This is a genomic window from Mycobacterium sp. P7213, from assembly GCF_900604305.1.
Lineage (GTDB): Bacteria > Actinomycetota > Actinomycetes > Mycobacteriales > Mycobacteriaceae > Mycobacterium.
On sequence record NZ_UWOA01000043.1, the window covers coordinates 1 to 43175 of the forward strand.

Here is a 43175-nt window from a genome sequence, read left to right on the forward strand (position 1 = left end):
CCAGTTCGGTGATGTGGATGCCCACGGTGCGTTGATTCGTGCTCAGGCGGCGTCGTTGGAGGCTGAGCACCAGGCGATCGTGCACGATGTGCTGGCTGCCGGTGATTTCTGGGGTGGCGCGGGTTCGGTGGCGTGCCAGGAGTTTGTGGCGCAGTTGGGCCGCAACTTCGCGGTGATCTACGAGCAGGCCAACAGCCACGGTCAGAAGGTGCAGTCGGCCGGCAACAACATGGCCAACACCGACGCCTCCGTCGGCTCCAGCTGGGCCTGACCCTAGGGCCAATCGCGAACAAGAAACCGGCGCAGCCTGCGGGCTGCGCCGGTTTCTTGCGTTCTGAAGCCGCTTCTTGCGTTCCGAGAGAAAAGGACGGCCTGGGCAAAGCTGACGTGGCCGGGGCTAACCAGCCCCGGCCACGTCAGCGCGTCTCTGGTGCGTTCTGGTCAGCCCGTGGTTGCCGCCGACGAGCATGCACCCAGCACCGTGGTGGACAGGAACGTCGCGGCATTTGCCAGGTAGTTGTCGGTGGGGTCGTAGGTCGGCAGCGCCAACACGAACGCCCGGCGGTACTGGGCGGACAGCTCCGCGAAGTCCTGCAGGGTGGGGTTGTTACTGCGGCGGCCCAGCTGCTGCATCTTGTTGGCCAGGCTGATCATGATGGGACCTACCGCCAGGTTGACCGCCTTCTGCTGCGGGTTCCAATACGTTCCCGGGATGCTGGGATCGATGCCATGCCATTCGACGGCGTCAACGCCGAACTTGTCCAGCGTGGCCTTCCAGTCCGCGCACACCGGATTGGAACCGGTCAGATAGCGCTGCGGGTTGGCCGGGTTGCCCGGCGACGCCGTCTTGGTGGGAGCGGCCTGCGTCTCGACCAGGGGGCCGCGGGCGGCCGCTGAGCCGTTGTTGGCGGCGGCGCAGATCGCGGCCAGCGCCGAGGCTGCACTGTGCGCGGTGCCGGCCAGCGCCGCGTCCCGCTCGGTGTAGGTGGGAATGTGCTCGACGAAGGTGCGCGCGTAAGCGATGAACTGCTCGTAGAGTTCGCGCATCACCCGGTGCGGGGTCAGCTTCACCAGACCGACCGTCTGGGCGGCAGCGTTGCGCACCACCTGCCCGGCGGCCAGGTACTGCTTCTTCTGCTCGTCGTTCCACGCCGACGCCGGAATGGACTGGTCGCGCTCATTCCATTTGCCCTGTCCAAGCATCGACAGGGTGCTGGACAGGTTGCTGCTGATCGAAATCCACGCGGTACAGCTGGGGTCATTGATGATGATCGAGACCGGACCGGTGTCGTCTGCGCTGGCAATACCCGACGCCGCAGAGCTGCGGCTGGAGGCCGAGCCGTCCAGCGAACTCTTGCCCGGGTCGCCGCCCAGCAACACCACCGCGACCAACACCAGCGCCACCACGGCCAGCACGACTACGGCGGCCAACCCCCATTTCAGGCTCTTGTTCTGTTTAGGGGCAGCGGCTTCGTCGTAGTCCTCGTCGTCATAGTCAAAGTCGAGGTCATCGGTGCCGTTAGTCACAGTGAGCCAGCTTAAAGCACCGACCGGCGCGGGGCAGTGCCACAAGAGGGCTCTAGACTTGGCGACCGTCAAACCGTTACCGAACTAACCTGTCACCAAGGGGGTATTCGTGCTGCGCAGCCACGACGCCGGCTCACTGCGGGCCACCGACGCCGGGCTCAGCGTCACGCTTGCCGGTTGGGTGGCGCGGCGACGTGACCACGGCGGTGTCATCTTCATCGACCTGCGCGACGCTTCCGGGGTGGCGCAGGTCGTGTTCCGTGACGCCGCTGTGCTGGAGCAGGCGCACCGGCTGCGCGCCGAGTTCTGTGTGACGGTCACCGGTGTCGTCGAGGTCCGTCCCGAAGGCAACGAGAACCCCGACCTGCCCACCGGCGCCATCGAGATCAATGCGACAGAACTGCGGGTGCTCAACGAGGCTGCGCCGCTGCCGTTCCAGCTCGATGAATCCGCCGGCGAAGAGGCCCGGCTGAAGCATCGCTACCTGGACCTGCGGCGCGAGGGCGGCCCGGGAGCTGCGCTGCGGCTGCGTTCGGCGGCTAACGCCGCAGCCCGTTCGGTGCTGGCTGCACAAGACTTCATCGAGATCGAAACCCCCACCCTGACCCGCTCAACCCCGGAGGGCGCACGCGACTTCCTGGTTCCGGCGCGCCTGCAGCCCGGTTCGTTCTACGCGCTGCCACAGAGCCCGCAACTGTTCAAGCAGCTGCTGATGGTGGCCGGGATGGAGCGTTACTACCAGATCGCCCGCTGCTACCGCGACGAGGACTTCCGCGCGGACCGTCAGCCTGAGTTCACCCAGCTGGACTTGGAGATGAGCTTTGTCGACGCCGAGGACGTGATCGGCATCGCCGAGCAGGTCCTCAAGGCGCTTTGGGCCCTGATCGGCTACGACCTGCCGTTGCCGCTGCCCCGGATGACTTACGCGGACGCGATGCGACGGTTCGGCTCCGACAAGCCCGACCTGCGATTCGCTCTGGAGTTGGTGGAGTGCACCGAGTTCTTCTCCGAGACCACCTTCCGGGTATTCCAGGCCCCCTACGTGGGTGCGGTGGTCATGCCGGGGGGCGCCTCGCAGCCACGGCGCACGCTCGACGGCTGGCAGGAGTGGGCCAAGCAGCGCGGAGCCAAGGGCTTGGCGTACGTCCTGGTCGGCGAGGACGGAGAGCTGTCCGGACCGGTGGCCAAGAACCTGACTGATGCTGAGCGCGCCGGGCTGGCCGGGCACGTGGGCGCGGCGCCGGGGGACTGCATCTTCTTTGCGGCCGGACCGGCCAAGCCGTCTCGCGCACTGTTGGGGGCGGCTCGTGGTGAGATCGCCCGGCGCCTGGACCTGATCGACCCGGAGGCCTGGGCGTTCACCTGGGTGGTCGACCCGCCCCTGTTCGAGCCGGCGGACGACGCCACTGCCGCCGGTGATGTGGCGGTCGGCTCGGGGGCCTGGACCGCGGTGCACCACGCCTTCACCTCGCCGAAGCCGGAGCATGCCGGCAGCGTGGAGACCGACCCCGGTTCGGTGCTCGCGGACGCCTATGACGTGGTGTGCAACGGCAACGAGATCGGCGGCGGCTCGATTCGTATTCACCGCCGCGATATCCAGGAGCAGGTCTTCAAGGTTATGGGGATCGACGAGGAGTCGGCGAACGAGAAGTTCGGATTCCTCTTGGACGCCTTCAGTTTCGGCGCACCGCCGCACGGCGGGCTGGCGTTCGGCTGGGACCGGGTGGTGGCACTGCTGGCCGGCGTGGAGTCGATCCGCGAGGTCATTGCGTTCCCGAAGTCCGGCGGCGGCATTGACCCGCTGACCGACGCGCCGGCGCCCATCACGGCGGCTCAGCGCAAGGAGGCCGGGATTGACGCGGTGCCTCAACCACGCTGAGAGCGGACGCTAGACAGCAGCGCCAGGGTCGGCAAGGCTGCAGGCATGGATTCGGCTGAGTTCGCCCGATTGGTCGTCGCCAATATGCCGTTCGCGGCGGAGTTGCAGATCGAGATCGCTGAACTGTCACCCCAAGAGGTGCGTGCGACCATGCCGTGGGCTCCGGAGCGCTGCACCACCGGTGGGATGCTGCACGGGGGAGCGCTGATGGCGTTCGCCGACACTGCCGGAGCGGTGTGCGCGGTGGTCAATCTGCCTCAGGGCACCAGCACCTCGACCATCGAGTCCAAGACCAACTTCTTTCGAGCGGTGCGGGCGGGCGTTGTGACGGCGACCAGCATTCCGCTGCATGTCGGTCGCACGACGATCGTCGTGCAGACCGACCTGAGTGACGACAACGGCAAGCTGGTCGCCCGAGTCACGCAGACCCAGGCGGTGCTGTCTCCGAAGCCGCAGTAGCCGGGCTCACCAGAACGGTTTGAGCAGCTGGCGCATCGCCGGCGGCACCCAGCCTTTCACCGACGACGGGAATACCCGTCCCGGTCCGCATTTCGGCCAGGCGTACGGGCCCTGTTCGTCGAGGACTCTATTGGCCACCGCGATCTGTTCCTCGCGGGATGCTTTCGCCGGCGAACCCACGCCGCCGAATGCGCGCCACGTCGACGGTTTGAACTGCAGACCGCCATAGAAACCATTGCCGGTGTCGGCGGCCCAGTTACCGCCCGATTCGCATTGTGCGACGGCATCCCAGCCCATCGCCATGTTGTCCGCATGGGCCACTCCCGCCGAACTTATCAGCGTGCCCACGATCCCCCCGGTGACCAGCCCGGACGTCGCCCAATTGAGCCGCCGCCGCCCGAACTTCACGACACGCCGTGCCGTGTTCCGGTGCATATCACAACCTCCGTGATAGGTGTGTATCAGTGAGGTTTCAGAGCATAACGCGATAAATGATGAAATTGCACATTTCGGTTACTTAAAGATGCAAATGTTTCGGTTGTTATTAATTGGGGTAAAAGTTAACTAAAGTTGTTTTAGTTAACTAAGTTGTTATTGTTACGTATGTTGCGAGAGATCTCTTATAAATTAAGAGAATTTTGAGTGGCTAATGTTGCTAGAGTGATGCCTGATGCCAGTGTGACTTCTGGTTCGGTGGAACCGGCTCTGAGGGCGGCCGGAAAAAATCGGCGGAATCGCGCGGGTGGTTCAGTCGCAGCACGCCCGAACGCGCCTAGGCTGCCTCGGGTGGCCGACCGCTATGGATCCGACATCCTTGCCGACAACCCGCACACCGCACGCAGGGTCCGCTCTGTCGAGGTGCCGGTGGAGCGCGGCATGGTGGTCGAAGACGCCCAAAGCGGCTACGTCGGGGCCGTCGTGCGGATCGCCTACGGTCGGATGGATCTGGAGGACCGGCACGGCCGCATCCGCGGATTCCCCGTTGGCCCCGGCTACCTGATCGATGGCAAGCCGGTGATCTTGACCGAGCCCCGCCCGACGGCACCCGCGGCGCCGGCCCGGACGGCGTCGGGCTCGGTGGCGGTACGCGGCGCGCGCGCCAAGGTGGCGCTGGCCAGCCGGATCTACGTGGAGGGCCGCCACGACGCCGAACTGGTCGAGCAGGTCTGGGGGGAAGACCTGCGCATCGAAGGTGTGGTGGTCGAGTACCTGGGCGGCATCGACGACCTGGCCGGCATCGTCGCCGAATTCCAGCCCGGGCCCGGCCGACGGCTCGGGGTGCTGGTCGACCACCTGGTGGACGGTTCCAAGGAGACCCGCATCGCCGAGGCGGTGCGCCGTGGACCGGGCGGTGCACACGCCCTGATCGTCGGGCACCCCTACGTCGACATCTGGCAGGCGGTGAAGCCGGAGCGGCTCGGAATGCAAGCCTGGCCCAAGATTCCACGCAACGTGGAGTGGAAGCACGGGATCTGCGCCGCGCTGGGCTGGCCACACGCCGGTCAGGCCGATATCGCGGCGGCCTGGCAGCGCATCCGGAGCCGGGTGCGGGACTGGACCGACCTGGAGCCGGAGCTGATCGGCCGGGTCGAGGAGTTGATCGACTTCGTGACCGCGCCGGCCTGAGGTTGATCAGCGGTAGGCGTCGCTGCGTTTGGCGACGGTGAAGATCGTGATGATGGCTGCGGCATCGTCGATCTGGTAGACGATCCGATACTGCCCGAACCGTACCCGCCAGTCATTGTGGCCACCGACCAGCTTTTTCGCCCCGGTCGGGCGCGGGCTAGCGGTGAGCCCGATAATCGTCTGCAGCGCCGTCTCGAACGCATCACGCGGCAGCCGCTGCAACTGCTTGAGGACGTCCGGGTGAAAGGCGACTTTCACGACGCGACAAACGCCGCAGCGTTGACGCCCAGGGCATCGAGCATTTCACTCAGTGACATGGTGTTAAACGCATTCGCGCGCATGTTCTGCACGCGTAGCGCGTCTGCGACGTCGGCGTGTTCATGCAGACGCTCGTAGTCTGCCATCGAGATGATCACCGCGATCTCGGTTCCGCTATCGGTGATGATGGCCTCTTCGCCGGAGGTAGCGACGTCGCGCACGATGGCACCGAGCTGGGCCCGCAAATCGCGAAGGCTATGCGTACTCATGTTAAACATATTACTCGCCCAATCTGCGTCCCGCGTTCGCAATCCGGCTGAACAGCGCCGGAGGAGCCACCCGGGCGAGTTGGATGACACCCATGAAAACAATTGCCGCCGTGGCACATGCGCCCAACCAACCTTTCGAGATCATGGAATTGGACCTCGACGGGCCGGGTCCGGGTGAGGTACTGATCAAGTTCACCGCTGCCGGTCTGTGCCATTCAGACCTGCATCTGGCTGACGGGGACTGGCCGGCCCGGTTCCCGATCGTCGGCGGGCACGAGGGCTCCGGGATCATCGAGGACGTCGGCCCCGGGGTTACCAAAGTCAAGCCCGGTGATCACGTGGTGTGCTGTTTCATCCCCAGCTGCGGGGCCTGCCGATACTGCTCGACCGGACGGCAGAACCTGTGCGACATCGGAGCCACCATCCTGGAGGGCTGCATGCCCGACGGCACGTTCCGGTTCCACTCGGGCGGAACCGATTACGGCGGCTTCTGCATGCTGGGCACCTTCGCCGAGCGGGCGACCGTCTCGCAGCACTCGGTGGTCAAGGTCGACGACTGGCTGCCGCTGGAGACCGCGGTGCTGGTCGGCTGCGGGGTCCCCACCGGCTGGGCGACGGCCAACTATGACGGCGGGGTGCGCGCCGGGGACACCGTGGTGGTCTACGGCATCGGCGGCGTCGGCATCAACGCCGTGCAGGGCGCCGCGCACGCCGGCGCCAAGTACGTGGTGGCCGTCGACCCGGTGGAGTTCAAACGCGAAACCGCCCTGAAGCTGGGTGCCACGCACGCCTTCCCCACCGCCGAGGAGGCGATGGCCAAGATTGCCGAGCTGACCTGGGGACAGATGGCCGACCAGGCGCTGATAACCGTCGGCGACCTGGACGAAGCCGTCACCACCGCGGCATTCAACACCATCGGCAAGGGCGGCACCGTGGTGATCGCCGCGCTGGCGAAGCTGGAGAGCCTGGACGTACACGTCTCGGGTTCGCAGCTGGCGTTGTTCGGCAAGACCGTCAAGGGCACGCTGTTCGGCGGCGCCAACCCGCAGTACGACATCGTGCGGCTGCTGCGCCTCTATGACGCCGGTCAGCTCAAGCTCGACGAGCTGATCACCCGGCGTTACACCCTGGAGCAGGTCAACGAGGGCTACCAGGATCTGCGTGACGGCAAGAACATCCGCGGGGTGATCGTGCACCGCTGAACCGGCGAGTGGCCGATGGGGCAGGTGACAGCGGTGAGCAGCTATGCGTGGTATGCCTGAAGTCGTGTCCGACGGACTGTTCGACCTCAGCGGCGCCCCGGCGCCCGAACCGCACGGATCCGGTGCCACCTCCACTCCGTTGGCGGTGCGGATGCGTCCGGCGTCCCTCGACGAGGTGGTCGGCCAGGATCACCTGCTGGGGCAGGGCTCCCCGCTGCGTCGGCTGGTCGACGGCTCCGGGGCGGCCTCGGTCATTCTCTACGGTCCGCCCGGGACCGGAAAGACCACGCTGGCCTCACTGATCTCCGGTGCCACCGGACGACGATTCGAGGCGCTCTCAGCCCTGAGCGCCGGGGTCAAGGAAGTGCGCGCCGTGATCGACACCGCCCGACGCGCGGCCGCGTACGGCGAACAGACCGTGCTGTTCATCGATGAGGTGCACCGGTTCTCCAAAACCCAGCAGGATGCATTGCTGGCCGCGGTGGAGAACCGGGTGGTGCTGTTGGTGGCCGCAACCACCGAGAACCCGTCGTTCTCGGTGGTCGCCCCGCTGCTGAGCCGGTCGCTGATCCTGCAGCTGCGGCCACTGGAGCCCGAGGACATCGCGGCGGTGCTGCGGCGCGCCATCGACGACGAGCGCGGCCTGGGCGGACGCATCGAGGTGGCGCCCGACGCCGTCGACCTGCTGGTTCGGCTGGCCGCCGGCGATGCCCGCCGGGCCTTGACCGCACTGGAAGTGGCGGCTGAGGCGGGCCGACGGGTGACCGTGGAGATCGTCGAGGGATCCCTGGATCAGGCCGCGGTGCGCTACGACCGCGATGGTGATCAGCACTACGACGTGATCAGTGCGTTCATCAAGTCGGTGCGCGGCTCCGACGTCGACGCCGCGCTGCACTACCTGGCCCGGATGCTGGTGGCAGGGGAGGACCCACGGTTCATCGCCCGTCGGCTGATGATTCTGGCCAGCGAAGACATCGGGATGGGCGATCCGACCGCGCTGCAGACCGCGGTGGCCGCGGCGCAGACCGTCGCGCTGATCGGCATGCCCGAGGCGCAATTGACCCTGGCGCACGCCACCGTGCATCTGGCAACAGCGCCGAAGTCCAACGCGGTGACCGCCGCGCTGGGCGCGGCCATGGCCGACATCCGGGCCGGCAAGGCCGGGGCGGTTCCGGCGCACCTGCGCGACGGGCACTATGCGGGAGCGCAGTCCCTGGGCAATGCGGTCGGTTACCGGTACGCCCACGACCATCCAGACGGCGTTGTGCCGCAACAATATCCACCCGATGAGCTGGTCGGGGTGGACTACTACCAACCCACCGGCCGGGGTGCGGAACGCGAGATCGGCGGGCGGTTGGCACGACTCAGGGCCATCATCCGGCGCCGCTAGCTCACCAGGCGTGCTTTTCGTCAGCCGGCCGAGCCGGCTTGGCCCAGCCAATCGGCCAGCGAGCGCCCGGCGTCGAGGACGTGTTGCTCGGCGATGGCGCGCGATGCCTCCGCGTCGCCAGTGGCCAGCGCCGTGACCAGCTTGCGGTGGTCTTCCAGTGAATGGTGCTCGTGCTCGGGAAACACCGTCAGGAAGTTCGTCGGTACCACCCGCGCCGCATGCCGGATCTGGATGAGCAGCTGCGGCGAATGCGCGGCCCGGTGAATCTCCTGGTGAAACTCCCAGTTGGCGTCGCCGATGGCGTCCGAGCCGCGTAGGGCCTCGACGTCGGCGACCAGCGTCCGCAGGCGCTCGACTTCGGTGGGGGAGATCCGCTCGGCGGCCCAGGCGGCGGCCTGCCCGGTCAGCACGCCCAGGATGGTGAAACTGTCCAGCACATCCTCGGGGCGAATCCCGATCACGGTGACGCCGCTGCGCGGTGCGACCTCCACCAGGCCTTCGTAGGACAACTCCAGCAGGGCCTCGCGCACCGGTGTGCGGCTGGTGGCGAACTCGGTGGTGATGGCGTCGAGGTCGAGGCGGGTTCCGGGCGCCAGTTCACCGGTGAGGATGCGATTGCGTAGTTCGCGGGCCGCGCGCTCGCGCACGGTGCCACCGATGTCGACATTGTTGGCCGCCACAGACGGATCGTACACGCCTTGAAATCCAATAGTTGATATCTGATATATCAGATGGTAGATATGGGGCATGACGACACGGACCGACCGGATGGCGCTGGTCGCCTTCATGCAAGCCGGCAACGCCTCGGTGTACGCCGGATCGTGGCGCCACCCCGCCACCGAGCACGGCTACCTCGACGCCTCCTACTACGCCAAGATCGGTCGGCAGCTCGAAGAGGGCTGCTTCGATCTGATGTTCTTCGACGACAGACTGGCGATGCCCGGCATCTACGGCGGTTCGGTCGCCGAAGCGGTCCGCTACGGCGCGCGGCCCGTGAAGCTGGATCTGTCCGTCGTGCTCGGCGTTCTCGCCCAGGCGACCTCGAAGATCGGCCTGGGCGCCACCTACTCCACCACGTATTACCCGCCGTTCCACGTGGCCCGCACCTTCGCCAGCCTCGACCACCTCTCGGGTGGCCGGGCGGCCTGGAACGTTGTCACCTCGGTCAATGACAGCGAGGCCCACAACTACGGCCTGGCGAGCCACCTCAGCCACGACGAACGCTACGACCGAGCGGATGAGTTCCTCGACGTCGTCGCCGGGCTCTGGGACACCTGGGAAGACGGCGCGATCGTGGCCGACCGCGGGGCCGGCATCTTCGCCGACCCGGCCAAGGTGCACGAACTCAACCACATCGGCGAGTACTTCTCCTCGCGCGGCCCGTTGACCGTGCCTCGAACCCCGCAGGGCCGCCCAGTGATCCTGCAGGCCGGATCGTCAGGGCGGGGCCGCGATTTCGCTTCCCGCTGGGCGGATCTGATCTTCACCGGGGACCCGGGCATCGAGGTGGCACGCAGTCACTACGCCGATCAGAAGAAGCGCATCGGTGACTCCGGGCGTGATCCCGCCACGGTGAAGCTCTGCCCGATGGCCTACGCGGTGCTCGGCGAGACCGAGGAGCAGGCCAAAGACCGCGAACAGACCCTGCTCAACGACCTGGTGCACCCCATGGCGTCGCTCACGCTGCTCTCGGAGCTGATGAACTACGACTTCGCCCAGCACAACCTCGACGACCCGATCACCGACGAGTTGATCGCCTCGGTGTCGGGAATCCGCGGCCTGGTGCAGAACCTGCGCACTCACATCGGCGGTGACATCACACTGCGCGACCTGGCCGGGCATCGGGCCACGCTGCTACAGGGACCACGCTTTGTCGGCACCGGAGCCCAAGTCGCCGACCAGATGGAGGAGTGGTTCCACGGCGGCGCCTGCGACGGATTCGTCTTGGCCGCAACGCATTCACCGGGCTCCTATGAGGATGTGGTGCGGATGGTCGTCCCGGAGCTGCAGCGCCGCGGACTGTTCCGCACCCACTACGAAGGCAACACCCTGCGTGAGCACCTGGGCCTGCCCCGGCCCGCCGCGGCCGCCGTACCGGCATGACAGGCGCGATGCTGGCCGGCATCCGGGTGCTCGACCTGGCCACCTTGGCAGCGGCGCCGCTGGTGGCCACCTATCTCGGCGAGTTCGGTGCCGACGTCATCAAGGTCGAGCAACCCGGCTCCGGGGACCCGATCCGCGGCTGGGGCAATCAGCGCGACGGCGTCGGGCTGATGTGGAAGTCGGTGTCGCGCAACAAGCGCTCGATCACCTGCAACCTACGACTGCCCGAAGGCCAGGATCTGGTGCGCAAGCTGGTGGCCCACTCCGATGTGGTGATCGCCAACACCCGTCCACAGACCCTGCGCGCGTGGGGGTTGGACTACGAGGCGTTGCGGGCGGTCAACGACCGCATCGTGATGCTGCACATCACCGGCTTCGGGCTCTCCGGTCCCAAGAGTGAGAGGCCGGGCTTCGGCACGCTCGGTGAGGCGATGAGCGGCTTTGCCAACATCACCGGTGAAACCGACGGCCCACCCACGCTGCCGCCGTTCATGCTGGCCGACGGCGTCGCGTCGCTGAATGCCGCCTACGCGGTGATGATGGCGCTGTATCACCGCGACATGCACGGCGCGTCGGGTCAGCTGATCGACGTCAACCTCATTGACCCGCTGGCTCGCCTGCTCGAGCAGACCCTGCTCGGCTACGACCAACTCGGTCTGGTGCCGACCAGAGCCGGCAACCGCTGGGACATCTCGGCGCCGCGCAACACCTACCGCACCGCCGACGGCCGCTGGCTGGCCATGTCGGGCAGTTCACCGGCGTTGGCACTGCGGGTGTTTCGGGCGATCGGGCGCGCCGACCTGGTGGACGACGCCGACTTCAGCGACCCGCAGCGCCGGCTGGCCCGCGCCCGCGAAGTCGATCAGGTGGTCGCCGACTGGGTGGCCACCAAGACCCTGGATGAAGCCATGGCGGTGTTCGACGCCAAACAGGTCGCGGCCGCAGCGGTATATGACATCACCGACCTGGTCGCCGACGAGCAGCTGGCGCATCGCGAAGTCTTCGTCAAGGTCGACGACGACGAACTCGGCGCCATGACCGTCCAGGCCCCGGTGCCGCGCTTCTCCGACGCGACCGGGCGCGTCGAACACCTGGGCCCTCGCCTGGGGGAGCACAACACCGAGGTCTACCGCGAACTGCTCGACCTCACCTCATCCGACATCGACGACCTGCACGCCCGCGGCGTGTTGTGACCCCCGAACCTCAAGGAGAGATCGCCCCATGCTGTTGCGCCGTTCCGAGTTGGCCGTGCCCGCTGCTAACCACAACATGTTCGCCAAGGCGGCCGCCTCGCAGGCAGACCTGGTCTTCCTCGACCTGGAGGATGCGACCGCGCCCGCCGAGAAAGTCGGCGCCCGCGCCAAGGTGATCACCGCGCTGAACGACCTGGACTGGGGACGCACCGCGCGCGCCATCCGGATCAACGGTCTAGATACGCAATGGTGCCACGATGACATCATCGAGGTGGTCACCGCCGCCGGCCACAACCTGGACACCATCGTCGTCCCCAAAGCCTGCACCGCCCGCGACGTCTGGTGGGTCGACCTGCTGCTCACCCAGCTGGAGGCCAAACTCGGCCTGGAACACCAGATCCGCCTCGAGGTGCTCATCGAGGAGGTCGAGGGGCTGGCCAACGCCGAGGAGATCGCCAAGGCCAGTCCGCGGATCGACGCGCTGATCTTCGGAGTCGGCGACTTCTCGCTGTCGCAGGGCGCGCGGGTGGACACCAACTTCGTACCGATCTGGGACTACCCGGGCGACTTCTGGCACTACGCCCGCAACAAGGTGGTTGTCGCGGCCCGCATCGCCGGCATCGAGGCCATCGACTCGCCCTACCCCGACTACGCAAACCGCGACGGCTACGAATCCGAGGCCCGCCGGTCCTCGCTGTACGGCTTCACTGGCAAGTGGGCGATTCACCCCACCCAGATCCCGGTCGCCAACGCGGTGTTCTCGCCGACCGCCCAGGAGATCGCGCTGGCTGAACGCAACATGGCCGCCTACCGCGAGGGTGAGGCGAAGGGGCTGGGCGCGGTCGGGGTCGACGGCGTGCTGGTTGACGCCGCGCACGTCAAGATGGCGCAGAACACCCTGGCGCGGGTAGCCCTGATAAACGGGGAGCGCTGACTCCGCCCGAGAGTGGCGGCGGCCCCTACCCTGGAGCTGGTGAACACCGAAGTGCTCGACATCGACACCTCGCGGCGTCGCACCGTCGACCTCACCGATCAGGTGCGGTCGTTCTGTGCCCGCCACGGTGACGGGCTGTGCAACGTCTTCGTGCCGCATGCGACGGCCGGGGTGGCGATCATCGAGACCGGCGCCGGCTCGGACTCCGACCTGGTCGACACGCTCGAGCGGCTCTTGCCGCGCGATGATCGCTACCGGCACGCGCACGGCTCGCCCGGGCACGGCGCCGATCACGTGCTGCCGGCGATCGTGGCACCGTCGATCACGGTTCCGGTGGCCGGCGGTGAGCCGCTGCTGGGCATCTGGCAGTCGGTGGTGCTGGTCGACCTGAACCGCGACAACCCTCGTCGAAGTGTGCGGTTGAGCTTTGTCGGCGTCGCCGCCACCTGAGGATCCTTGCCTGCAGAGAACCCGATCGGCAGCCCGGTACTGTAGTGCCGTCTAAACGGATGAGACGGCGGGAAGCGATAGATAGTGCAGACACACGAGATCAGGAAACGCTTCCTCGATCACTTCGTGAAAGCGGGCCACACCGAGGTGCCCAGCGCTTCGGTGATCCTGGATGACCCCAACCTGTTGTTCATCAACGCCGGCATGGTGCAGTTCGTGCCGTTCTTCTTGGGTCAGCGCACCCCGCCGTACGCCACCGCCACCAGCATCCAGAAGTGCATCCGCACGCCGGATATCGACGAGGTGGGCATCACCACCCGGCACAACACCTTCTTCCAGATGGCCGGCAACTTCTCGTTCGGCGACTACTTCAAGCGCGGTGCGATCGAGCTGGCCTGGACGCTGCTGACGGGCAGCGTCGCCGACGGTGGTTACGGACTCGACCCCGAACGGCTGTGGGCCACCGTCTATCTCGACGACGACGAGGCCATCGCGTTGTGGCAGGAGATCGCGGGACTGCCGCTTGAGCGGATCCAGCGCCGTGGCATGGCCGACAACTACTGGTCGATGGGCATCCCCGGGCCCTGCGGCCCGTCGTCGGAGATCTACTACGACCGCGGCCCGGAGTTCGGTGTCGACGGCGGCCCGGTGGCCAACGAGGACCGCTACATCGAGATCTGGAACCTCGTTTTCATGCAGAACGAGCGCGGCGAGGGCACCTCCAAGGAGGACTTCGAGATCCTCGGGCCGCTGCCGCGCCAGAACATCGACACCGGCATGGGCATCGAGCGGGTTGCCTTCCTGCTGCAGGGCGTGCACAACGTGTACGAGACCGACCTGGTAAGGCCGGTCATCGATCTGGTGGCCACTCGCGCGCCGCGTGGCTACAACAGTGGCAATGACGCCGACGACGTGCGATACCGGATCATCGCCGACCACTCCCGCACCGCGGCCATCCTGATCGGCGACGGCGTGAGCCCTGGCAACGACGGCCGCGGCTACGTGCTGCGCCGGTTGCTGCGCCGGGTGATCCGCTCGGCCAAACTGCTGGGCATCGAAGGCCCGATCGTCGGCGACCTGATGGCTACCGTGCGCGATGCCATGGGTCCGTCGTATCCGGAACTGGTCACCGACTTCGACCGGATCAGCCGGATCGCGGTTGCCGAGGAGACCGCGTTCAACCGCACCCTGACCTCGGGCTCGAAGCTGTTCGAGGACGCGGCGGCAGCCACCCGGTCTGCCGGGGTCACCGTGCTCTCCGGCAGCGACGCCTTCGCCCTGCACGACACCTACGGATTCCCGATCGAACTCACGCTGGAGATGGCCTCGGAGGCCGGCCTGCAGGTCGACGAGGCCGGGTTCCGCACGCTGATGGCCGAGCAGCGGCAGCGGGCCAAGGCCGACGCCGCCGCGCGCAAGCACGCCCACGCCGACCTGAGCGCCTACCGGGAGCTGATCGACGCCGGACCCACCGAGTTCACCGGGTTCGACGAGCTCACCACCGAAGGCCGCATCCTGGGCATCTTCGTCGACGGCAAGCGGGTGCCGGTGGTATCGCACGAGGACCAGAAGGGCATGGCCGCCGATCGCATCGAGCTGGTGTTGGACCGCACCCCGCTCTACGCCGAGGCCGGCGGACAGATCGCCGACGCCGGCACCATCAGTGCCGGGGCTGCCCAGGCGACGGTCACCGACGTGCAGAAGATCGCCCAGACACTGTTCGTGCACCGGGTCAACGTCGAGTCCGGCGAATTCGTCGAGGGTGACACGGTCACTGCAGCGGTGGACCAGGGCTGGCGCAAGGGGGCCACCCAGGGCCACTCGGGCACCCACATGGTGCACGCCGCGCTGCGGCAGGTGTTGGGGCCCAATGCGGTTCAGGCCGGCTCGCTGAACCGGCCCGGTTATCTGCGGTTCGACTTCAACTGGCAGGGCGCGCTCAGCGATGAGCAACGCCGCCAAGTTGAGGAGGTCACCAACGAGGCGGTGCAGGCCGACTTCGAGGTACACACCTTCACCGAAGAACTCGAGAAGGCCAAGGCCATGGGCGCCATGGCGATGTTCGGCGAGAAGTACCCCGAGAAGGTGCGCGTCGTCGAGATCGGCGGGCCGTTCTCGCTGGAACTGTGTGGCGGCACCCACGTGCATAACTCGGCGCAGATCGGTCCGGTGACCATCCTGGGAGAGTCGTCGGTCGGCTCCGGTGTGCGCCGTGTCGAGGCCTATGTCGGGCTGGACTCGTTCCGGCATCTGGCCAAGGAGCGGGCGCTGATGGCGGGGCTGGCCTCGTCGTTGAAGGTGCCCTCCGAGGAAGTGCCGGCCCGGGTGGCCAACCTGGTCGAGCGACTCAAGGCCGCCGAGAAGGAACTGGACCGCGCCCGGCTGGCCAGTGCCCGAGCGGCCGCGGTGAACGCCGCCGCCGGCGCCGAACAAATCGGTAACGTGCGCTTGGTGGCGCAGCGGATGTCGGGCGGAATCGGCGCAGGCGACCTGCGTTCGCTGGTCGGCGACATCCGCGGCAAGCTGGGGGAGACGCCCGCGGTGGTGGCTCTCATCGCCGATGGTGACGACAGCGTTCCCTACGTGGTGGCCGCCAACGCCGGCGCGCAAGAGCTCGGGTTGCGCGCCGACGACCTGGTCAAGGAGTTGGCGGCGGCGGTGTCCGGCCGCGGCGGCGGCAAGGCCGATCTGGCGCAGGGCTCCGGTAAGGACCCCGCCGGGATCGAGGCCGCGCTCGCGGCGATCCGCGCGTCGGTCGCCCGGAGCGCGCCGGCGTGACCTCACCCCACCATCGCACCCCGGACCGGCCCGGCAGGTCGGACGATCCCGGGCGCGGGCGACGACTCGGGGTGGATGTGGGCAGTGTGCGGATCGGAGTGTCGTGTAGCGACCCCGACGGACTCTTGGCGACCCCGGTAGAGACCGTGCGACGACACGCGTCGGGCTCGCACCTGCGCCGCCTGGCTGACCTTGCCGACGAATATGACGTCGTCGAAGTGGTGGTGGGCTTGCCGCGCACCCTGGCCGACCGGGCCGGCTCGGCCGCCGCGGACGCCATCGCGGTGGCTGACGACCTGGCCCGGGTATTGGCCCAGCGACGTCGGCTCGCCCCGGTGCGGCTGGCCGACGAGCGGCTGAGCACGGTCAGCGCGGCGCGGTCACTGCACCAGGCCGGGATGCGTTCCAAACGTCAGCGTTCGGTGATCGACCAGGCCGCCGCGGTGACGATTCTGCAGAGCTGGCTCGACCAGCGCCGGGCCCTGGGCGCGCCGGCCCCGACGGAGGACGACGATGTCTGACGACCAGTTCGGGAAGAAGGCCAGACCGGCGGCGGTAGGGCCGCCGAGGCGCCGGATGAGCCGCACCCAGCGGGCCCGGGAGAACCGGCGGCGACGCCAGCTCAACCGGCACCGCCGCATCGCCCGGGGCCTCGGTGTGGCGCTGATCGTCCTGGTCGCGATCGCCGGGGTCTTCGTGGGGTCCAAGTACTGGCACTCCAGTGGTCCCGTCGTCGACTTCACCGGTGACGGCGGCCAGCAGGTGCTGATCGAGGTGCACGAGGGCGACTTCACCACCGCGATCGCCGAAACCATGCTGGAGGCGGGGGTGATCGCCAACGTCGGGACGTTCCTGAGCGCCGCGCAGGGCAACTCCGCCATCGCGGCGATCCAGCCCGGCTTCTACCGCTTGCGGGCCGAGATCCCAGCCGCCACTGCGGTGCAGCAGCTCAGCGACCCGGAGAATCGGGTGGGCAAGCTGGTGATTCCGGAGGGTCGTCAACTCGACGACACCACCGACATGAAGACCGACCGGGTGACTCCTGGAGTGTTCACCCTCATCGCCGAGGCCAGCTGCCTGGACCTCAACGGTGAACGTACCTGTCTCAAGGCCCAGGATCTGCGCCGCGCCGCGGAGATCGAGACGCCGCAGGCACTGTCGGTGCCCGAGTGGGCCTTGGGGCCGGTCAGCAAGATGGGGCGCGACCACCGTCGCATCGAGGGGCTGATCACGGCGGGCACCTGGAACGTCGACCCGACCGCGTCGGCGCCTACCGTGCTGGCGAAATTGATCAGCCAAAGCAGTGCGGAGTTGGACAGGTCCGGCCTGCCGGGCACTGCCGTGCAGCTGGGCATGACTCCCTACGAGATGCTGGTGGTGGCTTCACTGGTGCAACGTGAAGCGCTGCCGCGCGACTTCGCCAAGGTGGCCCGGGTGATCGACAACCGGCTGGGGGAGCCGCAGCGGCTGGAGTTCGATTCGACGGTCAACTATCCGCTGGACCGCCAGGAGGTGGCCACCACCGACGCCGACCGGGCCAAGGTGACGCCGTGGAACACGTACGCGTCCGAAGGTCTGCCGGCCACTCCGATCTGCTCACCGGGCACCGACGCCCTGCATGCCGCTGAGCATCCGGAGCCGGGCGACTGGCTGTACTTTGTGACGATCGACAAGGATGGCACCACTTTGTTCACGCACAACTACCAGCAGCACCTGACCAACATCGAGATGGCGCTGGACAACGGTGTCCTCGACAGCTCCCGCTGAGCCCGGGCCGCGGCGGGCCGCGGTGCTGGGCTCGCCCATCGCGCACTCGCGGTCACCGCAACTGCACCTGGCGGCCTACCGGGCGCTCGGTCTGCCGGACTGGACCTATGAGCGCATCGAATGTGGCGCCGAGGAGTTGCCGGCGCTGGTCGCCGGTTTCGGACCGGAATGGGTCGGCGTCTCGGTCACCATGCCGGGCAAGTTCGCGGCCTTGGCGTTCGCCGACCAACGCACCCGCCGCGCCGAACGTATCGGCTCGGCGAACACACTGGTACGCACCGCAACCGGATGGTTAGCCGACAACACCGATGTCGACGGGGTGAGCGGGGCGCTCGGTTCGGTGTCGGGGTCAGCGATCGTGCTGGGCTCCGGCGGCACCGCGCCGGCCGCGGTGGTGGCGCTGGCCGAACTGGGTGCCAGCCACATCACGGTGGCCGCGCGCAACGCCGACAACGCCGCGCGGGTGGTGGCGTTGGCCACCGAAGTCGGTGTGCCGGCTCGCTTCTGCGCACTCGATGACCCGGACCTGGCCGCGGCGGCCGCCGACGCGTCGGTACTGGTCAGCACTCTTCCGGCTGACGTCGCAGCCCGATATGCGCCGGTTCTGGCCGGGGTGCCTGTGCTGCTGGACGCCCTCTACGATCCGTGGCCGACGCCATTGGCCACCGCGGTGAGCTCCGCCGGCGGCACCGTGATCAGCGGCCTGCAGATGCTGCTGCATCAGGCGTTCACCCAGGTTGAGCTGTTCACAGGCCGGCCCGCGCCTCGCGCGGAGATGACTTGCGCGGTCGCCGACCTCGGCTGAGCATGGCGCCATGGACGGGCCGAAAGTGGTGGCGGCGGGTTCAGTGCTGGCGTGGCTGACGCTGCTGAGCGGCTACGACATCCGCCAGCGCCGACTGCCGAATTGGTTGACGCTGCCTGCGGCGGTGCTGGTTCCGGCGCTGGCTGCCGTCGTGGGTCGAGGACCGGCGGCGCTGGCGGGCGCGGCGGCTCTTACCGGGGTCTATCTGGTCGTTCATCTGATCGCCCCGGCCGGATTGGGTGCCGGCGACGTCAAGCTGGCGGTCGCGCTCGGGGCGCTGACCGGGTCCTTCGGCGCTGACGTGTGGCTGCTGGCGGCGCTGGCCGCGCCGCTGCTGACCGGGCTGTGGGGGCTGTTCGTGGCGATGGCGGGCCGCGGGCCGACGGTGCCGCATGGGCCGTCGATGTGCCTGGCCAGCGCCCTGGCGGCGGGCTTGGCCGGCTGGTGAACGGGTGCCTGCCGGCGCCGGTTCGGGGATGTAATGCTCAGGGAACGTAAATTAACGTCGCCTGTGACCTTGCCAGGAAATGTTTGCCGCTCAGCCCGCTATTAGGTAACATCGGCTCTATTGAACTGCTGCTGACCGGTGCGTAGCCAGAGGGGGTGACCGTGAAGCGAGCTGTAGTTGGGGGCGTGGCAGCTGCCGCGGTCGCCGTCGGTGGGGGCATCGTCCTTGCCGGCAACATGGCATCTCCGTCCTTGCCTGACGTGCAGGTTCCGGCGATTCAGCTGTCCAGCGCCGAGGGAAACGACGCCACCGTGCAATGGCTGGACCTGTTTGCGCAGACCTCGGCTGCCAACGCGGACTCCTTCGGCGGCTACCTGCTGGACCCGAGTTCCGCTGTCCCGCCCGGTGAATCGCCGTTAGTGCTGATCGACCCGGAGACCTCCGCGGAGGACTTCGACCAGATCCTCGACGGGGTGGTCGGCAATGCCGGTAGTCAGCTCAATGCGGTGACCTCGCCGAGCAACGGTCGCGACGCCGTCACCTACCTGATCCTCAAAAACGGTTCCTGAACCCGGCTGGCGGGTCTCGAACCGGATCGAATCCCGGTTGCCGCAGCACTGAGCCGTGCGTGTGTGCAACCGTAACCTCCTCCAAGCCCGGGCGGGCCTGACCGGCATGGGAAGATGGGACACGTGTTGCGTTGGATAACCGCCGGGGAATCGCACGGTCGCGCGTTGGTGGCCCTGGTCGAGGGCATGGTCGCGGGAGTGGCCGTCACCTCGGCTGACATCGCCGATCAGCTCGCCCGCCGGCGCCTGGGCTATGGCCGCGGGGCCCGGATGAAGTTCGAGGCCGATGCGGTCACCGTGCTGTCGGGGGTGCGGCACGGGATCACCCTGGGCGGTCCGATCGCCGTCGAGATCGGCAACACCGAATGGCCCAAGTGGGAGACGGTGATGTCCACCGATCCGGTTGACCCGGCGGTGCTGGACGGCGAGGGCGGCGCCCGCAATGCGCCGCTGACCCGCCCGCGGCCCGGCCACGCCGACTTCGCCGGCATGCTCAAGTACGGCTTCGACGACGCCCGCCCGGTACTCGAACGCGCCAGCGCACGTGAGACCGCCGCTCGCGTCACCGCGGGCACCATCGCCCGGGCATTCCTGGACCAGGCGTTGGGCGTTCAGGTGATCTCCCACGTGATCTCGATCGGCGCGTCCGACCCCTACGACGGTCCGGTGCCGCAACCGGCCGATCTGGCCGCCATCGATGCCAGCCCGGTGCGTGCCTTTGACGCCGGCACCCAGGAAGCCATGATCGCCGAGATCGAGGCAGCCAAGGCCGACGGCGACACGCTGGGCGGTGTGGTCGAGGTGGTCGTGTCGGGCCTGCCGATCGGTCTGGGCTCCTTCATCAGCGGTGATGACCGGCTCGACAGCCAGCTGGCTGCCGCGATCATGGGCATCCAGGCGATCAAGGGCGTCGAGATCGGCGACGGCTTCACCACCGCACGCCGGCGCGGCAGCGCGGCCCACGACGAGATGTACCCCGGGCCGGACGGTGTGGTGCGCTCCACCAACCGGGCCGGCGGCCTCGAGGGAGGCATGACCAACGGTCTGCCGTTGCGGGTGCGTGCGGCGATGAAGCCGATCTCCACGGTGCCGCGCGCCCTGGCCACCGTCGACATGGCCACCGGCGAGGAAGCGGTCGCGATCCATCAACGCTCCGACGTGTGCGCGGTGCCAGCCGCCGGCGTGGTGGCCGAAGCCATGGTCGCGTTGGTCCTGGCCCGCGCCGCGCTGGACAAGTTCGGCGGCGACTCGCTGACCGAAACCCGGCGCAACATCGAGGCCTACCGGCGTTCGGTGGCCGACCGGGTGCCGGCGGCGGACCAGGAACGGGCCTCGGGGTAGCCCATGGCGCCCAGAGCGGTTCTGGTGGGTTTGCCCGGGGCGGGCAAATCCACGATAGGACGGCGCCTGGCCAAGGCTCTCGACGTTGAGATGCTCGACACCGATGCCGCCATCGAGGCCCGCACCGGTCGTACCATCGCCGACATCTTCGCCACCGATGGCGAACCGGAATTCCGTCGCATCGAAGAAGACGTGATCCGGGAGGCGCTGGCCGAGCATTCCGGTGTGCTGTCGCTCGGCGGGGGAGCCGTCACCACCCCCGGGGTACGCGAAGCGCTGGCCGGACACACGGTGGTGTTCCTGGAGATCAGCGCCGCCGAAGGCGTACGTCGTACCAGCGGGAGTACGGTACGGCCCCTGCTCGCCGGCCCCGGCCGGGCCGAGAAGTTCCGTGAGCTGATGTCGCAGCGGGTGCCGCTGTACCGACGGCTCGCGACGATCCGGGTCAACACCAACCGGCGTAACCCGGGTGCGGTGGTGCGCTATATCGTGTCTCGGCTGGAGGCCGGCGCCCCCGCCGACCGGACGCACCCGCAACCGGCAGCACCGACGCCCGCCGATTCGCCACCTACACCCGCCACCGTGGCCGCACGACAGACCGGAGGACGCAAGTGACCGACATTCCCGAGCCGATCACCGTGACGGTGGCCACCGACCCGCCGTACCCGGTGGTGATCGGTAAAGGCCTGCTCGGTGATCTCGCCGGGTTGCTCGCCGGGCGCAACAAGGTCGCTATCCTGCATCAGCCGACCATGGAGGCGACCGCCGAGGGCATCCGAACCTACCTGTCCGACAAGGGGATCGAAGCGCACCGCATCGAGATCCCGGACGCCGAAGACGGCAAGTCGCTGCAGGTACTCGGCTTCATCTGGGACGTGCTGGGCCGCATCGGCCTAGACCGCCGTGACGCGCTGGTCAGTCTCGGCGGCGGCGCCGCCACCGATGTCGCGGGATTCGCCGCCGCGACCTGGCTGCGCGGCATTTCGATCGTGCATGTGCCCACCACGTTGCTGGCCATGGTGGACGCCGCGGTCGGCGGTAAGACCGGCATCAACACCGAAGCCGGCAAGAACCTGGTCGGTGCGTTCCACCAACCGGCCGCCGTCGTGGTCGACCTGGCCACCCTGGAGACGCTGCCGCAGCGCGAGATCGTCGCGGGCATGCCGGAGATCGTCAAGGCCGGCTTCATCGCCGATCCGGTGATCCTGGATCTGATCGAGGCCGATCCGACTGCCGCGATGGATCCGGCGGGCGAGGTGCTCGGCGAGCTGATCAGGCGGGCCATCACCGTCAAGGCAGAGGTGGTCGCCGCCGACGAAAAAGAATCGGATCTGCGCGAAATCCTCAACTACGGCCACACTCTGGCGCACGCGATCGAAGCGCTGGAGCATTACCAATGGCGCCACGGCGACGCGGTGTCGGTGGGTCTGGTGTTCGCCGCCGAGCTGGCCCGCATCACCGGACGGCTCGACGACGCGACCGCGGACCGGCATCGCTCGATCCTGCTGTCGCTCGGACTGCCGGTCAGCTACTACGAGGACGCCCTGCCGGCACTGCTGGAATACATGATGGGGGACAAGAAGACTCGGGCCGGTGTGCTGCGCTTCGTGGTGCTCGACGGCCTGGCGAAGCCGGGCCGGCTGGAGGGACCTGACCCGATGCTGCTGGCGGCCGCCTACGACGAGGTGGGCCGGCGATTCCGATTGGAGCGGCGATGAACCGGATCAACGTCATCAACGGCCCCAACCTGCAACGGCTGGGCCGGCGCGAGCCCGACGTCTACGGCAGCACCAGCTATGCGGATCTGCAGGCGCTGATCGAGCGGGAAGCGGCCGCACTCGGGGTCGATGTGGTGGTGCGTCAGAGCGACAGCGAAGCCGAGCTGCTGGAGTGGATTCACTGCGCAGCCGACGCCGCCGAACCGGTGATCCTCAACGCCGGCGGGCTGACCCACACCTCGGTGGCGCTGCGGGACGCCTGCGCTGAACTGCCCGCCCCGCTCATCGAGCTGCACATCTCCAATGTGCATGCGCGCGAAGAGTTTCGGCGGCACTCTTACCTGAGCCCGATTGCCAACGGCGTGATCGTCGGCTTCGGAGTGCGGGGTTACCTGCTGGCGCTGCGCTACTTGGTCGAGTCGTCGGAAGGTGAGTCTGCGGCGGACTCGGTTTCGGATACCGCGCTGTCAGACTGAGTCTCGGTGCCGCCGTTGTCCTCGATCACGGGGAACTCGGTGGTGGCGTCGGTGTCGGCCGGGAACTCTTCGGTGGTGAAGCCTCCCGAAAGACCGTCGGGGCTGGTGAGCGTCGCCTCGGTAGCTGGCGCGGCAGCCTCGGTCTGTACGGCACCGGTCTCTTCAGCGGCCAGCGCGGGGGCGCCGACGGTGGCGAACACGTCGGTCGGCGGCTGGCTCTCCTCCGCGGCGGCCCGCACCGGGCGGCGTTCCGGATGCTTCTCGTACTCCTTGTCGATGGCGCGGCGCCCGAGGGCCACGGCGGCCACCGCCACCACGAACACCAGCAGCGCGGTGAAGGCCGCGAAGCTGGTCAGCTCGTTGAAGAAGGTGCTGATGTAGAGCGCCTTGTAGACCTGGCCGATGAGCCACGAGACGAAGCCGCTGAGCAGTCCGGCGACCAGCCCGGCGCCCAGCCAGGTCATCGCGAGGTCAGCGCGCCGGTCCGGGTCGGCGGTGGCTTTGGCGTCCTCACGGCCGTCGGAACGGCCCCAGACGAACACTGCGATCGCGAACACGATCATCAATGCCAGGCTGATCAGACCGGCCTGCGCCTCGAAGGCGTTGATCAGCACCCCCTGGATGAGGCGGATCACGACCATCAGTGCAGCGAACACCAGCCCGCGCAGAAACCACTTGCTCATGGGGCCACAGCGTAGCGAGTACCGTCACACCGCGTGACACATTCCTCCCGTCGGGCGCGTCTGAGTGCTGCGATCGGCGCCGCCGACCTGGACGCGATGCTGGTCACGGACCTGATCAACGTGCGTTATCTGTCCGGGTTCACCGGTTCGGCCGGGGCGCTGCTGGTCTATGCGGACGAGCGGCCACCGGTGTTGGCAACCGATGGTCGCTATCGCACACAGGCTGCCCGCCAGGCCCCCGACCTGCAGGTCGCGATCGAACGCGCCGGGCCCCGGCACCTTCTCACCCAGGCTGCGGCGGCCGGGGCGCTGCGGGTCGGCTTCGAGGCCCACGTGGTGACCGTGGACGGATTCGATGCCCTTTCGGCAGCCCTGCGGGGGGAGCGAGCAGTGCCCGGCGGGGACAGCCCCGTCGAGCTGGTCCGGGCCTCGAACACCGTGGAGGCGCTGCGCGAGGTCAAAGACGCCGGCGAAGTCGCCATGCTGCGACTGGCCTGCGAGGCTGCCGACGCGGCTCTGGGTGAGCTGGTGGACCGCGGTGGACTGCGGCCGGGGCGCACCGAACGGGAGGTCCGCCGGGAACTGGAAGCCCTGATGCTCGACCACGGGGCCGACGCCGCATCGTTCGAGACGATCGTGGCCACCGGCCCCAACTCGGCGATTCCGCATCACCGGCCTACCGACGCCGTGCTGGCCGCCGGGGACTTCGTCAAGATCGACTTCGGCGCCCTGGTGGCCGGCTACCACTCCGACATGACCCGCACGTTCGTGCTGGGGCCGCCCGCGGACTGGCAGCGGGAGATCTATCAGGTGGTGCAGGCCGCGCAGCGGGCCGGCCGGGAGGCGCTGCAACCGGGCGTGGAACTGTGTGCGGTCGACGCCGCCGCGCGCACCGTGATCGCCGAGGCCGGCTACGGCGAGACCTTCGGTCACGGCCTCGGCCACGGGGTCGGGTTGCGGATTCACGAAGCGCCCGGAATCAATGCGGCGGCCGACGGTACACTGCTTGCCGGTGCTGTGGTGACCGTAGAGCCCGGCGTCTATCTGGCTGATCGTGGCGGGGTCCGTATCGAGGACACGCTCGTGGTCGCTGATACTGCCGGGCAGGCCCCGGACCTGCTGACTCGGTTCCCCAAGGAACTGACCATTCTAGGTTAGCTAGCGGTGTGCTCTGACCAGGTAAAACGAGGCCGCGAGTAAGCGCTGTGCGGGCAATTATCTTAGGGATCAGCTAATTCGCGCGGGGCCGAGGAAGAGTCGAGCAGCACCCGGCGATCTGGCACGGGCGCCCGGTCAGCATCCCGGCGGACGTTGGGGTCGCCGTACCTGCGAGGGGTGGTGCTTGCGTGACGGCCACCGATTCGGGCTCCGAGACTAGGACGCTCAGCGCGGGATTGTTGTACCACGCTTTGTGTCCTGTTCGTGTTACTTGGAGGTGCCCAACTTTGCGACGACTACAGGATGGCCCTGCGGAGCGGCGTGGGACCCGACTGTCGCTGAGCTGCGGCAGGCGCTGGGTCGACCGGAGGGTTCGCGGATTCTGCTCGGCCTGGAGTTGGAACGCCGGTGGTATCGGGTGGAATCGGACCGGGCGGGGAATCGCCCAGCTGTTGGAAGGGGGCAACAGTGCCTCAGGCCGTCGAGGACGGCTAATTCAGGTTGGCCCGGGATCAGGATCGTGCCGGGTTCCGTCGGCCCGTCTGGGTACCGTTGAGGGGCTTCATGGGTTGCTGTCGCCAAGCTCCGCCTCGATGGCGCGCCAACCCCCACGCTCGTGGGTGGGCTCGTATGACGAAGCGGCCCGCACTGACCTGTGTTGGCAAGAGCGGCCCTTCGGCAGGGCATGTTGGTAGCGGAGGCGTTGTGACGCGGTACAGAGAGACCAGTACTGGGAGACTTTGGCGCGGCCAGGAACTGTTCACGGCGCTGGCTTCGGAGATTGAGGCACTCGACGACGACGCTCTGCTCAAACGCGAATACGTCATGTACGGCGATGCCGCGATTCACGAGTACGTGATCGAGTGCTGCTTGGTGGGCATTTACGACGATCTCGATGGCGACGACGCCCTCTAGTGAAACGCGGCGCCTGCAAGTGGCCCGGGCTGATACCTTGCGCCTACGAAGCGTCGCAACCGTGTCGCCATTGCCATCACCGGATTGCTGGGGTCTGCTGTGCTACTTGCGTACCCTGCTGCCGCCATCACCCCCGAGGAGTGGGGCATGAGCGACGGTCTCGGTGTCGGCAAGCGGGTGACCGGGACGCCCTGCCTCGCTTCGGAAGCCCATCAGTGGGCCGACCCGACCGACGGGAGCAAATGGGCGCTCTGGTGCCCGCCCCCGAAGTTCGTCTGGGTACCGGTTGGGCCGTGACGATTTTTTGCCCCTTCCCAAGCATGATGCGCTTGATGAGTGCATCATCACCGGTCCGCAGCACCAAGCTGCGGGCCGTAGGGGTTCCGCCTGGGATTCACGTCCAAGCGGTCAGAACTGCGGCGCTGGCAGTCTGCTACTGGATGTTGGGGGAGCCAATAGAACCCATAAGTGGGTATCACCCGAAGATCAATGACATGACGCAATCCGCCCGAACCAACCTGTGCCCATGACAGCGAGGCGGCCGCAGCGACGGTCGAGTCACCCACCTGGCCCTGTTGCCGTCGCCATGAATGAGCGTGTCCATTGCCCGGTCGTGTCGCGGAGGAGTCGGAAACCGGCGGTGTATGTCTGGTTCACCCTTTAAGGTCGCCCCATGAAGAGGACGCTAGTTATGGGTGTATGGACCGCGGTATACCTATCCGGCATCACCGCACTACTAATAACCGCTCCTGCGAGCAGTGCGATGCCCTTGCGGTGCACGAACATGATCAACTACGCCGGAGATCCCCGCGGGAACGCCGAAATTAACAGCATCGGCTGGCAGACCGGCGAATGCCCAGCACCGACTACCGGAACAAGTCCAGGGATGCCCTTGCGGTGCACGAACATGATCAACTACGCCGGAGATCCTCGCGGGAACGCCGAGATCAACGGTATCGGCTGGCAGACAGGCGAGTGCCCGGAAGCTATCTCTTGAGCGCCGCTGCGATAGCTGGCGGCGGTTGGTGGGGCCTAGTCGGCGGAACCGCGCCAGATCAGCCAACACGCGACTTGCGGGGAACGTGGAAAGTACCTGCCTAAGCGCCTTTAGCAGGGCAATCAGCGTGCGCAGTTGCGCGACTAGAAAAGGATGAGAAAACACATGTTTCGACCTCTGCTGACTCTCGCGGTCACGTCGACTGCCGTCCTGCTGTCTTCGCCGCACTCGGCGATAGCACAGCCGGGCGGAGACGTTCCAGGAATGGAGTTCAACGTTGTGAAAGGCCAGCCATGTAGCGAACGATCAAAGTATGTGTACGGCCGGGATGCCGCTGGCGAGCTTCTCGCGTGCCATGGGTCAGCTGATCCGGTGTTCCGCTGGGACGGACCTCTAACCGGCCCTCTCATGGGAGTCCAGACAGTCGGTACCGCATGCGCTATGTGGGGCGCGGGCGGCATCTCCTATGCGCAGTCGCCCGATGGTTATCCGCTTTCATGCGCCTCGGGAGAATGGGGCCGGATCTAACCATCCGCCTCGGGATGCCGTTGAGTTAGGACAAGGGTAAAGCCCCCAGCTACACCACGCATCGCGGTTTGTGACCGAGCCAATCCGCCTAGCTGCATATTGCAGCTGACAGAACGGAATCGAATGAGAACTACGAAGTTCGCTGCCGCCTTGGCAGGAGGTCTAGCAGCGGGAGCCATTCTGGTTAGCCAGGCCACTCCCGCGTTGGCCGACAGTGCCGATTCGCAGTTCCTAAATGGGCTGTCGTACCTGCGGGATACCGGATTCGACGTCAAGGACTACAGCCGAAGCGAGCTGATCGCCACCGGTCATCTAGTCTGCAACTTGTTCGACCAGGGCAAGGACTCATCCACCGTCACCGGAGCCGTAGTCGGGAAGCTGAACATGTGGGATGTTCGTAACCCCAGCTACAACGCGACCTGGATCGTCAAGGGCGCGACTTCTTCATACTGTCCAGCGCACAACGCCAAGACCGGACCAATCTAGGCCGGACCGAGGATGCTGGCCGGTGTCCGCGTCCACACGATCAGGGCTATGGCACGGGCAGTCTGCTGACGAGTTCACCAGCGTCGATGTTCAGCCCGGCGGCGATCTTAATGATCGTTTCTAGGCGCAGGCTGCGCTGGCCCCGTTCCACTTTTCCCAGCTGCGTCCAGTGGATACCGCAGAGGAGCGCGGCGGCCTCCTGACTGAGGCCGAGCGCCGTGCGGCGATCGCGGACCCGTTCCCCGAAAACGCGGGTGGTCTCGTTGAGGGCTGGCTTGGGCTGGTCGTCGTGCACGGTGTCCAACGACATACGGCCCAGGCGAAATCGGCCAGAGTGCAACGTACACAGGTCTATTGCACCCATGCGTAATAGGACTGTATGGTCAGCGAGCCCGTTCGCGATCGGCCATGTGAACTTGCGTCCAGAAAACAGGTCAAACTAGCCGATTATGAAAACATCAGATAGTTTTAATGAAACTGTGAGCTTAGGGCGGGAGTCACTTCGATTCCACGTCCTTTTCGCACGTCAGTGGCCCTAGGTTGACTCCCCCCAAGTTAAGGAGCATGTGCATGACCGGTCGCCGTAATGTCGAGCAAGGTCGTTCGTCACTTCGGAATCGGGTCCCGAGTCGTGCTCTTGGAGCTGGAAGCGCAGTTAGTGCCTTCCTGGCGTTCGGTATGACGCCGCTGACCGCCGCGCCGTCCGCGCAGGCCGAAGTCGACGACGTGATCATCGATACGGTGGCCTCGCTGTTCGAATCATCTACCTGGGCTGACTCCGACGCTCTCGACGCGGCGTGGAGCGCCTTGATCGTGCAGGACAATTGGGACGCCCTGCTCCTGAACTTGAACAACCCTGACTTCGGGGCAGTTCTGTTTAACGAGTTCTTCTACACGCCGCTGCACACTTCCATCGACACCTGGATCAACAGCGCTGACGGCCAAATGCTCGCCAACTTCGTCAACTCTGTATCGGGGCAGTATCTGATCGGCGACGGCGCTGACGGAACAGCCGGTGACCCCAACGGTGGGAACGCCGGGTTGCTGTTCGGGGACGGCGGCAGCGGATACGGCTACAGCGGCAGCGGTGGCAACGCCGGATGGTTCTTCGGCAACGGCGGCAACGCTGGAAGTGCCGTCGCAGGCGGCGGTGACGCGCCGGTCACCACTTTCACGGCCGACGGTTCCGGCCCGATCAATGGCACTCCCGGCGTCGGTGGCAACGCCGCGTTCCTTTTCGGCAACGGCGGCAACGGCACCAACGGCGGCGACGGCCAGTTCGGCGGTAGCGGCGGGGCTGGCGGCGCTGGTGGGGCTGGCGGCTTCTTCTTCGGTAACGGCGGCAACGGTGGTAACGGCGGGGCAGGTGGTGACGGCACTGCGCTGCATCTCGACGGTGGCACCGGTGGTGCCGGTGGCATCGGCGGTAGCGGTGGTCTCTTGTTCAGTAGCGGGGGCACCGGTGGTGCCGGAGGCAGGGGCGGTGCCGGTTTCATCGGCGGTACGGGTGCCACAGGCGCGGACGGTGGTGTCGGCGGCAACGGCGGCAGTGGCGGTGTCGGCGGGGCCGGTGGCCAAGGCGGGATGCTGTTCGGCGGTGGCGGCTCAGGTGGCAGCGGTGGGGCTGGTGGAGTCGCTGGCAGCGGTGGTACTGGCGGTAACGGGGCGGTCGGCACCTTCGCCGGTAACGCGAGTGGGGCTGGTGGTAGTGCTGGCGACGGTGGTACCGGCGGCGTCGGGGGTGTCGGAGGGGCCGGTGGGAACGCCGGTCATGGCGGCCTATTCGGAAGCTCGGGCAGCAACGGCAATGGCGGCGTGGGCGGGAGCGGCGGTAATGCCGGAGTCGGTGGCACCGGCGGCTCAGGTGCCGCTGGCACAGGGGGGCACCTTGATGGCGGTAACGGCGGACGCGGCGGCGACGCTGGTGCAGCAGGTAGCGGTGGGCGTGGCGGTGCAGCGGGTACTGGCGGCAACGGCGGAATAAGCGGAACGGCCGGATCTGCTGGCCACGCAGTAACCAGTGGCGGTAACGGCGGTAGCGGCGGTGACGGTCTCAGCGCCACAATGCCGGGCACCTCCGGTGGTAGCGGTGGTGTCGGGGGTGACGGTGGAAACTTCGGCAACGGTGGTGCCGGTGGTAGCGGCGGTAATGGCGCGGCGGGGGCTAGCGGCCTGAACGGCCAGAATTCAGGTAACTCCGGCACCAACGGAACGGACGGTGGTTCCGGTGGCCGAGGTGGCGCTGGCGGGCAGGGCGGTTCACAAGCCGGAAACGGTGGCACCGGCGGCGCAGGCGGAGCCGGAGGAATCGGTGGCGGCGCAGGTGCCGGAGCGGCTGGTGCTCAGGGCGTGGTCGGTGTCAATAACGGAGCCGGTCAGGCGGGCGGCAACGCAGGTAGCGCTGGCGATGGCGGGGACGGTGGCCTAGGCGGCGCAGGTGGGGCAGCAGCCCATGGCACCGCCGGTGCTCATGGCGTCGGTGGCGCGGGCGGCAAGGGCGGTGCAGGGGCGACCGGAGGCAACGGCGGTAACGGCGCAGTGGGCGACGCATCCCACCCTGATGGCGGCGTGGGTGGTCGTGGCGGTGATTCCAGTAGCGGCGGCGTCGGTGGCAGCGGTGCAGGCAATGGCGCGACCCGTGGCACGGACGGCCAGGGAGGCTACAGCCCGGCTAGCGGCGGCAACGGAGGCCGAGGAGGCGACGGCTTTAGCGCGACGACGGCAGGCTCTTCCGGCGGCAACGGAGGCCGAGGAGGCGACGGCGGAAACATCGGCAACGGCGGCGCGGGTGGTACGGGCGGTAACGGCGCCGCAGGCACTGGCGGCACCTCCGGAGTCAGTTGGGGAGCCTCGGGAGCGGATGGCTCAGCAGGCGGCTCGGGAGGCCACGGAGGCGTAGGCGGCGCAGGCGGGTCACATGCAGGAAACGGTGGGGCTGGCGGAGCCGGAGGTCAGGGTGGCGTTGGCGGCAACGGCGGTCACGGTAGCGGCGGCTCGGTAGGCGCGGGCGGTCAGCTCAACACCGGCAACAACGGCATCGACGGCGGAAACGGCGGGGACGGCGGAAGCGGCGGCAAAGGCGGCACAGGTGGCAACGGCGGCGCTGGTGGCAGCGCCGCCGCAGGTCAGTCAGGCGCTGCTGGCGTTGGCGGACGTGGCGGCAACGGAGGTAACGCTGGAAATGCTGGAAACGGTGGAAACGGCGGAAGCGGCGCGGGCGGTGGCAGCGGTGTCGCCGCTGGTTCCGGCGGCAACGGCGGCAACGGTGGTGACCGTGGCAATGCTGGTGCAGGTGGGCTCGGCGGATGGGATGCCAGTCACGCCGCTCAGGCCACTGGTGGCGTAAACGGCTTTGCAGGCACGGGCGGTGACGGCGGTTCTGGAGGAACGGGCGGCACCGGCCAGGGCGTGGTTAACGGGTCACCCCAAGCAGGCGGAAACGGCGGAAACGGCGGTAACGCCGGGCAACTCGGCAACGGCGGCGTCGGCGGCAACGGCGGCGCAGGATCAAAAGGCAGCTCAGGAATCACCGACGGTTCGGGTGATGGCACCGACGGTATCGCTGGCGGCACAGGCGGCACTGGTGGGCATGGCGGTGCAGGCGGAACCGTCTCAGGCAACGGTGGCAACGGCGGCCGAGGTGGCGATGGTGGAGGCGGCGGAGCAGGTGGGCACGCAGCCAACGGGACTACTGGTACGGATGCCACATCCGGAAGCGGGGCGAAAGGCGGTGACGGCGGTAACGCCGAAGGCATCGGTGGTGATGGTGGCAACGGCGGCACAGGCGGCAACGGCGGCACAGGTGGCACCGCCACCGCAGGGCAGGCAGGTATTGCTGGCGTTGGTGGACGCGGGGGCAACGGAGGTAACGCTGGAAACGCTGGAAACGGCGGAAACGGCGGAAACGGCGCTGGCGGTGGCAGCGGTGTCGCCGCCGGTTCCGGCGGCAACGGTGGCAATAGCACCAGCATCGGCGGGGCTTCCGGCTATGGCGGATCTGGCGGATTGAGTGGTGATGGCGCTGTACGGGCAGGCGCTGGCACGAACGGTGACGCCGCGCAGGGCGGCAACGGAGGCAACGGCGGGCGTGGCGGCAACGGCGACGGCGTCATCAATGGCGTTCCGCAAAACGGCGGGAACGGAGGCGGGGGCGGTACGGCGCTGACCGGAAACGGCGGAAACGGCGGAAACGGAGGCGTCACCACGTACGCCCCAGTTCCAGGTATGGACAGCAGAAACGGCGGCAACGGCGGAAATGGCGGAAACGGCGGCGCCAGCGTCCTAGGTTCCGGCGGGCGGGGCGGCAACGGCGGAGACGGCACCGTAGCGAACTACTACGGTCGCCCCGGCGACAGCGGTGTCGGCGGAAACGGTGGAAACGGCGGAAACGGCGGCACGAGCGAAAACGGCATCGGCGGCAACGGCGGAAACGCGGGCAAGGGCGGGACGGCTAACTACTACCTCGGCTCACCTCCCGCATTCTCGGGGGGCAACGGCGGCACAGGCGGTGCCGGAGGAAACGGCGGACTGGCAGGCGGCAACGGCGGGTCCGGAGGCGATTCCGGAGGCACAAACCTCTCCGGGGGCAGTGGGACTGCCGGGATAGGGGGCAACGGCGGCAACGGCGGCGAAAACGGCGGCAACGGCGGATCCGGCGGCAACGGTGCCAATAGTTTCAATGGAACCGGCGGCAACGGCGCTACCGGCGGGAATGGCGGCACCGGCAGCGTCAACGGGGGCAACGGCGGCGACGGAGGCAAGGCAGGCAACGGTGCCACGGGGGGCCGTGGCGGCAGTGGCGGCGTAGGCGGCTACGGAGGCAACACGGGCGGCAACGGAGGCCGCGGTGGGCTGGGCGGAAACTCCGCTGGCTCCGGCCCCGGCACCCACATGAATGGTGGCGACGGCGGAAAGGGAGGCAACGCGGGCGATGGCGGCGTAACTGGAGGAAACGGCGGCAATGGAGGTACCGGTGGTTTCGGTACTGGCTGGGGCACCCCGGTCAGCGGCGTAGGCGGCAAAGGCGGCGACGGCGGCAACGGCGGCTTTGGCGGCAATGTACGCGGAGGTTTCGGCACTCCGGGAATTAGCGGCAGCCCTACAGATGGTGGTCGCGGAGGCTACGGCGGTATCGGCGGGACGCCGTAGCGCTCCGAGCAGTTGCGGTCATACCCAGGCTGGCTGGGATCCCGCGGCAGCCTGACGGCGACGCTGGCCAACCGTCTGGCTCGCCTTCTGCTCACAGGGCCAATCGGGGCAACACGGCCCACCCTGACCGGGCCCTGCCTGGGTTCGCCCGTGACGGTGGCGCGGGAGGTCTTAGCGGCACCCACAACCAAAGGCGTAGACGGCACCCGCGGCCGCTCAATAGCAGAAGATCAGCCCACCTTCGGAGGACGAGATGAAGATAGTCAGGCGTGGAGCAGCGGTACTAGGGCAAATGATCGGGCCTACACCGGCCTGCGCACCGCCCACCATGTGCACTGGCTCCTATCGTCGAAATCGATTCGCAGCCGGAGTCTGCGCTCTACTCGCGGTAGGCGGTCTCGGCGTCGCGGGGGCCACGCCCGCAAACGCCGAACCGTTCGCCAGCGGCCCTGGCGAACGGCAGTACCTCGCTGAAGTCGACCAGTACCTGCTGCGTCCCAGGCCGACGGACGACGTTGTGCTCAGGGTCGGACACCAGGCATGTCAGGTTCGCCGGAGTGGAGGGTCGTCCGACGACGCCAAAGGGGTCATCTGGAACACCCTCGAAGGCGGCAGCTCTCGACGCTTCGGGGGCGCTGAAGTCGGCTCCATCGTCCACGTCGCCGTCGACAACCTCTGCCCGGAGGTGGGCTACCCATGACGGCCACACCAACGCGTCGCCTGTACCTGGTTGCGCTGACAAGGCTTGCTGTGTCGTGCGCTGCCATCGCCGCAGCCGCCACGGCACCAGCACCAAGCGCGTCGGCCACGCCGTGTGACGAGCCGAGCTGCGTACCGAATGTCCGCAGCGGAGCAATCAACGGGGCGTCCTGCGCGCCGCGTCGTCACTTCCCGTTCGGCCTGGGCAGATTCGGGGAGGCTTACCTCTGCCTGGCCAGCGTCCATGACCAGGCCGACGGGCACTGGAGGCCCATGCCGCCGCTGATTGGAGTCCGGGACCCGGGAACATACTGCGGCCGAAGTCAGGGGATAGCGCAGTCTCCTGAGGGCCTGCCACTGCTGTGCGACAACGTCTGGATCCCATACACCGACCACCTGCCGGTCTGATGCGGCATCGTCGGTTTCTCCACCCGCATCGAAAGGACACCTGAACTGCGATGATTCGATCGGGTCGCCTTGGGGTGACGATCTGCTCGGCCCTGGCCTCAGGCTTGTTCGGCGTTGGAATCTGCCCAGCAGACCCCGGACCCATGGATCCCGGTTACTGCGGTGCACGCCAAGATCCACTCGACTGCGTGCCGTACGACGGCCCGATGCCACCGCCACCGAATCGCGGCGAGGCCATCTTCCTCAACAACGTCCGCGGGCAGTACCCCGGTGATGACGCAACACTGCTGAGGATCGGGCGCGGAACCTGCAACATGCTTCACGGCAGCGTGACCACCAGCTACACCGTCCGGGATATCGCCGGACACCTGCGGACTACAGAAGCACACGCGGGCCAGCTGCTGATCACCGCGATGGAGTACATCTGCCCGGGACTGACCGTCGGCACCGACGGAGTGGCCAGGCCCAGCCGGTAAAGACCAGGCGATTCATCCGCTCCCGAGATAGGACCGCATGAAGTCAGGAAGGGATCAAATGACCCAAATCAAGGTGACCCGTTGGGTGCCAATCGTTCTAGCGTTCGCCGTTCTCTCTGTGCTCGCGCTACCGGTCGTAGGTACCGCACACGCCGACACCAACAGCTTCCTTCGCGAGGCGCACGCCAAGGCCGAGACCCCGATCACTGATGCCCAAGCGCTGCAGCTGGGAAAGGTGGCGTGCGGAAAGTTGCGCAAGGGGGCGGACGGCCAGACAATTCCCGCGTCACGGGCCGACTCGGACAAGGCTGTCGGCTCGGAAGCTCGCCGGTTGGGGATCAGCGGCGGCGAAGGCCTAGACCGCGCAACCATCATGTGGCTGACCGAGGCTGCGGAGCATGAGCTCTGCTGACCAGTCACCCTGACACCTCACGGCACATGAAGCCAGAAGCGCAGCAAGTCTGTCGCGCCTCGGCCCTAACCTCCCGATGAACCGCACCACCTAGAAGAGGACGCTATGGAAGGCACGCCGTTCGGACGCTACCGGTTGGTCGAGGTACTCGGCCGCGGCGGCATGGGAGAAGTCTGGCGGGCCTTCGACACCGGCACAGAGCGGATCGTGGCCGTCAAGGTGCTGCCCGCGCACGTGGCCGGTGACGACGCGTTCCAGCAGCGTTTCCTGCGGGAGGCCAAGGCGGCGGCCAGCCTCAACGAACCGCACGTGGTGCCGATCTACGACTTCGGCCAGATCGATGGCCGCTTGTTCCTCGCCATGCGCCTCGTCGACGGCCACGACCTCCAGGACTTAATCGCCCACGGGCCACTGACCCCTGACCGGGCGGTAGCGATCATCGAGCAGATAGCGTCGGCCCTGGACGCCGCGCACCGCATCGGGCTGATCCATCGCGACGTGAAGCCCTCCAACATCCTCGTCGCCGAAGACGACTTCGCCTACCTAATTGACTTCGGGATCGCCCGCGTCGCAGGGGAGACGGGCCTGACGAGCACCGGCTTGACGTTGGGGACCTGGCCGTACATGGCCCCGGAGCGGTTCCGTACCGGCACCGTCGACGCACGTGCCGATGTCTACGCGCTGACCTGCGTGCTGCACCAGGCGTTGACCGGGCAGCAGCCGTTTCCCGGAGACAGCCTTGAGCAGATCGCGACGGGCCACATGTTCGACCCACCTCCTCGACCGTCGGCTATCCGGGCCAGCGTTCCTGCAGAGCTGGATTACGTCATCGCCACCGGCATGGCCAAAGACCCCGACGAGCGCTGCGCCACACCGAAAGTCCTCGCGCTCGCGGCACGAGCGGCGTTGTCGGAACCGACACGGTGGGCCAACGTGGCGACCAGAGGCGTCACCCCTTCAAAATTGGCAGACAGTTATTCCGCTGCCGCGCCAACTGAGGCAGCTCCGACCCTTAGTGCAGCGTTCGCGCCCACACAACACGCTCCAGTCGAAACGCCTCGCGACCGGATTCTCGCGTCCAAACCCACACGTTCATTCCACCCATCAGAGCCGCCGCGGCTGAACCGTCGTACGGTGTTTTTCGCTGGCGGCTCTGTTCTCCTTCTTCTGATTGCTGTTATAGGCATCGGCATCCTCACGTCAACCAACGACGACTCACGAGTTATATATCCCCGGTCAAAATCCCCGATCAGTACATCGACCGCGTCAGCCTTGCCGCCGACCTCTCGTACGTTCGCCACCACCGCTATTCCAGCGCCTGACCAGTCATGGGAACTTCCAGCGAAGGACATCGTGCAGCGCTTCGCGGGACTATTGCCCCCGACTCCGGATGGCACGGCCTACAACGGTGTCGTGGGGTGCCAATACAGGCCCAACTCGCCAGGTGGCGAGCAGATTGCCTGCGGTTCATCGGACGAACGGTTGTTCGTTTCGTGTAACAAGTCGCGCGCTACCCGCCACCCCGATCCGCTCAACCCTCAGTACTCGAGCGATATCCATATCGAGACATGGAGTCGAGGAGCCAGTTCAGGACGGGTCCGCTGGTTTACCCAGTACGGGAAAAGCGGATGGGTTCAGGTTTGGTTCGATGACGCGGATCGCAATTTCTGCGAAATCTCTTCTATCGGCGGGCATTCAGGCCTAGGCCATTACGAGGCATGGTTCCCCAATGCCCCAATTTAGCAATCAGAGCAGTCATGTAAGGAGCATGCGCATGACCGATCACCATAGTGCCGAACAACGTCGTTCGTCGCGTCGGTGCAGGATTCAGTGGCACGCCCTCGGGGCGGTCGCCGTATTGAGCGCATTCCTGGCGTTTGGGGCAACACCTCTGACCACCGTGTCCACGGCGCGCGCCGACGACGGGCCTCACTGGGGACAGAACGAAAAATACGAGCGCGCGAGCATTCCAATCGTCAATAGCTTTGAGCAGCGGGTGCACGTCTGCGGCAGCCTCGACTACTACGGGGTCCGGAGCGATGTGCTCAAGGGGATCCATAGCGAGCTGGTCTCATGGGGACGATCCCCCTCGCAGGCGAAGGCCATCATGGATGCTGCGTTGGTGGAGATGTGCCCTGAATATCTCGACGAATACACCGCCCTGTCGCGCACACCCGTGTTGGGGCGCTGAGGGCGTTGAGCGATGCCGTTCATCGTCGGTCATGGCTGCCCCGGTGAGCAAGAGTTCGCCGACAAGCTGACCCACCGCGACGTCGTCGACTTTGTCTCCCTCATCGCGACTAAACGAGTTCACGCCAACCCACCCGAAAGGCGCATGTCATGACCTGCATCAGCACGGCGCTCAGGGCCGCCACGCTATTGATCTCCTTCACCGCGATCGCACTGGGCGGACCTCCCACTGCGCAGGCCAACCCTCCGGGATGGCAGGACAAGTACGTGCATCCGGCGAAGCCGGTTACCACCCCCGAACGGCAGATGGCCTTCGTCTGCGCCAACTTCGACTACTACGGGACGAGGCGCGACGTGGTCAAGGGGATGTCCGAGGACCTACTTTCGTGGGGACTGACCGACGAGGAAGCCGGACGGATCGTCGCCACAGCCGCGGCGGTGAAATGCCCCGAGCACATGCGCGGTTTGCAAGGTGTGGTCGGCACGCCGCGATCGAGGCGATGAATCAAGTCGGTACCACCGGGGGTGCCGGTCGCGAGCATCGCTGTAGGCGGCGCGTCGCTGACCAGCGTACCCATCGCCGCGCTCCGGCCGCGTTTTGATCCTTCAAGTTCCGAGACGGCCCTCGGCAGGCGTGGCCGCTGGCCTGTGTCCCCAGGTGGGGAGGCCTGAAAGTCGTTCTTGTATCGGAATCGCTCACAGCCAACCTTGTCACCCGGATAGACCGAGGGCCCAGCGCCCGCAAAACGGCCCCGACCGGGCGGTGGCGATACCGCGTTCAGCCGCTGGACTTGATGCCCGCCCGCAGGGCCCAGGCGAGCTGGGGTGGATGGGGTGAACCGGGGCGAGTGTGGGGAGTCCACGTGCCATTGGTTAGACCAGTGACTCGACGGTTGATTGGGCTTGGGTGAGGATTTCGTCGGTGAGTCTGATCAGTTGCTCGCGCTCGTGGCTTCGGGTTGTCATGAGGCTCTGCACGTCGATAGTGGCGACTGTCAGTTGGCTGGTGGTGATGTCGATGAAGTACTGGTAGTACTGCTTTTGTTCGGCAGACATCGATTCCCAGGCTCGGGGCGGTAATTCGAGGCGATGCTCCCAGCGCTTGAGCGCGTGAGCTGCGTGTGTCGCGATGTAGTCGAGGGTCTTGGTTGCGCGCGGAAGAAAGTCGGTTAAAGCGTCGAACCCGCGCTTGGTTGCAGCCAGCTCAGCGTCGGCCTCATCGAGTTTCTGGACGAGTTCTTGTTGCTGCTTGCGGTTACGCCGGACCATCCAGGCCAGGCCACCAGCTGCGAGTAGCAGTGCGGGGGCTGCGACGATTCCGGTCAGCAGCAGTGTGCCCCCTGCTACTCCAGCGCCGCCAGCGGCGACGGTGCCACCGCCGAGCAGCGCAAGGGCGGCGTTCGTTGCTGCGACTCCGTTGAGGCCAGCTATCGCAGCGCCGGTTGACGCGGTGCCGAATGAAGCGGCGGCCATGAATGTTCCGTAGGCTGCTGCACCGCCTACGGCGGCTCCGCCTGCAGCTGCCCCGGCGGTTCCTGCGAGTACTTGGCCGATCCCGTAGGAGGTCCACTGGAACTGTCGGGCCGCCTCCGCTTCGACGTCATCGGAATCGTTGCTGTCTTCGAGGGCAGTGGGGTCCGGTTGCGGTGCCCCGTTGATCTCGGCTGCTGCCGCGATGAACTTCATGAAGTACTCATCGCGAGCACGGTCGTGGGCGGAATTGAACTCACCGGCTAGCGCAGTGACCAGGGACGTGCGGCGGTCGACTTCCTCCTGGATTCGCTTGATGCGCTCCTTGGGGCGCTCATCGGCGGCCTCGCCAGGACCAGAGACTGGTCTGCTGTGGCCTCCGCCAAGTTTGGCGGTGCGCTTGACAGCTTCATCCTCGAGTTGGTTCGGCGTGAGACCCAGTGCAGCGGCGATCCCGGCGAAGCGTTCCGGCCCGGGTCGGGTTAGCCCAGCTTCGATCCGAGAGATCGAAACAGCTGCACCTGCTCCGTACCCAGCCTGTCTGCCGAGGTCATCTTGTGTCGTCGGGGGCGCCTTGGCTTCGCGCTGCTCTCGGATGACGCTGCCCAAAGCTTCCAGCGAGAAATCCATACGCGCACTATAGCTCATTGGCAGCAATTTAGCGTTGACTATGTTCAATTTAGTCACTATGTTGCTGATTGGCCGAGAAGGTCGGCTCTCTTCCATCGAAAGGTTGGATCATGGCCCGTATCAACACGCTATCCCTGGCCGTTCAGGTCGTCGGCGTCGCCGAGGGCATCGCTCGCGCGAACTACGTTCGGCAGGACCCCGCCGTGGCGAAGGCCGCAAAATTGGCCATGGCCGACATCGCCCAAGCTGGACGTTCCGTGGGCAACTTGGCCAACGAGATTCAGTCATCCTGGAAGCGTCACGTCGGACACGCGCAGTAACACGTGGCGGCGGGATCGCTTTCTCACGGACGTACCGAGGGTGGATAGCCCCACTTTCTAAAGCTCCAGGTAAGGGCGTCACGCACACGCCCCGCCTCAGCTTCGGCTGAAGTCTCGAAAACGATGGGTTGATGCGACTGCGGCAGCAGGCCGACCACGGGCTGCGCGTCCAGGCCTAACGCACGTCCCAAATGTCTTGAAACCCTGTCGCATAATGTGTATTCTCAAAACCTGGCAATCAACGGGAATATGCGACGGGAGCGTCAGTGGCCACCATCGGGTACGCACGGGTCTCGACAACCGATCAGGACCCTCAGCTTCAACTCGACGCGCTCCAGGACGCCGGAGCTGCTCGGATCTTCACCGATCACGGCGTAAGCGGTTCGATCGCACAGCGACCGGAGCTCGATGCCTGCCTGGATCACCTCCGCAAAGGCGATGTCCTGACGGTGTGGAAGCTCGACCGGCTCGGACGCAACACTCAGCATGTGCTGGCCGTCGTCGATCAGCTCACTTCGCGGGGGATAGGGTTCCGCAGCCTCACTGAGGGTCTGCACACCGACGGGCCGATGGGCAAGGCCATGCTGACCATCATGGCCGCCTTCGCGCAACTGGAGCGTGACACCATGATCGAGCGGACCCGCGCAGGTCTAGCTGCCGCCGCAGCCAACGGGCGCAAGGGGGGTCGACCCCGCAAGGTCGATGACGCCGACGCCGCCAAAGCGCGCGACCACCGGGAGAAGGGCATCTCGGCCACGGACATCGCCAAGATGCTGGGCGTCTCTCGCGCAACGGTCTACCGGTACCTCGCCGAAGATGCTGCCTAACCGCCCGTCGGTCCCAGCTATCCCCGAAGCAGGACTACTCGAACTTGCGGGTTTGGGACTGAGCCGCGAACGCCGAGTCGCAGCCAAGGCGGCCCGCAAGGCCTGCAACTTGCCGATCGGGAGGACCCGGGCGCTGTCCCCCGACCAGATCGCGCTGGCCGAGCGAATGCGGGCTGCAGGCGAGCCGGTAGCGGAAATCGCCAAGACCCTCGACGTCAGCCGCCCGACGATGTACCGGCTGCTGGGCATCAGGGGGCCGTCCGCATGACCAGACTCGACCCCGCGCTTCAGCATGCCACGCGGGTCAAGAAGCAACTCGACGCGGAGATCAAGGCATGTGACTTGTGCCCAGGACTGAACATCACCGGCGTTACCGAGTCCGCACCGGGCTACGGCAGCCTGACCTCCCCGGTGGCGCTGGTCGGCCAAAGCCTCTGCGAGCAGTGCATGGCCGTCCAAGAACCATTCTTCGAGAAGTCCGGGAACGTGTTGCAGGCCGCCATAGACCGGGCCCAGGTCGACAAATCCGATCTGTTCATCACCAACGCCGTGCACTGTCACCCACCCAAGAACCGTCCGTCGCGGCCCTACGAGATCGAGAACTGCCGCAGTTTTCTGCGTCGCGAGTTGGAGCTGGTTCAGCCCCGGCTAGTAATCGCGCTGGGCAACGACGCCCGCGATTCGGCGGTGGCCATCTACCCAAATGCCCCGACGGTGTGGTGGGAGGATGACGACTTGCCCACCCGCAGGCCACGCCGAGGGTCGCCGGTCGTGTGGTGCACACACCACCCGGGCTCGTTGTGGCGCAACCGCACTGCCGACCAGCGGCGGGAAGTCACCGAGGCCTGGACGGAGGCGCTGGCGCAGACGATTACGTGGGGGTTCGGCGCTGGACGTTAGTCCTAGCCGCTGAGCAGATTGCCACCAGCAGAACCCAGCGCACCGATCGCCACCTTGGCAGCGAACGACCCGAGGTTGCCCGCGAGCTGCTTGAACTTGGTCCGCTCCTCGACGCCACGGTCATCGTCATCACCAGCCGTGTCCAGGGCGGTAATGAGCCGTTCGAGGAGTTGATCCGGTGATGGCCAGGCACCGGCGACTTGAAGCGCATGCCTGGTCGGTGGCCCGACCATGACGATCATCCCGCCGAACGCCGCATTGACCTTCTCGAAAAATGACGGCTCGGTGTTGAGTCGTCGCAGTGCAGGCTGGACGGCATCCGATTCGAGTCCCGTCGCCGCCTCGATCGCAGACGCCTTCGTGAGGTAGGTGCCCGTCTCCTCGTAGATGTCGACGACAGCCTGCAGCACCGGCAGGTCGCGGCGATCCAAGTTTCCTGGGTCATGGCGATCAGTATGTCCGAGCAGCCCGACATACTGCGGCCACCGCAGCTCGGCGCTGCGGGAAGCGGGGACGCCACGGCAGGGGCGCTGGCTAGAACATGCGACCTCGCCCCGGACGTTCGGGGTAGCTTCGCTCTGACTGGAATTCGACTGTAGGGAGCGGATCAAGGACATGGCGCAGACCAACGCGCAGGCCCAGAACCATGCCAACCTGATCTGGAAGATCGCCGACCTGCTGCGGGGTCCGTACCAGCCCAATCAGTTCGGCGACGTCATCTTGCCGTTCACGATCCTGCGCCGCCTGGACTGCATCCTGGAGCCGACCAAGGACCAGGTGCTCGCCGAGTACAAGAAGATCAGCTCGACCAAGGTCGACCCCGACGTGCTGCTGAAGAACAAGTTCAAGCTGCCGTTCTACAACACCTCCCGGTGGAGTTTCGCCTCCCTGATCAGCGACCCCGAGGGTGTGGCCGACAACCTCATCGACTACATCGAGCACTTCTCCCCGAACGTGCGCGACGTCTTCGAGGGCTTCGGCATGCTCGATGAGATCGCCAACCTGGCCAAAACGGATCGGCTGTATCTGATCGTCAAGGAGTTCGCTGCTGTCGACCTGCACCCCGACGTCGTCACCCAGCACGACATGGGCTACGTCTTCGAAGAGCTGATCCGAAAGTTCGCCGACTCCAACGCCACCCAGGCTGGCGATCACTTCACCCCCGCGAAGTCATCGCGCTGATGGTCGACATCCTGTTCCTGACCGAGGACGACGCGCTCACCAAGCCGGGCACGGTGCGCACCATCTATGACCCCGCCGCCGGGACTGGCGGCATGCTCTCGGTCGCCTACGACCACCTGGTCGCCATGAATCCCAAGGCTCGCCCGGTGCTCTACGGCCAGGACGTCAATCCACGCTCGTACGCCCTGTGTAAGTCGGACATGATCGTCAAGGGCCAAGACGTCGACAACATCTACCTCGGCGACACCCTCACCGACGACGGCTTCCGCACCCGCCACTTCGACTTCCTGCTGTCCAACCCGCCGTTCCGTAAAATGTCGTTGTGTTGTGGCAGGTTCTGTTGCTGTGGAAGAACACGACGACGGCCCTCGCTGGAGACGGTGTTGGGCGCGGCAGCCTAATCCGCCGTAGCCGTCGGGGGTCGGAGTGTTCTTGCGGATTTTCCGGATCGTGCAGAGCGCGAGGCAGCCCCGGGACTTCCTCCGGATGGCCGTTTCTCCTGGTGGCCGACCGGACAGTGACGTCCTGGATCCCCTTTTGCCAACGGCGCTCCA

Annotated in this window: 48 protein-coding genes and 1 riboswitch; of the genes, 38 read left to right on the forward strand and 10 right to left on the reverse strand. The window is 66.7% G+C overall.

Annotation, left to right across the window (positions count from 1 at the left end):
* Positions 1-271 (forward strand): WXG100 family type VII secretion target (locus tag EJK91_RS16150; protein ID WP_164517931.1); only part of this gene is annotated, 271 nt, incomplete at its 5' end.
* A 170-nt stretch (positions 272-441) separates the two neighbouring features.
* On the opposite strand, the gene EJK91_RS16155 is transcribed toward EJK91_RS16150, so the two are convergent.
* Entirely contained in the window at positions 442-1527 is a 1086-nt protein-coding gene (locus tag EJK91_RS16155; RefSeq protein WP_125079441.1) for a hypothetical protein, read from the reverse strand.
* Between the two features lie 109 nt (positions 1528-1636).
* Between EJK91_RS16155 and aspS the strand changes: the two genes are divergently transcribed.
* Positions 1637-3406 carry an aspartate--tRNA ligase gene (gene aspS / locus EJK91_RS16160; RefSeq protein WP_125079442.1) on the forward strand — a complete coding sequence of 590 codons (1770 nt, stop codon included), beginning with the start codon at positions 1637-1639 and terminating at the stop codon, positions 3404-3406.
* Positions 3407-3451: 45 nt separating this feature from the next.
* On the forward strand, positions 3452-3865 hold the full coding sequence (locus tag EJK91_RS16165) for a PaaI family thioesterase (protein WP_024442153.1): 414 nt from the start codon (positions 3452-3454) through the stop codon (positions 3863-3865).
* Between the two features lie 6 nt (positions 3866-3871).
* On the opposite strand, the gene EJK91_RS23120 is transcribed toward EJK91_RS16165, so the two are convergent.
* Entirely contained in the window at positions 3872-4300 is a 429-nt protein-coding gene (locus tag EJK91_RS23120) for a transglycosylase family protein (RefSeq protein ID WP_024442154.1), read from the reverse strand.
* A 351-nt stretch (positions 4301-4651) separates the two neighbouring features.
* Here EJK91_RS23120 and EJK91_RS16175 point away from each other — a divergent pair, with 351 nt between their 5' ends.
* Positions 4652-5491: a DUF3097 domain-containing protein gene (locus tag EJK91_RS16175; RefSeq protein WP_046302375.1), complete on the forward strand. Its 840-nt coding sequence runs from the start codon at positions 4652-4654 to the stop codon at positions 5489-5491.
* 6 nt (positions 5492-5497) lie between these two features.
* Here the strand turns inward: EJK91_RS16175 and EJK91_RS16180 are convergent, their stop codons facing one another.
* Together EJK91_RS16180 and EJK91_RS16185 are read right to left on the reverse strand one after the other, a co-directional pair.
* The gene (locus EJK91_RS16180) at positions 5498-5749 is read right to left on the reverse strand and encodes a type II toxin-antitoxin system RelE family toxin (protein WP_046302376.1); all 252 of its coding nucleotides are present in this window, start codon (positions 5747-5749) and stop codon (positions 5498-5500) included.
* Positions 5746-6018 (reverse strand): type II toxin-antitoxin system Phd/YefM family antitoxin, encoded by a 273-nt coding sequence (locus EJK91_RS16185; protein ID WP_024442157.1) that lies wholly within the window; start codon positions 6016-6018, stop codon positions 5746-5748. Before EJK91_RS16185 ends, EJK91_RS16180 begins: the two co-directional genes overlap by 4 nt.
* A 92-nt stretch (positions 6019-6110) precedes the next feature.
* Between EJK91_RS16185 and EJK91_RS16190 the strand changes: the two genes are divergently transcribed.
* Positions 6111-7220, forward strand: a complete 1110-nt coding sequence (locus EJK91_RS16190; RefSeq protein ID WP_125079443.1) for an NDMA-dependent alcohol dehydrogenase — start codon at positions 6111-6113, stop codon at positions 7218-7220.
* Between the two features lie 52 nt (positions 7221-7272).
* Positions 7273-8610 (forward strand): replication-associated recombination protein A, encoded by a 1338-nt coding sequence (locus EJK91_RS16195; RefSeq protein ID WP_164517986.1) that lies wholly within the window; start codon positions 7273-7275, stop codon positions 8608-8610.
* A gap of 20 nt (positions 8611-8630) precedes the next feature.
* Here the strand turns inward: EJK91_RS16195 and EJK91_RS16200 are convergent, their stop codons facing one another.
* Positions 8631-9290, reverse strand: a complete 660-nt coding sequence (locus EJK91_RS16200; protein WP_046301917.1) for a GntR family transcriptional regulator — start codon at positions 9288-9290, stop codon at positions 8631-8633.
* A 67-nt stretch (positions 9291-9357) separates the two neighbouring features.
* On the opposite strand from EJK91_RS16200, the gene EJK91_RS16205 reads away from it, so the two are divergent.
* The 14 genes from EJK91_RS16205 (at position 9358) to aroQ (ending at position 23192) form a co-directional block, all read left to right on the forward strand.
* A complete protein-coding gene (locus EJK91_RS16205; protein WP_046301913.1) occupies positions 9358-10713 on the forward strand; it encodes an LLM class flavin-dependent oxidoreductase in 1356 nt (451 codons plus the stop codon).
* 8 nt (positions 10714-10721) lie between these two features.
* Positions 10722-11906 (forward strand): CaiB/BaiF CoA transferase family protein, encoded by a 1185-nt coding sequence (locus EJK91_RS16210; protein ID WP_046301914.1) that lies wholly within the window; start codon positions 10722-10724, stop codon positions 11904-11906.
* Between the two features lie 28 nt (positions 11907-11934).
* A complete protein-coding gene (locus EJK91_RS16215) occupies positions 11935-12840 on the forward strand; it encodes an HpcH/HpaI aldolase/citrate lyase family protein (protein ID WP_024442162.1) in 906 nt (301 codons plus the stop codon).
* 51 nt (positions 12841-12891) lie between these two features.
* Complete coding sequence (locus EJK91_RS16220) at positions 12892-13290, forward strand: secondary thiamine-phosphate synthase enzyme YjbQ (protein ID WP_164517992.1); 399 nt, start codon at positions 12892-12894, stop codon at positions 13288-13290.
* An 84-nt stretch (positions 13291-13374) separates the two neighbouring features.
* Positions 13375-16068 carry an alanine--tRNA ligase gene (gene alaS / locus EJK91_RS16225; protein WP_024442164.1) on the forward strand — a complete coding sequence of 898 codons (2694 nt, stop codon included), beginning with the start codon at positions 13375-13377 and terminating at the stop codon, positions 16066-16068.
* Positions 16065-16589 (forward strand): Holliday junction resolvase RuvX, encoded by a 525-nt coding sequence (gene ruvX, locus EJK91_RS16230; protein ID WP_024442165.1) that lies wholly within the window; start codon positions 16065-16067, stop codon positions 16587-16589. Before alaS ends, ruvX begins: the two co-directional genes overlap by 4 nt.
* The gene (locus tag EJK91_RS16235) at positions 16582-17835 is read left to right on the forward strand and encodes an endolytic transglycosylase MltG (protein ID WP_024442166.1); all 1254 of its coding nucleotides are present in this window, start codon (positions 16582-16584) and stop codon (positions 17833-17835) included. Before ruvX ends, EJK91_RS16235 begins: the two co-directional genes overlap by 8 nt.
* The gene (locus tag EJK91_RS16240; RefSeq protein WP_036457711.1) at positions 17813-18640 is read left to right on the forward strand and encodes a shikimate dehydrogenase; all 828 of its coding nucleotides are present in this window, start codon (positions 17813-17815) and stop codon (positions 18638-18640) included. The genes EJK91_RS16235 and EJK91_RS16240 overlap by 23 nt, the downstream gene beginning before the upstream one ends.
* 10 nt (positions 18641-18650) lie before the next feature.
* A complete protein-coding gene (locus EJK91_RS16245) occupies positions 18651-19088 on the forward strand; it encodes an A24 family peptidase (RefSeq protein ID WP_024442168.1) in 438 nt (145 codons plus the stop codon).
* Between the two features lie 185 nt (positions 19089-19273).
* Positions 19274-19657: a hypothetical protein gene (locus EJK91_RS16250; protein WP_024442169.1), complete on the forward strand. Its 384-nt coding sequence runs from the start codon at positions 19274-19276 to the stop codon at positions 19655-19657.
* A 123-nt stretch (positions 19658-19780) separates the two neighbouring features.
* The gene (aroC, locus tag EJK91_RS16255) at positions 19781-20998 is read left to right on the forward strand and encodes a chorismate synthase (RefSeq protein WP_024442170.1); all 1218 of its coding nucleotides are present in this window, start codon (positions 19781-19783) and stop codon (positions 20996-20998) included.
* A 3-nt stretch (positions 20999-21001) separates the two neighbouring features.
* Positions 21002-21613 carry a shikimate kinase gene (locus EJK91_RS16260; RefSeq protein WP_024442171.1) on the forward strand — a complete coding sequence of 204 codons (612 nt, stop codon included), beginning with the start codon at positions 21002-21004 and terminating at the stop codon, positions 21611-21613.
* Positions 21610-22716: a 3-dehydroquinate synthase gene (aroB, locus tag EJK91_RS16265; protein WP_164517987.1), complete on the forward strand. Its 1107-nt coding sequence runs from the start codon at positions 21610-21612 to the stop codon at positions 22714-22716. Before EJK91_RS16260 ends, aroB begins: the two co-directional genes overlap by 4 nt.
* Positions 22713-23192, forward strand: a complete 480-nt coding sequence (gene aroQ / locus EJK91_RS16270; RefSeq protein WP_125079445.1) for a type II 3-dehydroquinate dehydratase — start codon at positions 22713-22715, stop codon at positions 23190-23192. The genes aroB and aroQ overlap by 4 nt, the downstream gene beginning before the upstream one ends.
* On the opposite strand, the gene EJK91_RS16275 is transcribed toward aroQ, so the two are convergent.
* Positions 23123-23875, reverse strand: a complete 753-nt coding sequence (locus tag EJK91_RS16275) for a B-4DMT family transporter (protein ID WP_206430431.1) — start codon at positions 23873-23875, stop codon at positions 23123-23125. The genes aroQ and EJK91_RS16275 overlap by 70 nt on opposite strands.
* A 33-nt stretch (positions 23876-23908) precedes the next feature.
* On the opposite strand from EJK91_RS16275, the gene EJK91_RS16280 reads away from it, so the two are divergent.
* The 4 genes from EJK91_RS16280 to EJK91_RS16290 all read left to right on the forward strand — a co-directional run bounded on the left by EJK91_RS16280 (position 23909) and on the right by EJK91_RS16290 (position 27959).
* The gene (locus EJK91_RS16280) at positions 23909-25033 is read left to right on the forward strand and encodes a M24 family metallopeptidase (RefSeq protein WP_125079446.1); all 1125 of its coding nucleotides are present in this window, start codon (positions 23909-23911) and stop codon (positions 25031-25033) included.
* A 560-nt stretch (positions 25034-25593) separates the two neighbouring features.
* Positions 25594-25707: riboswitch (SAM riboswitch) on the forward strand.
* A gap of 31 nt (positions 25708-25738) precedes the next feature.
* Positions 25739-25948 carry a hypothetical protein gene (locus EJK91_RS16285; protein ID WP_125079447.1) on the forward strand — a complete coding sequence of 70 codons (210 nt, stop codon included), beginning with the start codon at positions 25739-25741 and terminating at the stop codon, positions 25946-25948.
* Between the two features lie 147 nt (positions 25949-26095).
* Positions 26096-26245 (forward strand): hypothetical protein, encoded by a 150-nt coding sequence (locus tag EJK91_RS21830; RefSeq protein ID WP_164517988.1) that lies wholly within the window; start codon positions 26096-26098, stop codon positions 26243-26245.
* A 1432-nt stretch (positions 26246-27677) separates the two neighbouring features.
* Positions 27678-27959, forward strand: a complete 282-nt coding sequence (locus EJK91_RS16290; protein ID WP_241178720.1) for a DUF732 domain-containing protein — start codon at positions 27678-27680, stop codon at positions 27957-27959.
* 46 nt (positions 27960-28005) lie between these two features.
* On the opposite strand, the gene EJK91_RS16295 is transcribed toward EJK91_RS16290, so the two are convergent.
* Positions 28006-28269 carry a helix-turn-helix domain-containing protein gene (locus EJK91_RS16295; RefSeq protein ID WP_241178721.1) on the reverse strand — a complete coding sequence of 88 codons (264 nt, stop codon included), beginning with the start codon at positions 28267-28269 and terminating at the stop codon, positions 28006-28008.
* Between the two features lie 368 nt (positions 28270-28637).
* Here EJK91_RS16295 and EJK91_RS22980 point away from each other — a divergent pair, with 368 nt between their 5' ends.
* Complete coding sequence (locus tag EJK91_RS22980) at positions 28638-33107, forward strand: PE family protein (RefSeq protein ID WP_164517989.1); 4470 nt, start codon at positions 28638-28640, stop codon at positions 33105-33107.
* 379 nt (positions 33108-33486) lie between these two features.
* On the opposite strand, the gene EJK91_RS22530 is transcribed toward EJK91_RS22980, so the two are convergent.
* Complete coding sequence (locus EJK91_RS22530) at positions 33487-33642, reverse strand: hypothetical protein (protein WP_241178722.1); 156 nt, start codon at positions 33640-33642, stop codon at positions 33487-33489.
* Between EJK91_RS22530 and EJK91_RS23185 the strand changes: the two genes are divergently transcribed.
* The 7 genes from EJK91_RS23185 to EJK91_RS16340 all read left to right on the forward strand — a co-directional run bounded on the left by EJK91_RS23185 (position 33598) and on the right by EJK91_RS16340 (position 37796).
* Positions 33598-33807, forward strand: coding sequence for a DUF732 domain-containing protein (locus EJK91_RS23185; RefSeq protein WP_444850827.1), 210 nt, complete (start codon positions 33598-33600; stop codon positions 33805-33807). The genes EJK91_RS22530 and EJK91_RS23185 overlap by 45 nt on opposite strands.
* Positions 33808-34420: 613 nt before the next feature.
* Positions 34421-34690, forward strand: coding sequence for a DUF732 domain-containing protein (locus EJK91_RS16320; RefSeq protein ID WP_125079451.1), 270 nt, complete (start codon positions 34421-34423; stop codon positions 34688-34690).
* An 85-nt stretch (positions 34691-34775) separates the two neighbouring features.
* The gene (locus EJK91_RS16325) at positions 34776-35102 is read left to right on the forward strand and encodes a DUF732 domain-containing protein (protein ID WP_164517990.1); all 327 of its coding nucleotides are present in this window, start codon (positions 34776-34778) and stop codon (positions 35100-35102) included.
* Between the two features lie 105 nt (positions 35103-35207).
* A complete protein-coding gene (locus EJK91_RS16330; protein WP_125079453.1) occupies positions 35208-36845 on the forward strand; it encodes a serine/threonine-protein kinase in 1638 nt (545 codons plus the stop codon).
* 31 nt (positions 36846-36876) lie between these two features.
* Complete coding sequence (locus EJK91_RS16335) at positions 36877-37293, forward strand: hypothetical protein (RefSeq protein WP_125079454.1); 417 nt, start codon at positions 36877-36879, stop codon at positions 37291-37293.
* A 12-nt stretch (positions 37294-37305) separates the two neighbouring features.
* A complete protein-coding gene (locus EJK91_RS21840) occupies positions 37306-37446 on the forward strand; it encodes a hypothetical protein (protein WP_164517991.1) in 141 nt (46 codons plus the stop codon).
* Positions 37443-37796, forward strand: a complete 354-nt coding sequence (locus EJK91_RS16340) for a hypothetical protein (protein ID WP_125079455.1) — start codon at positions 37443-37445, stop codon at positions 37794-37796. The genes EJK91_RS21840 and EJK91_RS16340 overlap by 4 nt, the downstream gene beginning before the upstream one ends.
* Positions 37797-38165: 369 nt before the next feature.
* On the opposite strand, the gene EJK91_RS16345 is transcribed toward EJK91_RS16340, so the two are convergent.
* A complete protein-coding gene (locus EJK91_RS16345) occupies positions 38166-39440 on the reverse strand; it encodes a helix-turn-helix domain-containing protein (RefSeq protein WP_125079456.1) in 1275 nt (424 codons plus the stop codon).
* A 62-nt stretch (positions 39441-39502) separates the two neighbouring features.
* On the opposite strand from EJK91_RS16345, the gene EJK91_RS16350 reads away from it, so the two are divergent.
* The 4 genes from EJK91_RS16350 (at position 39503) to EJK91_RS16365 (ending at position 41439) form a co-directional block, all read left to right on the forward strand.
* A complete protein-coding gene (locus EJK91_RS16350) occupies positions 39503-39712 on the forward strand; it encodes a hypothetical protein (RefSeq protein WP_125079457.1) in 210 nt (69 codons plus the stop codon).
* A 266-nt stretch (positions 39713-39978) separates the two neighbouring features.
* Positions 39979-40539 (forward strand): recombinase family protein, encoded by a 561-nt coding sequence (locus EJK91_RS16355; RefSeq protein ID WP_125079458.1) that lies wholly within the window; start codon positions 39979-39981, stop codon positions 40537-40539.
* Entirely contained in the window at positions 40529-40807 is a 279-nt protein-coding gene (locus EJK91_RS16360) for a helix-turn-helix domain-containing protein (protein ID WP_125079459.1), read from the forward strand. The genes EJK91_RS16355 and EJK91_RS16360 overlap by 11 nt, the downstream gene beginning before the upstream one ends.
* Positions 40804-41439 carry a uracil-DNA glycosylase gene (locus EJK91_RS16365; protein ID WP_206430432.1) on the forward strand — a complete coding sequence of 212 codons (636 nt, stop codon included), beginning with the start codon at positions 40804-40806 and terminating at the stop codon, positions 41437-41439. Before EJK91_RS16360 ends, EJK91_RS16365 begins: the two co-directional genes overlap by 4 nt.
* Positions 41440-41441: 2 nt before the next feature.
* Here EJK91_RS16365 and EJK91_RS22165 read toward each other — a convergent pair whose 3' ends face one another.
* Positions 41442-41870 (reverse strand): hypothetical protein, encoded by a 429-nt coding sequence (locus EJK91_RS22165; protein WP_241178723.1) that lies wholly within the window; start codon positions 41868-41870, stop codon positions 41442-41444.
* A gap of 184 nt (positions 41871-42054) precedes the next feature.
* Here EJK91_RS22165 and EJK91_RS22535 point away from each other — a divergent pair, with 184 nt between their 5' ends.
* Together EJK91_RS22535 and EJK91_RS22540 are read left to right on the forward strand one after the other, a co-directional pair.
* Positions 42055-42621, forward strand: a complete 567-nt coding sequence (locus EJK91_RS22535; protein WP_241178724.1) for a type I restriction-modification system subunit M N-terminal domain-containing protein — start codon at positions 42055-42057, stop codon at positions 42619-42621.
* The gene (locus tag EJK91_RS22540; protein WP_241178725.1) at positions 42621-43022 is read left to right on the forward strand and encodes an HsdM family class I SAM-dependent methyltransferase; all 402 of its coding nucleotides are present in this window, start codon (positions 42621-42623) and stop codon (positions 43020-43022) included. The genes EJK91_RS22535 and EJK91_RS22540 overlap by 1 nt, the downstream gene beginning before the upstream one ends.
* Positions 43023-43175: the final 153 nt, after the last annotated feature.

What these genes read in the sequence shown, in the direction of transcription:
- EJK91_RS16165 (WP_024442153.1), top strand. Translation starts at nt 3,452, where the DNA reads ATGGATTCGGCTGAGTTCGCCCGATTGGTCGTCGCCAATATGCCGTTC.
- EJK91_RS23120 (WP_024442154.1), bottom strand. Translation starts at nt 4,300, where the DNA reads ATGCACCGGAACACGGCACGGCGTGTCGTGAAGTTCGGGCGGCGGCGG.
- EJK91_RS16185 (WP_024442157.1), bottom strand. Translation starts at nt 6,018, where the DNA reads ATGAGTACGCATAGCCTTCGCGATTTGCGGGCCCAGCTCGGTGCCATC.
- EJK91_RS16190 (WP_125079443.1), top strand. Translation starts at nt 6,111, where the DNA reads ATGAAAACAATTGCCGCCGTGGCACATGCGCCCAACCAACCTTTCGAG.
- EJK91_RS16195 (WP_164517986.1), top strand. Translation starts at nt 7,273, where the DNA reads ATGCCTGAAGTCGTGTCCGACGGACTGTTCGACCTCAGCGGCGCCCCG.
- EJK91_RS16205 (WP_046301913.1), top strand. Translation starts at nt 9,358, where the DNA reads ATGACGACACGGACCGACCGGATGGCGCTGGTCGCCTTCATGCAAGCC.
- EJK91_RS16210 (WP_046301914.1), top strand. Translation starts at nt 10,722, where the DNA reads ATGCTGGCCGGCATCCGGGTGCTCGACCTGGCCACCTTGGCAGCGGCG.
- EJK91_RS16215 (WP_024442162.1), top strand. Translation starts at nt 11,935, where the DNA reads ATGCTGTTGCGCCGTTCCGAGTTGGCCGTGCCCGCTGCTAACCACAAC.
- EJK91_RS16235 (WP_024442166.1), top strand. Translation starts at nt 16,582, where the DNA reads ATGTCTGACGACCAGTTCGGGAAGAAGGCCAGACCGGCGGCGGTAGGG.
- EJK91_RS16245 (WP_024442168.1), top strand. Translation starts at nt 18,651, where the DNA reads ATGGACGGGCCGAAAGTGGTGGCGGCGGGTTCAGTGCTGGCGTGGCTG.
- EJK91_RS16260 (WP_024442171.1), top strand. Translation starts at nt 21,002, where the DNA reads ATGGCGCCCAGAGCGGTTCTGGTGGGTTTGCCCGGGGCGGGCAAATCC.
- aroQ (WP_125079445.1), top strand. Translation starts at nt 22,713, where the DNA reads ATGAACCGGATCAACGTCATCAACGGCCCCAACCTGCAACGGCTGGGC.
- EJK91_RS16275 (WP_206430431.1), bottom strand. Translation starts at nt 23,875, where the DNA reads ATGAGCAAGTGGTTTCTGCGCGGGCTGGTGTTCGCTGCACTGATGGTC.
- EJK91_RS21830 (WP_164517988.1), top strand. Translation starts at nt 26,096, where the DNA reads ATGAGCGACGGTCTCGGTGTCGGCAAGCGGGTGACCGGGACGCCCTGC.
- EJK91_RS16295 (WP_241178721.1), bottom strand. Translation starts at nt 28,269, where the DNA reads ATGTCGTTGGACACCGTGCACGACGACCAGCCCAAGCCAGCCCTCAAC.
- EJK91_RS22980 (WP_164517989.1), top strand. Translation starts at nt 28,638, where the DNA reads ATGACGCCGCTGACCGCCGCGCCGTCCGCGCAGGCCGAAGTCGACGAC.
- EJK91_RS16320 (WP_125079451.1), top strand. Translation starts at nt 34,421, where the DNA reads ATGCCACCGCCACCGAATCGCGGCGAGGCCATCTTCCTCAACAACGTC.
- EJK91_RS16330 (WP_125079453.1), top strand. Translation starts at nt 35,208, where the DNA reads ATGGAAGGCACGCCGTTCGGACGCTACCGGTTGGTCGAGGTACTCGGC.
- EJK91_RS16335 (WP_125079454.1), top strand. Translation starts at nt 36,877, where the DNA reads ATGACCGATCACCATAGTGCCGAACAACGTCGTTCGTCGCGTCGGTGC.
- EJK91_RS21840 (WP_164517991.1), top strand. Translation starts at nt 37,306, where the DNA reads ATGCCGTTCATCGTCGGTCATGGCTGCCCCGGTGAGCAAGAGTTCGCC.
- EJK91_RS16340 (WP_125079455.1), top strand. Translation starts at nt 37,443, where the DNA reads ATGACCTGCATCAGCACGGCGCTCAGGGCCGCCACGCTATTGATCTCC.
- EJK91_RS16350 (WP_125079457.1), top strand. Translation starts at nt 39,503, where the DNA reads ATGGCCCGTATCAACACGCTATCCCTGGCCGTTCAGGTCGTCGGCGTC.
- EJK91_RS16360 (WP_125079459.1), top strand. Translation starts at nt 40,529, where the DNA reads ATGCTGCCTAACCGCCCGTCGGTCCCAGCTATCCCCGAAGCAGGACTA.
- EJK91_RS16365 (WP_206430432.1), top strand. Translation starts at nt 40,804, where the DNA reads ATGACCAGACTCGACCCCGCGCTTCAGCATGCCACGCGGGTCAAGAAG.
- EJK91_RS22535 (WP_241178724.1), top strand. Translation starts at nt 42,055, where the DNA reads ATGGCGCAGACCAACGCGCAGGCCCAGAACCATGCCAACCTGATCTGG.
- EJK91_RS22540 (WP_241178725.1), top strand. Translation starts at nt 42,621, where the DNA reads ATGGTCGACATCCTGTTCCTGACCGAGGACGACGCGCTCACCAAGCCG.